We start from the raw sequence: 43,921 nt of genomic DNA, 5'->3' as shown, positions 1-43,921 counted from the left end.
GGGATGCTGATCCTGACCCGCTGGTGGCACTTCTGGACCGGCTGACCGGCTACCCCGGCCCCACCCGCCGACTGCTCCGCGCGGAGGCCCGGCTCCAAGCCCGTTGTGTGGTGTCCCAGGTCGTGGCCTTCGACCAGGGATCTCACGCCAACCTTCGCTACTCCTCAGCGACCACAACCACTACGCGCTCCTGTGGACGCATGAGTACCTGACGCGCGACGGCCGCGAACGTGGAGCGCTGCACGCGGACTGGGACCAGGGACAGCCAAGCGGCTCGCTCAGGGCTCCGACGTCGCATCCGCACATGAAAAAGCCCCAGGTCACGGCGAGTGAGTCCTGGGGCTGATCCGAGCCGCCTTCGGGATTCGAACCCGAGACCTACGCATTACGAGTGCGTTGCTCTGGCCAACTGAGCTAAGGCGGCACACCCTGCGATCCCCTGGGGGTGCAGCAGCGGGACAAGTCTACACAGGTCCAGGGGGTGCCTCGCACACGCGTCAGCGGCAGCGCTTCCCGGGCGGGGGGACCGTGCCGTCGAGGAGGTAGGTGTTGATGGCGGTGTCGACGCAGTCGCTGCCGCGGCCGTACGCGGTGTGGCCGTCGCCGTCGTAGGTGAGCAGGGTGCCGGAGGAGAGCTGGGCCGCGAGGGACTTCGCCCACTTGTAGGGGGTGGCCGGGTCGCGGGTGGTGCCGACGACGAGGATGGGCGGGGCGCCGTCCGCCTGGATGCGGTGGGCGGTGCCGGTGGCCTTGACCGGCCAGTACGCGCAGTTCAGCGATGCCCAGGCCAGGCCTTCACCGAAGACGGGGGACGCCTTCTCGAAGGACGGGACGGCGGCGGCGGCCTGGGCGGGGCGAGTGAAGGCGGGGGGCTGGTCCAGGCAGTTCACGGCGGCGTTGGCGTGCATCAGGTTCGAGTACGTGCCGTCGTCCTCGCGCTCGTAGTAGCTGTCGGCCAGCGCCAGCAGGGCGGAGCCCTCGCCGCCCATCGCCCGGGTCAGGGCCTCGCGCAGTTGCGGCCAGGCGGACTCGTCGTACATGGCGGCGATCACACCCGTGGTGGCCAGGGCCTCGCCGAGCCGACGGCCCTCACCGGTCGGGACGGGCCGGGCGTCGAGTTCGGCGAAGAAGGCCTTGAGGCGCTTGGCCGCGGCGGCGGGCGACTCGGTGCCCAGCGGGCAGTCCGCCTGCTTGACGCAGTCCTCGGCGAAGGACTGGAAGGCCGTCTCGAAGCCGGCCGTCTGGTCGCGGTTGAGCTCGGCGGTGGGCAGGGACGGGTCCATCGCCCCGTCCAGCACGAGCCTGCCGGTACGGGAGGGGAAGAGTTCGGCGTACGTGGCGCCGAGGAAGGTGCCGTACGAGGCGCCGACGAAGTTCAGCCGCTCGTCGCCGAGCACCGCGCGGAGGATGTCCATGTCGCGGGCGGTCTCGACCGTGGAGACGTGCGGCAGGACGCGGCCGGAGCGCTTCTGGCAGCCGGCGGCGAAGTCCTTGAAGGCGGTGGCGAGGCGGGCGATCTCACCGTCGTCGTCGGGGGTCTGGTCCACTTGCGTGTACGCGTCCATCTGCGGGCCGTCCAGGCACCGGACGGGCTCGCTGCGGGCGACGCCACGCGGGTCGACGGCGACCATGTCGTAGCGGGCGCGGACGGGGGCGGGGTAGCCGACACCCGCGTACGCCTGGAGGTAGCCCACGGCCGAGCCGCCCGGGCCTCCCGGGTTGACCAGCAGCGAGCCGAGGCGCTTGCCGGGCCCGGTGGCCTTGATCCGGGACACGGCCAGCTTGATCTGCTCGCCGTCGGGGTCGGCGTAGTCGAGCGGCGCCTTCATCGTGGCGCACTCGAAGCCGGGGACGCCGCACGCGCGCCAGGTCAGCCGCTGGCCGTAGTACGCCTTGAGCCGCTCGGCCGGGGCGGCCGAGGGCGGGGCCGGGGCGGAGGCGGCCGGTGTCGTACCCGCTTCCGTACAGCCCGCGAGGAGCAGGCCGAAGACGGAGAGGGAGACGGCGGACGTGCGGAGCAGACGGCGTGAGTCCATGACCGGAGCGTATCCGCACGCTCACTTCTTGTGTCCGTGACTACTCGTACGGGTTACCCCGCCCGCAGGGCCATGGTCATGGCCTCCACCGCGAGCAGCGGCGCGACATTGCGGTCCATGGCCTCGCGGCAGGCGAGCACCGCTTCGATCCGGCGCAGGGTCCGCTCGGGGGTCGACTCGCGGGCCATCCGGTCCAGCACGTCCCGCACGTCCTGGTTGGCGAGGGCGGCGCCCGAACCGAGCTGGAGCGCCAGGACGTCGCGGTAGAAGCTGGTCAGCTCGCCGAGGGCCAGGTCCAGGCTGTCGCGCTGCGTACGGGTCCGGCGGCGCTTCTGCTTGTCCTCCAGCTCCTTCATCACACCCGCCGTGCCGCGCGGCATCCTCCCGCCGGGGGCGCCGCCGAGGGCGGCCTTCATCTCCTCGGTCTCCTTGGCGTCGGTGCCCTCGGCGACCTCCTTGGCGTCCTCGGACGCCGCGTCGATCAGCTCCTGCGCGGCCTTGAGGCAGCCGCCGATGTCCGCCACCCGCAGGGGCAGCTTGAGGACCGTGGCCCGGCGGGCCCGGGCACGCTCGTCGGTGGCGAGACGGCGGGCGTGGTCGATGTGGCCCTGGGTGGCGCGGGCGGCGGCGTACGCGGCCTCCGGCTCGATGCCGTCCCGCCGGATCAGGGCGTCGGCGACGGCCTCGACCGGCGGTGTGCGCAGGGTGAGGTGGCGGCAGCGGGAGCGGATGGTGGGCAGGACGTCCTCGATGGACGGGGCGCACAGCATCCACACCGTGCGGGGGGCGGGCTCCTCCACCGCCTTCAGGACGGCGTTGGCCGATTTCTCGTTCAGCCGTTCGGCGTCCTCGACGAGGATGACCTGCCAGCGGCCGTTCGCGGGTGACGTGAACGACTTGCGGACGGTGTCGCGCATGTCGTCGACCAGGATCTGGGTGCCCACGGCGGCGACCGTCGAGACATCCGCGTGGGTGCCCACCAGGGCCGTGTGGCACCCGTCGCAGAACCCGCAGCCCGGCTCCCCGCCCAGCGCCCGGTCGGGGCTGACGCACTGGAGGGCGGCGGCGAACGCCCGGGCGGCGGTGGTCCGCCCGGAACCGGGCGGACCGGTGAACAGCCATGCGTGCGTCATCTGCGACGCCTCGGGCGCCGCGGTGCCGCCCGCGTCGGCGGTGACGAGCGCGTCGGCGTCACGGGCGGCGGCGCGCAACTGCTCCTGGACACGGTCCTGGCCGACCAGGTCGTCCCATACGGGCACGGGTCACCGCCTTCCTGCTTGCGTATCGGTCCGGCTGCTCGTTCCGGCTTCCCATTGTGAGGGAGGGGTCCGACAACGGACGCCCGCCCTCCGGGGCGTCAGCGCCGGGGGCGGCGGGGGCGGTCGCCGCCGCGCCCCCGGTCCTCGTCGTCGTGCGGGCCGAGCAGTTCGTCCGCGAGGGTCGGCAGGTCGTCCAGCGGGGTCTCCTCCGCCCAGTCCGAGCGGCGGCGGGGCCGGCCCTCCTCGTCGACCTGCGGCAGCTCCCGGGTCCGCTCGGCGCCCGCCCTGCCCGGCTCCTCGTCCCGGAAGAACCCCGGCGGCACGCGGTCGGCGGGCCGCCCGCCCCGTACGGGCGGGAGGACGGCGGTCTCCTCGGCGTCGGAGGGCGCGGTGTCGCGTACGGGCCGGAGGACGGCCGTCTCCTCGGCGTCGGAGGGCGCGGTGTCGCGTACGGGCCGGAGGACGGCCGTCTCCTCGGCGTCGGCCGGTCCGGCGGCAGGGGCCGGCCCGGTGTCGCGCACCGGCCGCAGGACGGTCGTCTCGTCGTCGGCCGGGGCCGCGCCCCGCACGGGCGGCAGGAGGGTGGTCTCGTCGTCGTCCTTGCGCATGTTGACGCGCTGCTCGTCGTCCTTGCGCATGTTGACGCGCGGCGCCGGGACCTCCTGCGTCTCCTGGTCCGGGTTGACCACCGGTGTCGGCACGGTCGTCTCCGTGGCGGACGCCGCCACCGACGCGGCTGCCGAAGCGGCGGCCGCCGCCTCCGCGAGCTTCCGCGCCTCCTCAGCGCGCAGCAGGGCCTCCTCCGCCTTGCGCTGCTTCTCCAGGCGCCGCGCCTCGGCCTCGGCCCGCAGCCGCTCCTGCTCCTCCTTGAGCAGGCGCAGCCGCTCCTGCTCCTCGCGGCGCGCCTTGTCCTCGGCCTCGCGGCGCCGCCGCTCCTCCTCGGCGAGCCGGCGTGCCTCCTCCGCGCGGCGCCGGGCCTCCTCGGCCTGCCGTTCCGCCTCGCGCTGCCGCGCCTCTTCCTCCTCGCGGCGCTTGCGCTCCTCCTCCTCGGCGCGCAGCTTGGCGAGCTGCTCCTGGCGCTCCCGCTCCAGGCGCTCCTCCTCGGCCTTGCGCGCCGCCTCTTCCTCGGCCTTGCGCCGGGCTTCCTCCTCGGCTGCCTTCCGTGCCGCCTCCATGGCCTTGACCTCGGCCTCGGAGAGCGGCAGCAACTGGTCGAGCCGGTGGCGTACGACGGTGGTGACCGTCTCCGGCGCCTGGCCCGCGTCCACCACCAGGTAGCGGCCGGGGTCGGCCGCCGCGAGGGCGAGGAAACCCGCCCGTACGCGCCGGTGGAACTCGGCGGGCTCCGACTCCAGCCGGTCCGGCGCCTCCGTGAACCGCTCCCGCGCGGTCTCCGGCGAGACGTCCAGCAGGACGGTGAGGTGCGGGACGAGACCGCTGGTCGCCCAGCGGGACATACGGGCGATCTCGGTCGGGGACAGGTCGCGGCCCGCGCCCTGGTAGGCCACGGACGAGTCGATGTACCGGTCGGAGATGACGACGGCGCCGCGCTCCAGGGCGGGGCGGACCAGCGAGTCGACGTGTTCGGCGCGGTCGGCGGCGTACAGCAGCGCCTCCGCGCGGTTGGACAGCCCGGCGCTGGAGACGTCGAGGAGGATCGAGCGCAGCCGCTTGCCGATCGGGGTGGCGCCCGGTTCGCGGGTGACGACCACCTCGTGGCCCTTGGCCCTGATCCACTCGGCCAGCGCTTCCACCTGCGTGGACTTGCCGGCCCCGTCGCCGCCTTCCAGGGCGATGAAGAAGCCGGTCCTCGACGGGGCCTGTGCCGGGTCCCCGCCGCGCAGCGCGTCCCGCAGGTCGCGGCGGAGCGGCACCCCGGAGCGGTCGTCGGTCCTGGCCAGTACCAGGGCCGCGACGGGCAGCAGCAGGGCGCCGGCCAGCATGAGTGTGAAGGCCGCGCCGCCGTGGGCGAAGACGAAGTCACCGCCGGCGAGCCGGTGCGGGCCGATCGCGGCCGCCAGCAGCGGGGCGGCGAGCGCGCCGAGCGCGATGGAGACCCGTACGACGGCGTGGAGGTGTTCGGTCAGCCGCGGCCGCCGGAACTCCTCCGTCTCCTGGTCCAGCAGGGTGTGCCCGGTGTTGGCCGCGACGCCGGCGGTGAAGCCCGCGCCGACCGCGATGAACAGCACGGTCGCCGTGTCGGGCACCAGCCCGAGCGCGAGGAGGGCGACACCCGTGGCGGCGAGGGCCAGCGCCAGCAGGCGGCGGCGGGAGAGGGCGGGCAGCACGGAGCGGGCCCGGCGGATACCGAGGCCCGTGCCGCCGATCAGCGCCAGTACGAGGAGCGCGAACGCGACCGGGCCGCCGCCGAGGTCCCTGGCGTGCAGGACCGCGACGGCGGTGGCGGACGCGACGGCGCCGGCCACGGCCGCGCAGGCGAGCACGAGCAGCGGTATCGCTCCCGTACGGCCCTTGTCGACGCCGGTTCCGGTCGAGGGGCGGCGCAGACCCTCCAGCGGGGAGCGGGGACGCGGGGTCTGGGTGTCGGGCAGTTCCAGGAAGTACAGGACGGAGACGGACGCGGCGAACAGCCCGGCCGCCACGTACGAGCCGAGGGCCGCCTGGTGGGTGGAGAACCAGGCGATGCCCGTACCGAGCAGGTTGCTGATGAGCGTGGCGACGAGGAGCACGGCCGCGGCGCCGGGGACGGCGGCGAAGCCCGTACGCAGGGACAGCCGCCGCAGCGCGTCCATGTGGTCGGGCAGGGGCCGCACGACGGCGCCCTCCGGGGGCGGGGCGGGCAGCAGCGCGGGGGCCGCGCCTTCCCTGGCGACGGTCCAGAAGCGCTCGGCGACCCCGGTCAGGAACACGGTGCCCAGCAGGAACGCGAGGGCCTTGCCGGGTGTCCAGTCGATCCACAGCGGCGCGACGACCAGCAGCGCGACCCGTGTGCCGTCGGCACCCACCATGGTCCAGCGGCGGTCCAGGGGGCCCTTGGGAGCGGTGAGCGTCGTCAGCGGGCCGAGCAGGACGGCGCCGAAGAGGAGCGTGGACAGGATCCGCGCCCCGAAGACCGCGGCGACCGCGAAGGCCGCACCCCGGTACCCGCCTCCGAAGGCTCCCTCGACGACTGCCGCCTGCAGCGCCAGGAGCACCAGGACGAACAGGGCGAGGGCGTCACCGACACCGCCGACGAGGTGCGCGCCCCACAACCGCTTCAGCGGCGGGTTGCGCAACAGGGCCCGTACGGCGCGCTCGCGGGAGTCCGCGGCAAGTGCGGCGTCGGAGTCTGAGGTGGGGCTCAAGACCGTTGGCTGCTCGGCTCGCGTCATCCCCTCAGCCTATCCGGACGGAGTGACACCCAGTCGTCCCCGCCCGAACAAATGACTGGCCACGGCCTCGGAACGTGCCTTCCCGCCCTGCGGGACGGCGCCGCCGCCGGGACGGGGCCTGCCCCCGGAACGGCGGGCCCGCCCGTACCGCCGGACTGCCGCCCGTACCGCCGGACTGCCGTCCCGCCACCCGCGGTGGTCGGCCGCCGTGCGGACGGGGCGCTGCGGACCGGCCGCTGTGCCGGAGGATCCGGCCGGATGGCGGGCGGCGGGGGCCGGGGAGGGACGTGGGTGACAGATGCCGCGAGGACGGGTGGCCGGTGAGGGGCGTCGGGAGGCGGGCGGGCGACGGGAAGGCCGCCCGGCCCCGCCCGATCAGTCGTCCGACGAGGCCTTCGCCACCGCGGTCGTCTTCGCCGTGGCCGTCTTCTTGGCAGTCGTCTTCTTGGCCGTGGTCGTCTTCTTCGCGGCCGTCTTCTTGGCCGTCGTCGTCTTCTTCGCGGCCGTCTTCTTCGCCGGCGCCTTCTTGGCCGCCGCCTTCTTGGCGGTCTTCTTCGCCGGGCTCTTCGCCCGCTTCTCCGCCAGCAGCTCGTACCCGCGCTCCGGCGTGATCGTCTCCACGCTGTCGCCGGTCCGCAGCGTCGCGTTCGTCTCGCCGTCCGTGACGTACGGCCCGAACCGGCCGTCCTTCACGACCACCGGGCGCTCGCTGACCGGGTCCGTACCCAGTTCCTTCAGCGGGGGCTTGGCGGCCGCGCGTCCACGCTGCTTCGGCTGGGCGTAGATCGCCAGGGCCTCGTCCAGCGTGATCGTGAAGAGCTGCTCCTCGTTCTCCAGCGAGCGCGAGTCCGTGCCCTTCTTCAGGTACGGGCCGTAGCGGCCGTTCTGCGCCGTGATCTCGACGCCCTCGGCGTCGGTGCCCACCACGCGCGGCAGCGACATCAGGCGCAGCGCGTCCTCCAGGGTCACCGTGTCCAGGGCCATCGACTTGAAGAGGGAGGCCGTACGCGGCTTCACCGCGTTCTTGCCGGTCTTCGGGGTGCCCTCGGGCAGGATCTCCGTGACGTACGGGCCGTAGCGCCCGTCCTTGGCGACGATCTGGTGGCCGGTCGCCGGGTCCGTACCCAGCTCGAAGTCGCCGCTCGGCTTGGCCAGCAGCTCTTCCGCGAGCTCGACCGTCAGCTCGTCGGGCGCCAGTTCCTCCGGGACGTCCGCCCGCTGGTGGCCCTCCGCGTCCTTCTCACCGCGCTCGATGTACGGGCCGTAACGGCCGACGCGCAGCACGATGCCGTTCCCGACGGGGAAGGAGGAGATCTCGCGGGCGTCGATCGCGCCGAGGTCGGTGACGAGTTCCTTGAGGCCCCCGAGGTGGTCGCCGTCGCCGTTGCCGGCGTCGGCGGCGCGCCCGGCGGCGGCGTCGCCCTCGCCGAAGTAGAAGCGCCTCAGCCACGGCACGGCCTGCGCCTCGCCGCGCGCGATGCGGTCGAGGTCGTCCTCCATCTTCGCCGTGAAGTCGTAGTCGACGAGCCGGCCGAAGTGCTTCTCCAGCAGGTTGACGACGGCGAAGGAGAGGAAGGACGGGACGAGGGCCGTGCCCTTCTTGAAGACGTAGCCGCGGTCGAGGATCGTGCCGATGATCGACGCGTATGTCGACGGGCGGCCGATCTCGCGCTCTTCCAGCTCCTTGACCAGTGAGGCCTCGGTGTAGCGGGCCGGCGGCTTGGTGGCGTGGCCGTCCGCCGTGATCTCCTCGGCGGTCAGCACGTCGCCCTCGGCGACCTGCGGAAGCCGGCGCTCGCGGTCGTCGAGCTCCGCGTTCGGGTCGTCGGCGCCTTCGACGTACGCCTTCATGAAGCCGTGGAAGGTGATCGTCTTGCCGGACGCGGAGAACTCGGCGTCCCGGCCGTCGGCCGCCCGGCCGCCGATCTTGACGGTGACGGAGTTTCCGACGGCGTCCTTCATCTGGGAGGCGACGGTCCGCTTCCAGATCAGCTCGTACAGCTTGAACTGGTCACCGGTCAGACCGGTCTCCGCCGGGGTGCGGAAACGATCACCCGAGGGGCGGATCGCCTCGTGCGCCTCCTGCGCGTTCTTGACCTTGCCGGCGTACACGCGCGGCGCGTCGGGCAGGTAGTCGGCGCCGTACAGCTGCGTGACCTGGGCCCGGGCCGCCGCGACGGCGGTGTCGGACAGGATGGTCGAGTCCGTACGCATGTAGGTGATGAAGCCGTTCTCGTACAGCTTCTGCGCGACCTGCATGGTCGCCTTGGCACCGAAGCCGAGCTTGCGGCTGGCCTCCTGCTGGAGGGTGGTGGTGCGGAAGGGCGCGTACGGGGAGCGGCGGTACGGCTTCGACTCGACGGAGCGGACGCTGAACGACGTGTCGGCGAGCGCGGCGGCCAGGGCGCGGGCGTTCGCCTCGTCGAGGTGCAGCACCTGGCCGGAGGCGGCCTTCAGCCGGCCGTCGGGGCCGAAGTCACGGCCCTGCGCGACACGGCGGCCGTCGACCGTGGCGAGGCGCGCGACGAGGTTCGACGGGTCGGACGCGTCACCGGTGCGGCCGGTGGCGAAGGTGCCGGTCAGGTCCCAGTACTCGGCCGAGCGGAAGGCGATGCGCTCGCGCTCCCGCTCGACGACGAGGCGGGTGGCGACGGACTGCACCCGGCCGGCGGACAGCCGGGGCATGACCTTCTTCCACAGGACCGGCGAGACCTCGTAGCCGTACAGGCGGTCGAGGATCCGGCGGGTCTCCTGGGCGTCGACCATGCGCTTGTTCAGCTCGCGCGGGTTGGCGACGGCGGCCCGGATGGCCTCCTTGGTGATCTCGTGGAAGACCATCCGGTGGACCGGGACCTTGGGCTTGAGGACTTCGAGCAGGTGCCAGGCGATGGCCTCGCCCTCGCGGTCCTCATCGGTGGCGAGGAAGAGTTCGTCGGACTCGGCCAGCTGCTCCTTGAGCTTCCTGACCTGGGCCTTCTTGTCGGCGTTGACGACATAGATGGGCTGGAAGTCGTGCTCGACGTCCACGCCCAGGCGGCGCACCTCACCGGTGTACTTCTCGGGCACCTCGGCGGCGCCGTTGGGGAGGTCGCGGATGTGCCCGACGCTCGCCTCGACGACGTAGCCGGGGCCGAGGTAGCCCTTGATCGTCTTCGCCTTGGCAGGCGACTCGACGATGACGAGTCGGCGGCCGCCCTGTGCGGTCTCGCTGGTCGGGGACAACTTCGCTCTTCTCTCCGGTCGACGCTCGGTGGCGCGTGCCGCGCGGTGTGGTCGCACCGCGTGCACTGCTGGCGCACTGCGCACTGCTGCTGACGTGACGCCGTGCTCTGACGCTGCTGTCGCTGCGGAGTGTGACGGTACAACCCGCCCCCGTGTCAAACGGCAAAAGACCGCAACGGCCACTCGAACGGTAACCCGAGTCCGGGCATTCCTGCGCCCGGACTCCCCTCAGGACCCGGAGCCCCTCATTCCGTGCGCCGTCAGACGCGGCCGAAACACCACACGCCGAGAATCACGAAAGCCGCTCCCATGGAGGCCGCGAACGTGATCGCCGCCGTCGGGTTCACTCCGTGCGCGACCGGCGCCCGGTGCAGCGCACGTGACCCGGTCCACAGCAGGAGCCCCGCTCCGAACAGCGTGAACGCCGCGCCGGCGAAGATGGCCGGTCCGCTCTCCATGCCCGTACCCCGTTTCTCGATGATCCGCATGGTTGCCCCTGGGGCGAGGCTGACACCTGAGGGCGTCGTGAGCGCGAATTGCGGGTGAACGGCACGGGCCGCGCGCCACGGGTTCACCCACGCGGCTCCCCCCCGCGCCGGCACCCCGCCGGGCGGGCCGCCCTGGCGGCCGGCGACGGGCGCGTCGATGACGGGGGGGCGGGGACGTTCGTCGACGGGGGTGGGGGCGGCGACGGAGGTGGGGGCGGCGACTGAGGTGGGCACGTCGACGACGGGGGCGGTGGGCTGGCGGGTCGGTGGCGGGGGCGCCGGGCGGGGCGGGGCGGGGCGGGGCGGTGAGTACGTCGACGACCGGGGGTGGGGGGCGGCGGGATGGGGGCGGCGGGCTGACGGGCCGGGCGAGGGACGCCGCGCCGGGCGGGGGCGGCGAGCCGATGGCGGGCGCTGGGCCGGACCGCGCCGACGAGGGCGGCGGGCCGATGACGGGCGCCGGGGCGGGGTGGCGCCCGCGGAGGAAGGGCCGAGCAGGTGGGAGGCGCCCTACCCGGAAAGGGCACCGAGCGGGCTGGGGCGTCGGGCTGACGCGCCCGGGCCGAGCAGGGCGCCGAGCGGGCGAGGGGGCGGTGGACCGATGGCGGGCCGGGCTGCGCCGACGCGGGGCTCTGCGGCCGGGTCGGGCGAGCGCGCGACGGGGCGCCGAGCCGATGGCGGGCGGGGCCGGACCGCGTCCGACGAGGGCGGCGCGCCGCACCGTGGCCGGGCGGGCCGCAGCGCGCCGGGCGCTGGGGGCGCAGCCGGGCGCGGGCGGGCCGCGCCGGGGTGGTGGCCCTCAGCCCGTCGTCGGCGCTTACCCATCGGGCGTCCCGGATATGTCGGGATCGAGGCCAATATTGGCCGGTTCACGCCCCCGCGTCCCCCCGCCGTGCCGGGCGCGCCCCACCGTCATGTCCCCGCCGGCTCCAGGAACCCTTCCTCCACCAGCAGCCGGATCGCCTGCGGCGTACGGTCCCGCAGCAGGACCGGGTCCTCGCCCATCAACTGGGCGATGGCGTCCAGGATCCGCCCCGCGTCGAGCGTCCCGTCACACACCCCCGCGAAGCCCGCGCCGACGGCGTCCACCTTGGTCGCGCGGCGCATACCGCGGTTCTGGCGGAGCACCACATGCTCCGGATCCTCCGCACCCGGCAGCCCGACCTGCTCCTGCGTCACCTCGGGCACCAGGACGAAGTGGTCGGCGAGCAGCCCGGCGTCGTCCCGCGTGCGCAGGTAGTCCTGGCGCGCGAAATGGGCCCGTACCGCCTCGCCGAGCGGCTGCTCCACCGGGTGCGGCCACTCCTCGACGACGATGGACGGCTCCTCCGCGCCGGACTTGCGGAGGGTGATCCAGCCGAAACCGACCGCCTTGGTCCCGCGCTCCTCGAACTCGTCCAGCCACGCCTCGTACCGCTCCGCGTACCGCTCCGGGTCGTCGCGGTGGTCGCCGGCGTCCCGCAGCCACAACTCGGCGTACAGCGTCACGTCCTGGACCTCGCGCTGCACGATCCAGGCGTCGCACCCGCGCGGCACCCAGGAGCGCACCCGCTCCTGCCAGTCCTCGCCCTCCACGTGCTGCCAGTTGGCGAGGAACTGCGCGAAGCCCCCGTCGTTCAGCCGCTCCCCCGCCTGCTGGACGAGCGACCGGCACAGATCGTCCCCGCCCATCCCACCGTCCCGGTAGGTCAGCCGGGCGCCGGGCGAGATCACGAACGGCGGGTTCGACACGATCAGGTCGTACGTCTCCGAGGCCACCGGCTCGAACAGCGAACCGGTGCGCAGGTCGGCCTCCGGCGCCCCGGACAGCGCCAGCGTGAGCCGGGCGAACTCCAGCGCCCGCGGGTTCAGGTCGGTCGCCGTCACCCGCGTGGCGTGCTGCGCGGCGTGCAGCGCCTGGATGCCGGACCCGGTGCCGAGGTCCAGGGCCGAGGCGACGGGCGTACGGACGGTGATCCCGGCGAGCGTCGTGGACGCGCCGCCCACCCCGAGGACCACACCCTCGCCGCGACCGCTCGCCCCGGCCGCGCCCCCCACGGCGCAGCCCAGGTCGGAGACGATGAACCAGTCCTGGCCCTCGGGACCGCCGTACGGCCGGACGTCCACGGTGGCGCGGATCCCATCGCCGTCCTCCACCACCCACCCGTCGGTGAGCGCCTCCTCCAGCGGCAGCACGGCGCGGGCCCCTGCGGGCGACACGGGACGCTGGAGGAGGAAGAGGCGGACGAGCGTGGCGAGCGGACCGTCCGCACGGGTGGCGCGCAGGGCGGGAACCGTCTCACTGCGTGCGAGCGCGGCGTAGGCGGGTGCGCCGAGCAGCTCGAGCAGGCCGTCGGCGGTGAAGTCGGCGGCGAGCAGGGCGTCGCGGAGGCGGTCGGCGCGGTCGGGCACCGGGAGGCTGGCGGTAAGGCTGGTCGTACTCACCTGCCCATTGTGACCGCCACCACTGACAATCGGCGCGCGGCCCGGCCCCCCGCACACGGGGAGCCGGGTCGGGGTCCGCTCTCGACGGTGCGGACGGAGGCGAACCGCAGGAGGCCCGAAGCGCCCAGGAGGTTCAGGAGGACGGGGAGACGGAGGCCGAGGAGGACGAGGCCGAGGAGGACGAGGAAGCCGGAGCGGCCTTGCTCGCCGAAGCGGACGCGCCCGGGCCCGGCTTGGCCGGCGGGACGGTCGGCGGCACCGACGCCTCTGCCTTGCGGCAACCCGGCTGCCTGGCCATCGCCTGGCCGAGCTGGCCGGACTGCAGCTTGGCCAGCGCGTCCTGGTCCATCTTCTCGATCTTCTTCAGACCCTCCGCGACGTCCTGCAGCCCGTCGGCGAACTTCTGCTGGTTCTTCGGGTCGAGCGCGTCGACCTGCTTCTTCAGGCCCTCGTACGCCACGGCCGTGGCGTTGAGCTCCTTGACCGCGTCCTGCTGGAGCTTCTCGCCGTTCTCGACGGGCGGTACGCCGGCGTCCCGCACCGCCTTGGCGAGCGCCTTGTCCGCGTCGGCGATGTCCTGGAAGGCCTTCGAGTCGGCGGCCTGGATGTCGGCGGGCTTTCCGTCGGCCGCCGTCGAGATGATGGTCTGCTGGGCGTTGGCCCTCTTCTGGATCTGCGGCTGCGCCTGGTCGCAGACCTTCTTGGCCCAGGCGTCCACTTTGTTCTCGCCGCCCTCGTCGTCGCTGCTGCAGCCCGACAGTGCGAGCACCAGTACCGCACCGCCGGACAGTGCGGCCGCAAGCTTCTTGTTCACCGGTTTGGTCCCTTCCAAGGCTCTCGGCCCCGGAACATACACGCCAAGTGGGCGACATTCGCTTGTCGGGCGACCGTTTCGTACGCTTTTGCAACCGTTTGCCTTAGAGAGAGAAGGCTCACCGCCGCGTGGGCCGTACGGGCGGACGGAACGTCAGGGCGTTCCGTCCGCCCGAGGCCTGACCGGGGGTTACGCGGTCGGCGTCCTGTTGGCGACCCGCTGGGTGTGGTTGTTGTCCTCGTCACCCATGGCGACCGTGCGCCGTTTGGACACGTACACGGCGCCGATGATGACGACGATGGCGAACGTCGCCACCACCGCCCGTACGCCCGCGCTGGCGTCGTCGCCGTAGCTGAACTGCACGACCGCGGGAGCGATCAGCAGTGCCACCAGGTTCATCACCTTCAGCAGGGGGTTGATGGCCGGCCCGGCGGTGTCCTTGAAGGGGTCGCCGACCGTGTCACCGATGACGGTGGCGGCATGCGCCTCGCTGCCCTTGCCGCCGTAATGGCCGTCCTCGACGAGCTTCTTCGCGTTGTCCCAGGCGCCTCCGGAGTTGGCGAGGAAGACGGCCATCAGGGTGCCGGCGCCGATGGCACCCGCGAGGAACGAGCCGAGAGCGCCCACCCCGAACGTGAACCCGACGGCGATGGGCGCCATGACGGCGAGCAGCCCGGGGGTGGCCAGCTCACGCAGGGCGTCCTTGGTGCAGATGTCGACGACCCGCCCGTACTCCGGCTGCTCGCTGTAGTCCATGATCCCGGGGTGCTCACGGAACTGCCGGCGCACCTCGTAGACCACCGCTCCCGCCGACCGCGACACCGCGCTGATCGCCAGCCCGGAGAAGAGGAAGACGACCGCCGCTCCGAAGATCAGCCCGACGAGGTTGTTGGGCTGGGAGATGTCCATGGTCAGGTTCATCTCCGTCGCCCTGGCTCCCACCTCCCGTACGGCGGTGGCGATGGCGTCCCGGTACGACCCGAAGAGCGCGGCCGCCGCCAGTACGGCCGTGGCGATGGCGATGCCCTTGGTGATGGCCTTGGTGGTGTTGCCGACGGCGTCGAGGTCGGTGAGGACCTGCGCGCCCGCGCCCTCGACGTCGCCGGACATCTCGGCGATGCCCTGGGCGTTGTCGGAGACCGGGCCGAAGGTGTCCATGGCGACGATGACGCCGACGGTGGTGAGCAGACCGGTGCCGGCCAGGGCGACGGCGAACAGCGCCAGGGTGATCGACGTGCCGCCGAGCAGGAACGCCCCGTACACCGAGAGGCCGATCAGCAGCGCGGTGTAGACGGCGGACTCCAGGCCGATGGAGATGCCGGCGAGGACGACGGTGGCGGGCCCGGTCAGGGAGGACTTCCCGATGTCCTTCACGGGACGGCGGGTCGTCTCGGTGAAGTAGCCGGTCAGCTGCTGGATCAGGGCGGCCAGCACGATGCCGATGGCGACCGCCACCAGAGCGAGGACGCGCGGGTCGCCGCCGTGCGTCCTGATGGCGGCCTCGGTGACGCCTTCGAGGGAGGCGTACGAGGAGGGGAGATAGATGAAGACCGCGACGGCCACCAGCGCCAGGGAGACCACGGCGGAGATGAAGAACCCGCGGTTGATGGCGGCCATCCCGCTGCGGTCGGCGCGCCGCGGGGCGACCGCGAAGATGCCGATCATCGCGGTGACCACGCCGATCGCCGGCACGATCAGGGGGAAGGCGAGGCCGAGGTCTCCGAACGCCGCCTTGCCGAGGATCAGCGCGGCGACCAGGGTGACGGCGTACGACTCGAACAGGTCGGCGGCCATGCCCGCGCAGTCGCCGACGTTGTCCCCGACGTTGTCGGCGATGGTGGCGGCGTTGCGCGGGTCGTCCTCGGGGATCCCCTGCTCCACCTTGCCGACGAGGTCGGCGCCGACGTCCGCGGCCTTGGTGAAGATGCCGCCGCCGACACGCATGAACATCGCGATGAGCGCGGCGCCGAGACCGAAGCCCTCGAGCACCTTGGGGGCGTCCGCCGCGTACACGAGGACCACGCAGGAGGCGCCGAGCAGGCCGAGGCCCACCGTGAACATGCCGACCACACCACCCGTACGAAAAGCGATCTTCATCGCTTTGTGCGAGACGGTCGTCAGGTCCTTTTCCGGCTCCCCGGGTGCCGGAGTCGCCTCGCGCGCGGCGGCCGCGACGCGCACATTGGCCCGTACGGCGAGACGCATGCCGACGTAACCGGTGACCGCCGAGAAAAGCGCACCCACCAGGAAGAACAATGATCGTCCGGCACGCTGTGACCAGTCGTCCGCGGGCAGCAGCATGAGCAGGAAGAACACGACGACCGCGAAGATTCCGAGGGTCCGCAGCTGACGGGCCAGATAGGCGTTCGCGCCTTCCTGGACGGCCGCCGCGATCTTTTTCATGGCGGCGGTGCCCTCACCGGCCGCCAGTACCTGCCGTACGAGCAGCTGGGCGACGATCAGGGCGGCCAGGGCCACGGCCGCGACGACGGCCACGATGATCCGGTTGTCATCGGTGAGGACCGCGGCCGCGAGAGAAGTCGGGTGGTCGGACACTTGTGTGGTGAAGAGCCCCGCCATTCGTCCTCCTTGACGTCAGAAGAGCTCAAGATGTGGACGGATTGTAGGGAGCAGAACCTGATCAAAACAGAGCGCCGTAGAACAGAATTGACCTCTGCTTGCCAGTCGGCAAATGCGCGATGCGCGAAATCCACTCGAAAGCAGTAATGATTTTGGACCGTTGGCACGCGGCGGACGATCTAGGAAATACAAAAAGGCCCTGCTCAGCAGGGCCTTTTTTCGCTGCGGGTCCGGTCAGGGCAGCACGGCTGCGGCATTCGTCGGCCAGGTCATACGGATGACGCCGCCCGTCTCGCCGGCCGACACCTCGACGTCGTCGACGAGCCCGGTGATCACCGCGAGGCCCATCTCGTCCTCGCCCTCCGCGTCGTCGAACTCCTCGACCGGCGCGGCGCTGCGGGAGCCCGGGACCCCGGCGGCGTCGGCCGCCGCGACACCGGCGCCCGGAACCTCGTCACCGACCTCGATGGAGAACGTCTTCTCCTCCTCGGTCAGCATGACCCGGATCGGGGAGGCCACGTGGTTGCTGCGGTGCAGCCCGACGGCTCGGGAGCACGCCTCACCGACGGCGAGCCGGACCTCGTCCAGCACGGCTTCGTCGACCCCGGCCCGGCGCGCCACGGCGGCCGCCACCAGACGGGCGGTCCTGACGTGCTCGGGCTGGGCGCTGAAGCGGAGTTCAACGGTGGCCATGCGGTCCCCCTCGGTCGTGCGGGCTAACCTCTCAGAGGACCGGGCTGGACGCCCGGCACCCTGCTCTTCCTCCCGAACCTGCTCCGGTCGGCCGGTTCACCGGCCGGACCCGCCGCCCGGTCGGTCACCGACCGCCGACGGGCTCGCCGGCCGACCGCGAAGGTCGCCGCCCGGATCCGGGCACATGCGTGACCGGCCCGGACCGGAGCCGGGGCGCGGGTCCCGACGGACCCGGCCGACCACGGACCGGCCCGACACGGGTCCGGCCGGACGAACGCCGGACCGGCACCGAACGGACGCCGGACGGCCGACTGGGCCGAACGGGTCCGACGCGGCCTTGACCGGGCCCGGCGCGGGCCGGCCGACCGGTACGGCGAGCCGACTCAGTCGGTGGCCGCGACGGCCTCGTCGACCGTGGTGTGGATCGGGAACACCTTGGTCAGACCAGTGATTCGGAAGATCTTGAGAATGCGCTCCTGGTTGCAGACCAGGCGCAGCGATCCCTCATGCGCGCGCACGCGCTTCAGGCCGCCCACCAGCACGCCGAGGCCGGTCGAGTCGAGGAAGTCCACACCCTCCATGTCGACGACCAGGTGATAGCTGCCGTCATTCACCAACTCGACCAACTGCTCGCGCAGCTTGGGCGCGGTATACACATCAATCTCGCCACCGACCTCGACGACCGTACGGTCGCCACCAGGGCCGGACACATTGCGAGTCGACAGGGACAGGTCCACGGATCCTCCAGCACCTTGCTATCGAGCGGTCGCCCCTCGGATTCTCCGGACGGAGCCAGGGGACGGATCGCCAGCCGCGATGGCATTCAATCACTTACCAGCAGCCATGCACGACGCCTTGGGAGCATTGTCCGTCACGCCGGTGACACACTCGGTGCCGATGGCCATGAATCACCGCCCCAGTCGACCCCCCGAGAGCGGGGACAACCGCCCCTCCCCCGGTACGGTCCTCGACCGGCTCGCCGCAGGGGCGAACCGGGCTGCGCGCATCACTCATACGGAGCACCTGCCCCCGAGAGCGGGTCGCCATGCAGTCTGGCCCGATCGCATCCGTCCAGAAGTGATCAACGCCATCCATACGGCGGGTATCGAGCACCCCTGGGCCCACCAGGCCGCCGCCGCCGAGCACGCGCTGGACGGCGAGTCCGTCGTCATCGCCACCGGTACCGCTTCCGGCAAGTCCCTCGCCTACCTGGCGCCGGTCCTGTCCACCCTGCTGGACGGATCCGAGGCACCCAACGGCCGGGGCGCGACCGCCCTGTACCTCTCGCCGACCAAGGCCCTCGCGGCCGACCAGCGACGTGCGGTCAAGGCCCTCGCCGCACCACTGGGGAACCGGATCCGGCCCGCCGTCTACGACGGCGACACACCCGTCGAGGAACGCGAGTGGGTCCGCCAGTACGCCAACTACGTCCTGACCAACCCCGACATGCTCCACCGGGGCATACTCCCCTCCCATCCGCGCTGGTCCTCCTTCCTGCGCGCCCTGCGCTACGTGGTCGTCGACGAGTGCCACACCTACCGGGGCGTCTTCGGATCCCACGTCGCCCAGGTACTGCGCCGTCTGCGCCGCGTCTGCGCCCGTTACGGCTCCTCACCCGTGTTCCTCCTCGCCTCCGCGACCGCCGCCCAGCCGGCCCTGGCGGCCGGACGGCTGACCGGCCTGCCCGTGCGGGAGGTGGCCGACGACGCCTCGCCGCGCGGAGAGCTGGTCTTCGCCCTCTGGGAGCCGCCGCTCACCGAGCTCCAGGGCGAGCAGGGCGCCCCGGTGCGCCGCACCGCCACGGCCGAGACCGCCGACCTCCTGACGGACCTGACCGTCCAGGGCGTCCGGTCGGTCGCCTTCGTGCGCTCCCGGCGCGGTGCCGAGTTGATCTCGGTCATCGCCAAGGAGAGGCTCGCGGAGATCGACCGCTCGCTGCCCGCGCGGGTCGCCGCCTACCGGGGCGGCTACCTGCCGGAGGAGCGCCGGGCCCTGGAGCGGGCCCTGCACTCCGGTGAGCTCCTCGGCCTGGCCGCGACGACCGCCCTGGAGCTGGGTATCGACGTGTCGGGCCTGGACGCCGTGGTGATCGCCGGCTACCCGGGGACCCGCGCCTCCCTGTGGCAGCAGGCGGGCCGCGCCGGACGCTCCGGGCAGGGAGCCCTCGCGGTGCTGGTGGCCCGCGACGACCCACTGGACACCTTCCTCGTCCATCACCCGGAGGCGCTGTTCCGCCAGCCGGTCGAGTCGACCGTCCTCGACCCGGACAACCCCTACGTCCTCGCCCCCCACCTGTGCGCGGCGGCGGCGGAACTACCGCTCACGGAACCCGATCTGGCCCTGTTCGGCCCGGCCGTCCCGGAGCTGCTGCCCCAGCTCGAATCGGCAGGCCTGCTGCGGCGCCGGGCGTCCGGGTGGTACTGGACCCGTCGCGAACGCGCCGCGGACCTCGCCGACATCCGGGGCGAGGGCGGCAGCCCTGTCCAGATCGTCGAGGCCGGCACGGGCCGGCTGCTCGGCACCGTCGACGAACCGGCCGCCCACGCCGCCGTCCACGAAGGCGCAGTCCACCTCCACATGGGCAGGACCTACCTGGTCAAGCAGCTGGACCTCAAGGAATCGGTCGCCCTGGTCGAGGAGGCCAACCCGCCGTACTCCACCACCGCCCGCGACACCACCGCCATCTCCGTGCTGGAGACCGACACCGAGATCGCCTGGGGGGACGGGCGTCTGTGCTACGGGTCCGTCGAGGTCACCAACCAGGTCGTCTCCTTCCTCCGCCGCCGTCTGATCACCGGCGAGGTCCTGGGCGAGACGAAGCTCGACCTGCCGCCGCGCACCCTGCGCACCCGCGCCGTGTGGTGGACCGTCACCGAGGACCAGCTGGACGCCGCCCGGGTGAACCCCGAGCAGCTGGGCGGCGCCCTGCACGCCGCCGAGCACGCCTCCATCGGCCTGCTGCCGCTCTTCGCCACGTGCGACCGCTGGGACATCGGCGGGGTGTCCGTCCCCCTCCACCCGGACACGCTGCTGCCGACGGTCTTCGTGTACGACGGCCACCCGGGCGGCGCCGGGTTCGCGGAGCGTGCCTTCCACACCGCGCGGGAGTGGCTGACCGCGACCCGTGACGCCATCGCGTCCTGCGAGTGCGAGGCGGGTTGCCCCTCGTGCGTCCAGTCCCCCAAATGCGGCAACGGCAACGATCCGCTGCACAAGCGGGGCGCTGTCCGACTCCTCACGGAGCTGCTGCGGGGAGCCCCGGAAGCGCCCCGGGAGGTCCCGCCCGCGGCCTGACCGCGCGCCCCGGAGCCACGAGCGCTCCGGTCAGGTACGGGCGGTGTGCCCTGGCCGGGCCAGCCGGTGCGGCCGGGTCGCCGCGCCACTGTGCCACTGCGGCGTCGGCCGGGGCGCCGGTCCGGGGCCCCGGCCGCCCCGTGGCCGGGGCCGCCCGTGGCGGGACAGCCGCGCCGATGACGAGGACACCCGATGGCGGGGCGCACCGGTGACCCCTGGCTGGTAGCACCCGCAGCTCCGAGTCCTCGCGGACCGTCCGCACCTCCCCGCGCGTGGCTGCCTGCCCCAAGCGGGCCGACCCCCACCCGGCCCCCGCCAACGCGGCAACGGCGACGACCCGCTGGGCGAGCACGGCACCGTGCCCTACGGCACTGCCGCGGGCTGCCACGAATGCTCCCGCGCAGGCCCCGCCCTCGCCCTCACCGTGGGCGCGTACGGCCCGAACCGGGACCGTGCCGTCACATCCGCGACCTCGCCGCGTACCGCGCACAGCACCACTTCCGCCCCCTGCGCCCGCGCCACCCGGGCCGCCGCCCCGCATGCGTCGGTCACGCCCCACAGCGCCCGGTCCGCCGCAGCCAGCGCCGCGAGGTCCGCGGCGCCCCCCGCTTGATGACGGGCGGCCACCGCCTGCCCCAGGGCGAGGATCGCCGCGAAGACAGCGCACATCACGGTGGCCGCCATCGCCGCCCACACCGTCGCCGATCCACGGTCGGAGCGCTCCCGCGCGCCCGGGAAGCGGTCCGTCCACGGGCCCGAGCCGGAGCCCCCGCCGGGGTCGGAGGCCGGATCCGGGTGACGGCGGCCCGCCTCCGGGCGGCTCATGGAGCCACCCCCACCGTGTCCGGAGCCGTCGCGGGCACCCCCACCGTGTCCTCGGCCAACGCCGCCGCCTCCGCTCGGAGGGTCAGCGCCAGAGTTCCGGGCCCGGGCGTGGGCGCCTCCACCCGGACGCGCCACAGGTCCCCGGTGCGCTCCACCGCCACGCGGGCGCCGCTCGGCGCGGCCGAACGGGCCGCCTCCACCGCCTTCGCACGCGGCTCGGAGCGTGCCACGGCCCGCGCCCCGGCCCGCGCCGCGTCCACGCACTGGATCTGCGCGGCCGCCGCCGTCAGCGCCCACACGAGCGCCATCGTGAAGAGCACCAGCGCCGGCAGGGCCGTGGCCGCTTCGGCGGTCACCGAACCGCGGTCGCCGCCGGCTTCAGAACGGGGCATTGAGCGCCCTCCCGATCAGCGACTCCAGCCCGCCCGACACGACGTCACTTGTGACGATCTTGTAGAGCACGGCCGCGAACGCACACGCGGCGAGTGTCCCCATCGCGTACTCGGCGGTGGACATCCCCTCGTCTCCACCCCCTCCGGCCCGACGCACCCGGGCCTTCACGGACTTCAGGCCCTTCAGGACCTTCAGCATCCGGTTTCCCATACCAACCCCCAAGAGATGTCGATCCGTCACAACAGTTCGCTCGCCAGTCCGATCACCACCGGGGCCACTCCGACCGCCAGGAACGCGGGCAGAAAGCACAGCCCCACCGGAGCGGTGATCAGCACCTGCGCCCGCTGCGCGCGGGCGGTGGCCCGCCGGGCCTGGTCCGCGCGGAGCCCGGCGGCCAGCCGGGAGACCGCCTCGGCGGCCGGAGCGCCCGAGGCGGCCGCCCGCTCCAGACAGCGCGCCAGAGGTCCGGCGCCCGGTATCCCACCGAACCGGCCCCACACCTCGCTCGGTTCGCCGCCCAGCCGCAGCTCGGCCGCTGCCTTCGCCAGCCGGTCACCGACCGGCCCGCCCAGTGAGTCCCCGACGGCCTCCGCCGCCTCGCGCGGCCCCGCCCCGGCCGACAGACACGCGGCCAGCAGGTCCGCCGCCATCGGGAGCCCCCGCGCCACCGCCTCCGCGTCCTCCTCCCCGGCAGGGCGCGGACGCCGCTGCCATCTCCGTACGCCATACGCGCCGACGGCACCCACCGCGCACCCGGCGACCCCGCCGAACAGGATCCAGCCGCTGACGGCCGCCCCGGCCGGTGCCACCCACCGCCGCGCCCACACCGCGCGCTCCCGCCACCGGGGCCGGCCGCGCCCCTGCCCGGTCCTCAGCAGTGCGGTGACCCGCCGGCGCGCGCGGCGCTCACGTCGCCGGGCGGCAAGCGCGCCGGTCAGCCACGCCGCACCGGCCGCCAGAGCCACCGCGGCCCCCACGCCCGGGAGCAGCTGCCCGCTCACGGCTCCTCCCCGGCCCGTACGACCCGCCCGGCCCACCACAGGCCCATGCCTTCCAGGAGGCCTCCCACGGCCAGGCAGCACAGGCCCGCCGGGGTGTGGAACAGCACCCGCAACGGATCGGCGCCGAGCGCCCAGCCCATCGCGAGCGCCACCACCGGGAGCAGCGCCAGCAACCCGACCGTGGCCCAGGCGCCCGCCAGCTGGGCTCTCAGCCGTTCCCGCTGGTCGCGCCGCTCGCGCAGCGCCGCCTCCAGCCGGTCCAAGCCCGCCGCCAGCCCGGCCCCGCCGTCCACGGCCACCCGCCAGCAGGCCGCCAGTCCCACCAGGCCGTCCGCGCCGTCCTCCCGCGCCGCACGCCGCAACGCCTCCGGTACGTCACCCCCGAACCTCGCCGCCGCCAGGACCGCCGCCTCCTCGCCGCCCAACGCCCCGGTGTCGCGCGCCGCCCAGAACAACGCCTGCCCGGGCTGCCACCCGGCGCGCAACTCACCGGCGACCGCACCGCACAGGGCGATCACCGCGTCCGCGCGCCGCTCCCGGGCGCGGGCCCGCTCCGCGGCCCTCAGCCACCGTCCCGCCAACGGCACGGCGCACGCCCCCGCGACCAGCGGCAGCACCGACGTCGCCAGCACCGCCAGAACCCCCGCCACCACCAGACAGAGCCACTCCCGCCGCACCCGCACCCGCACCCGCGCCACCGGCACCCAGCGCCGCCAGGACCACGCCCCCGCGGCCGGCACGTCACCACCGCCCGCGAACAGCAGCCGGGCCCGCCGCAGCCCCCGCTCCCGGTCCAGCACCAGCCAGGCCGCCGCACCCGCGCACACCGCCGCGTACATCGGCTGTCCCGTCACCACCGCTCACCCCCGATCAGCGACCGCAGCCGCTCCCAGCCCCGCTCGTACCGAAACCCCTCGGGCGCCCACCGCAGGGCGGGAACCGTGACGACCAGTCCCCGCGCGTCCCGGTCCAGCACATGCACCTCGGCGATCCGGCGTCGCCCGTCCCTGGCCCGCACGAGGTGGACGACCACCGACAGACCCGCCGACACCTGGCTGTGCAACGCGGCCCGGTCGAGCCCCGCGGCCGTCCCCAGCGCCTCCAGACGCGCCGGCACATCGGCGGCGGTGTTGGCGTGCACGGTCCCGCAGCCGCCCTCGTGCCCGGTGTTCAAGGCGGCCAGCAGATCCGTCACCTCGGCTCCGCGCACCTCGCCCACCACCAGCCGGTCGGGCCTCATCCGCAGCGCCTGACGCACCAGGTCCCGCAGCGTCACCCGGCCCGCGCCCTCCTGGTTCGGCGGCCGGGCCTCCAGCCGGACCACATGCGGGTGGTCCGGCCGCAACTCGGCCGAGTCCTCGGCCAGTACGATCCGCTCCCGCTCGCCCACCAGCCCCAGCAACGTCGACAGCAACGTCGTCTTCCCCGACCCCGTTCCGCCACTGACCAGGTACGACACCCGAGCGTCGACCAGGGCCCGGAGTACCTCGTCCCCACCCGGCGGCACCGTCCCGGCCGCCGTCAACTCCCGCAGGCAGAAGGCCCGTGGCCGTACCACTCGCAGCGACAGGCAGGCGGAACCGACCGCCACCGGCGGCAGCACCGCGTGCATCCGCGTGCCGTCCGGCAGCCGCGCGTCCACCCAGGGCCGGGCGTCGTCCAGCCGCCGTCCCGCGACCGCCGCCAGCCGCTGCGCCAGCCTGCGGACCGCCGCAGCGTCCGGGAACGCGACGCCCGACAGCTCCAGCCCCGCGCCCCGGTCCACCCACACCCGGTCCGGAGCCGACACCAGTACGTCCGTCACCGCCGGATCGGCGAGGAGCGGCTCCAGCGGTCCGGTGCCCACCAGTTCGCACCGCAGCTCCTCCGCCGCGCCGAGCACTTCCGTGTCTCCCAGCACCCGGCCCTGCGCCCGCAGCGCGGCCGCCACTCCGGCGGGCGTGGGCTCCGTGCCGCTCTCCACGAGCCGCTGCCGGACGGCCTCCAGCAGCCCCGCCGTCACGACGCGCCTTCCTCGGCCAGCGCCCGCTCCCAGAACGCCGCGCAGAAGCGGCCGAGCGGACTTCGCGCGCTCCCGCCCGGCGGGGCGCCCGCGTCCAGAGCCGCCTCCAGGCCCGGCTCCACGGGCAGTTCTCCCACGAGCGGCAGGCCCAGCACCTCCGCGACCCACTGGTCGTCGACCCCGGCGGCGTACGGCCCGCGGACCACCACGCGCAACTCGCGCAGCACCGTGCCCACCTCGGCCGCCACCCGCTTGGCGCCGGCGACGGCCCGCAGTTCGGCGGGCACCACGAGCAGCCCGAGGTCCAACTGGGCCAGCGCCTCCACGGTCGCGTCATCGACCCGGCGCGGCAGGTCCACGATCACCACACCGCCACGTCTGCGTGCCGCCGCCAGCACCGAACGCATCGCCTCCGGGCTGATCGCCGCCGACTCGCCACGGTCCCAGCTGAGAACCCGAAGGCCACGCAGTGAAGGCAGCGACTCCTCCAACGCCCCGCCCGCGACCCGGCCCCTGGCAGCCGCGAGATCCGGCCATCGCAGTCCTTCCGCCTGCTCACCGCCCAGCAGAACGTCGATTCCCCCGCCCAGCGGGTCACCGTCCACGAGCATCGTCCGCCGCCCCTCACGCGCCGCCGTGACAGCCAGCGCACAGGCCAGCGTCGACGCCCCGGCACCACCGCGTCCGCCGATCACCCCGACGGTCAGCGCCTGCCGCCCAGCGCCCTCGGCCACGTCGGCGATCCGGTCGACGAGCCAGCTCTCGGCTTCGGGCAGCCGCAACACGCAGTCCGCGCCGATCTCCACCGCACGCCGCCACACCCCCGGATCGTCCTGGCCACGTCCGACGAGCAGCACGTCCCGCCTGCGTGTCGCGCCCCGGCAGCGGGCGGCCGCGTCGTCCCCGACCAGGACCAGCGGCGCGGCGTCCCAGCTCGCTCTGTGCTCGGGCACCGCGTGGTACACCTGCGGTTGCGCGCCGGCGGCGGCGCACAACCGCAGCAGGTCGTCGAGGAGTTCCGCGTCCTCGGTCACGATCAGCGGTCCGTCCCGCCGCCCCTCGACGGTCGGCGCCCGGTCCGATGTGATGGAACCAGCCATGATCTCCGCCCCTCTCCCCTGTCTCATCGCGCTCGTGTGTGACCGTTCGGCCCCTCGCGGCACACGGGTGTTCCCGCGTGTCCGACGTGTCGGTGCGGATCGGCTTCCGCAGCGGGTCTCCTCCCGCCGTCGCGCGACGGGAGATCTGCGATTCCGCCTCTGCGGACTTCGCGGCCGGAATCACGATGAACGACTTCTGGAAAAGAAGTGGATCTTCCCTTAAAACTGTGGACAACTTGCCCGTTGTGAATATCCACGTAGCTCATACCAGCGACTTCCGCAGCGCAGCACTTCCGCTACTCTGAGTGACGTACAGGGGATGGCGACGATCCCCGACCGGAGCGCGGGAGGAGGACGGAATGTTCGATCAGAGCCGTCGAAAACGGACGAAAACGCGTCCGGACATGCGACGACCCCCGCCGGGGGGGAGAGCGGGGGTCGTCTTTCCGGCCGACTCGGGGGGGGGAGGAGCCGGGCCGGGTTAGCACGGTCGCGAACGATCCGTGACTTCCATGGTGTACCCGAGAGCCTTCTCAGGCAAACCCACACGCCCCAGCGTACGCCGAATGGCGGGCACCTATGCTCAGGCTCGTGGAAAACCACTCCTTGCCGCGCACAGCAGCCTTCTTTGACCTGGACAAGACGGTCATTGCGAAGTCATCGACGTTGACCTTCAGCAAGTCCTTCTACCAAGGCGGCCTGATCAACCGCCGCGCCGTACTGCGGACTGCCTACATCCAGTTCGTCTTCCTGGCCGGCGGTGCCGACCACGAGCAGATGGAACGGATGCGGGAGTACCTCTCCGCGCTCTGCAAGGGCTGGAACGTCCAGCAGGTCAAGGAGCTGGTCGCCGAGACCCTGCACGACCTGATCGACCCGATCATCTACGACGAGGCGGCGTCCCTCATCGAGGAACACCACGCCGCCGGCCGGGACGTCGTGATCGTCTCCACCTCCGGCGCCGAGGTGGTCGAACCTGTCGGCGAGCTGCTCGGGGCCGACCGGGTCGTGGCGACGCGGATGGTCGTCGGTGACGACGGCTGCTTCACCGGAGAGGTCGAGTACTACGCCTACGGCCCCACCAAGGCGGAGGCCATCCGGGAGCTGGCGGAAGCGGAAGGGTACGACCTGTCCCGCTGCTACGCGTACAGCGACTCGGCCACCGACCTGCCCATGCTGGAGGCCGTCGGACACCCGTACGCGGTGAACCCGGACCGCGCGCTCCGCCGCGAGGCGGCCGGGCGCGATTGGCCGGTTCTCGTCTTCAACCGCCCGGTCCGTTTGAAGCAGCGCCTGCCCGCTTTCCGGATGCCGCCGCGCCCCGCGCTCGTGGCAGCCGCGGCCGTGGGTGCGGCGGCGGCCACCGCCGGCCTGGTCTGGTACACCAGCCGACGGCGGCAGTCGGCGTGAGTACCTGGCGCACCGCACGTGCTCGCACCAACGCACCAACGCACCACACCGCGCGAGCCAGGCGTCGATGGTGCGCAGGAAACGGATGACGGTGGACATCCAGCGCCCAAGGTAAAAAGTGGAGGCAGGACTTTCGTATCGCCCCGGACGGGAGTACAAAGGACTTAACGGCCCGCGAGACCAAGGACATCCGAAAGGATCCCCTGTTGAGCAAGAAGGCCCCACGGACCGAACAGCACGGAAGCTGAGTACCCACGCGACGTCGACCCGTCGATTACGGGCCAGCCGCACCAGGCGTCGGGCAAAGTCCCCGCCTGATGGGCACATATCGAGGACGCATGGTAACCCGGCGGACGTGCCAGCGGCGGTACCGCTCAGGTGGTACCGCCGCAACCCTGTCCCGCCCACACCGCACCGCGCCGGACCCACCGCGCCCGGACCGCACCGCACCACGCCGGACCCACCGCGCCCAGACCGCACCGCGACCCGCACCGCGCCCACGCCGGACGCATCGCACCGCGACCCGCACCGCGCGCCGGACCACCGCGCCCGGACCGCACCGCGCCCACCCCGGACGCACCCGCCCACGCGACGGTCTCCGACGGTGTCGCAGCCCGGGCCACGGCCACGGGTCGCGCCACCGGCCCCAGGTGCGGCCGGCTCCCCCTCGGCGCCGCGCGTAAGGCGGCCGGGTTCCGCTACGCCGCTCCGCGCTGGAGCGCCTCGCAGACCGCGGTCGACTCCCGGACGCCCAGCTCCACCGCCCGTCCACAGTGGGAGATCCACGCCGCCATACCCTCCGGGGTACCGGACAGATAGCCCTCGAACGCCGCGACGTAAGCCGCGCGCCCCTGCTCCGCGTGACCGACCTCGGCCGGGCAGATCGCCTTGGGGTCCAGCCCGCTGCCGATCAGCACGATGCGCTCGGCCGCCCGCGCCACCAGCCCGCTGTACGAGGTGAACGGCCGGAGCGCCAGTAGCTCACCGTGCACCACGGCGGCCGTCACCAGCGCCGGGGCCGAGCTGCCCGCGACGATCAGATCAGCCAGCCCGTCAAGACGGCCCGCGACCTCGGCGGCGCCGGGGAGCGGCGCCTCGATGCCGGGCTCGTCGACGGGCTCACCGTCCCGCCGCGGCCGCCCCACCGAGTCGGCCGGCACTCCGGCCGTCCCACCTGCCGCGGCGCTCGCCGGGCTGCCGGGGTCGCCCGTCGCGACCAGGTGGAGCCTGGCCAGCACCCGCATCGGCGACTGCCGCCAGATCGACAGCAGCTGGCCCGTCTCGGCGCCCAGACGCAGGGCGGCGCCGACCGTCCGCGCCTCCGCGTCCCCGCTGAAGTCGGTACGCCGGCGCACCTCCTCCAGGGCCCAGTCGGCACCCGACAGGGCCGCGGACGCGCGCGCGCCGCGCAGCGCCGCCTCGGAGGTCACCTCGTTGCTGCGGCGCCGCATCACGCGGTGCCCGTAGACCCGGTCGACGGCCTTGCGAACGGAGTCCACGGCATCGGGCACACCGGGCAGCGCCCCCAGCGCGACCAGGGGGTCAGCGGGATTCGTACTCATAGGTAGCGAGGCTACGCGCCCGGCACCGGCGACCCACCTTGGAGTGGCCTTCGTCATACACGACGGCAACGCGGGGCAATCGCGCCACTACGCCCCGCTACGCTATCTGAACATGAAGATCGCTTTCGTAGGTAAGGGCGGCAGCGGCAAGACCACGCTGTCCTCCCTCTTCATCCGCCATCTCGTCGCCAACGAGGTTCCCGTCCTCGCGGTGGACGCCGACATCAACCAGCACCTCGGGGCCGCGCTGGGCCTCGACGAGGCGGGAGCGGCCGCGCTGCCGGCGATGGGCGCGCACCTGCCGCTGATCAAGGAGTACCTGCGCGGCACCAACCCCCGGATCCCGTCCGCCGAGACGATGATCAAGACGACGCCCCCGGGCGAGGGGTCCCGGCTCCTGCGCGTCGGCGAGGACAACCCGATCTACGAGGCGTGCGCCCGGCCGGTGCGCCTGGACGACGGCGACATCAGGCTGATGGCGACGGGGCCGTTCACCGAGGCCGACCTCGGAGTGGCCTGCTACCACTCGAAGGTCGGGGCGGTGGAGCTGTGCCTGAACCACCTGGTCGACGGGCCGGAGGAGTACGTCGTCGTCGACATGACGGCCGGCTCGGACTCGTTCGCGTCGGGGATGTTCACGCGGTTCGACATGACCTTCCTGATCGCCGAGCCGACCCGCAAGGGCGTCTCCGTCTACCGCCAGTACAAGGAGTACGCGCGTGACTTCGGCGTCGAGCTGCGCGTCGTCGGCAACAAGGTGCAGGGCATGGAGGACGTCGACTTCCTGCGCGAGGAGATCGGGGACGACCTGCTCGTCACGGTCGGCCACTCGAACTGGGTCCGCTCGATGGAGAAGGGCCGTCCGGCGCGCTTCGAACTGCTGGAGGCCGAGAACCGGATGGCGCTGCAGTCCCTGCAGAACGCCGCGGACGACTCGTACCGGCACCGCGACTGGGAGCGGTATACGCGCCAGATGGTGCACTTCCACCTGAAGAACGCGGAGAGCTGGGGCAACGCGAAGACGGGGGCCGACCTGGCTGCGCAGGTCGACCCCGGCTTCGTACTCGGTGAAGGGCTCGGTGCCGTTCAGCCCGCCTGACGCCGGGCGGGGGCGCCGGCCGGGACGGCCGGTGAGGCGGCGGTCGCCGGCCGGGCCGCGAGGAAGGCCGGCCAGTCGTTCTTCGGCGCCTCGCCGACCTTCAGCGTGCGCAGTTTGGCCAGGACCGCGGGGTCCTGCGCGTCCAGCCAGTCGGCGAGCTGACGGAACGACACGCACCGCACGTCGCTGCGGACGCAGACGTCGGCGATCGTCTCCTCGATGGCGCGCATGTAGGTGCCGCCGTTCCAGGACTCGAAATGGTTGCCGATGATCAGGGGGGCGCGGTTGCCGTTGTACGCGCGCTCGAAGGCCTGGAGCATCCCGTCACGGAACTGGTTGCCCCAGAACTGGTGCATGGACGGCGCGCCCTTGGCCGTTCCGGACTGGTTGACCATGAAGTTGTAGTCCATGGACAGCGTCTCGAACGACCGCCCGGGGATGGGGATCATCTGGAGCGAGAGGTCCCACAGGCCCTCCCTCTTCCCGGGCCAGACCTGGTTGTTGACGCCGCTGGTGTCGTAGCGCCAGCCGAGCTGGCTCGCGGCGCGCACGAAGTTGTCCCGGCCTTCCAGGCAGGGGGTGCGGGCGCCGATCAGCTCCGTGTCGTAGTCGAACGGCAGCGGCTTCTCGGCGGTCAGGCCGGAGTTGGTCTTCCAGTTCTTGACGAAGGACTTGGCCTGGGAGATCTCACTCTTCCAGTCCTCGACGGACCAGGTCCCGACACCGCTCTCCGGGCCGCAGAAGTGGCCGTTGAAGTGGGTGCCGATCTCATTGCCCTCCTGCCAGGCGCCCCGCAGTTCGCGCACGGTGTCGCGGATGCCCTCGGTGTCGTTGAAGCCGATGTCGGAACGGCCGGGGGCGTGGCCGGGCGGGACGTACAGCTTCGACTTCTCCTCCGGCAGCAGGTAGACGCCACTGAGGAAGTACGTCATCGTCGCGCCGTACCGCTTGCCCACCTTGCGGAAGTGGGAGAAGAGCTTCTGGCTGTCCTCGCCGGCGCCGTCCCATGAGAAGACCACGAACTGGGGCGGCTTCTCGCCGGGCTTGAGGCGCTGTGGCTTCTTCAGTCCCGGCTGGGCGCCGGTGTAGGCGGTCGAGCCGTCGCCGATGAGACGGACGGCGCTCTTGGGCGCTGTGACCTGCTTCGGGCCGGCCGCGCCCGCGGCGTCCTCGTCCGAGCCGGTGCACCCGGCCAGCCCCGCCGCCAGGGCGACCGCCACACCGGCCGCGACCGTGACCACGCCGAGGGGGCGCCCCCGCAGGCCGGCCGCGGCCGGGGCGGCCTGCCCCGAATCCGGCGTGCCGCCGGAGGTCCGGCGCGCGAGGGTCCGCCGGGCGGAGGCCCACCGGGCGGCGCCGGCGCGGGCGGCGTCGAGTGCGTAGCGGCGGACGGCGTTCCCGCGGGTGGCGGGCCCGCTCGTGGGGGTCTGTTTCGTGGCGGCCATCTTCCGCCCACCCTTCTCGTGGTCCACGGAGGTCTCTGCTGCGAGCCCCGTCAACGTCGCACCACGGAAGTGGGTGTGAACATACGACAAGCCGTACTAGAAGGACTAATCACTGAATTAGGTGAAATATTGCCCCTTATGCATCGAAAATAATGCCGGACTCTTTACTCTCCATTACGATCTGTTTACAGAGAGTTGGCACACTCCCGCCACTGCACGCCGTGACCCACGGCCGCGACCCCACGTTCGTTCGACCCGCACGTACCGCGACCGCGCCGCCCCGGAGGAGACGGGAACCCATGACTGCCTGCACCCCTGCCCGCACCGGTCCGTCCGGCGGCCACTCCGGCCGTACGTTCCGTACTGCCGGGAGGCCACGCCTCCTGAAGCCGCACAGCCCCCCGCCACCCGAGGGCGGCCGCCGGTTCCGTGTCGCGGGCGCCGACGTCTCGGCCTCCATCGCCGTCTTCCTCATCGCGCTCCCGCTCTCCCTGGGCATCGCACTCGCGACCGGTGCCCCGCTCCAGGCCGGCCTGGTGGCCGCCGCGGTCGGCGGCATCGTCGCCGGCCGGCTCGGCGGCGCGCCGCTCCAGGTCAGCGGGCCCGCCGCGGGACTGACCCTCGTCACCGCCGAGCTCATCCAGAGGTACGGCTGGCGCACCACCTGCGCCATCACCGTCCTGGCGGGGCTCGCCCAACTGGGGCTTTCCGCGCTGCGGGTGGCGCGCACCGCGCTGGCCGTGTCCCCGGCGATCGTGCACGGCATGGTGGCCGGCATCGGCGTCACCATCGCCCTCGCCCAGCTCCACGTCGTCCTGGGCGGTACGCCGCAGAGCTCGGCCGTGCACAACTTCCTGGGCCTGCCCGCCCAGTTGGCCGATCTGCACACGGCGGCGGTGTCGGTGAGCGTGGTGACCGTCGTCGTCCTGCTGGTGTGGCCACGGCTCCCCGGACGGGCCGGCCGTGTGCTGCGGAAGGTGCCGGCGGCGCTCACCGCCGTGGCCGCCGCGTCGGTACTGGCCATCGCCGCCGGGATCGGCGTACCGCGTGTCGACCTGCCGTCGTGGAGCAGTCACGCGCTTCCCGGGCTTCCGGAAGGGCCCGTCCTCGGTATCGCCGTGGGAGTGCTGACCATCACGCTCGTCACCAGCGTCCAGTCGCTGCTGTCGGCCGTCGCCGTCGACAAGCTGGTGGCCGCCCGCAAGGACACCACGGTCCATGTGCCGCGCTCCAACCTCGACCGGGAGCTGGCGGGCCAGGGAGCCGCGAACATCGTCTCCGGCGCGCTCGGCGGCCTGCCGGTCGCGGGCGTCGCCGTGCGCAGCGTGGCCAACGTGTCGGCCGGGGCCGTGAGCCGGCACTCCACGATGCTGCACGGGCTGTGGGTGGTGCTGGCCGCCCTCGTACTCGTGCCCGTCCTGGACCTGATCCCGCTGCCGGCGCTCGCCGCGCTCGTCATGGTGATCGGCATCCAGATGGTCAGCATCACCCACATCCGCAGCGTCACCCGTCACCGCGAGGTGATGGTCTACGCCGTGACGGTGTCCGGAGTCGTCCTGATCGGGATCCTCCAGGGGGTGGCGCTGGGCATCGTCGTGGCCAGTGCCGTCGCCATGCACCGGCTCACCCGGACGCGGATCACCAAGGAGACCAAGGGGGACGTCGAACACATCAGGGTCCGCGGGCAGTTGACGTTCCTGGCCGTGCCGCGCCTGAGCCGGGCCCTGCACCAGGTGCCCCAGGGGGCGACCGCCGTCGTGGAGCTGGACGGGTCGTTCATGGACCACGCGGCCTACGAGACGCTGCAGGACTGGCAGATGTCCCACATGGCGCGGGGCGGACAGGTCGAGATGACCGGCCGCACCGGCGTGCGGATCGCCGAGCCCGGAGCGGGTGCGCACGCCTGTTGCCGACCCTGGACGCCCTGGCGCAACCACCACTGCGGCGAGCACCCGGTGGCCGAGCCCAGGCGTCGGACGAAGGGCCACCAGCTGGCCAGCGGACTCAGTTCCTTCCAGCGCAACACGGCGCCGCTGGTGCGCGAGGAGCTGGCCAGGCTCTCGCGGGAGGGGCAGCGGCCGTCGCAGCTCTTCCTGGCGTGTGCCGACTCCCGGCTCGTCACCAGCATGATCACGGCCAGTGGTCCGGGGGACCTGTTCACGGTACGGAACGTCGGCAACCTGGTGCCGGCGCCGGGTGCGGAGAGCGGGGACGACTCCGTGGCGGCGGCGATCGAGTACGCCGTCGACGTGCTGCGCGTACAGTCCATCACCGTGTGCGGGCACTCGGACTGCGGTGCGATGCAGGCCCTGCTGAGCAGCAAGCCGGACGCGCCCGAGACCCCGCTGCGGCGCTGGTTGCGGCACGGGATGCCGAGTCTGGAGCGGATGCGGAGCACGCGCCGCACCTGGGCCCGGCTCTCCGGGGGGCCGGCCGGTGACGGTGCGGGCAGGTTGCCCGCCGACGCCGCCGAGCAGCTCTGCCTCACCAATGTGGTGCAGCAGCTGGAGCACCTGAAGGCCCATGAGGCGGTGGCACGACGGCTCGCCGAGGGCACGCTGGAGCTGCACGGCATGTACTTCCACGTGGGTGAGGCTCAGGCGTATCTGCTGGCGGACACCGACAGCCGCGTGCGTGACGGGCGTGACGGGCGTACGGACGGGGAGAGCGCCGTCTTCGACTGGGTGGCCCCGTCCGCCCAGCCGTTGCCGAGCCGTTCCCGCTACCCCTCGTCCCCCGCGCCCTCCACATCGCCGACGTCGCCCGCACCACCCGCCTCCCCCTCCTCGCAGGCGGCATCTCCTTCCTCGGATTCCCCCTCCTCTCCCCCCTCTCCTCCGTCTCCCTCCTCCCCCCATTCGCCAGCGGCCCTGCCGTCGTCCAAGGAGGGAGCGTCCGCCTGACGACTTCCGGCCCCTCCTCGCACGCCTGAACCTTCGGCGGGTGGCATCCGTGGGAGTGGGCGTGGCCCCTTCTCCCCGCCGCCCGGGGAGGAGGGGTCACGTGACCACCCGGTCCCGTTCACACCGTCAGCCGATCACCCGGAACCTGTCGGCCAAGAGGTCTAAACCAATGGCCTGGAAGCTCTTGTCACCCGGGCATCTGGCTGATGAGCTATGGGCTGGGACACATCGGACGCCCCGGGAATGGGAGATGTCGTGAGCAACGAGAGCCTGGCCAACCTTCTGAAGGAGGAGCGGCGGTTCGCACCGCCCGCCGAGCTGGCTGCGAACGCCAATGTGACGGCGGCCGCGTACGAGCGGGCCGAGGCGGACAGGCTTGGCTTCTGGGCCGAGCAGGCACGTCGGCTCAGCTGGGCCACCGAGCCGACCGAGACCCTCGACTGGTCGAACCCGCCCTTCGCGAAATGGTTCGCCGACGGCAAGCTCAGCGTGGCGTACAACTGCGTGGACCGGCACGTCGAGGCGGGGCACGGCGACCGGGTCGCCATCCACTTCGAGGGCGAGCCGGGCGACGGCCGGGCCATCACGTACGCCGAGCTCAAGGACGAGGTCTCCAGGGCGGCGAACGCGCTGACCGAACTGGGCGTCAGCAAGGGCGACCGGGTCGCGGTGTACATGCCGATGATCCCCGAGGCCGCCGTGGCGATGCTGGCCTGCGCCCGTATCGGCGCCGCGCACTCCGTCGTCTTCGGCGGCTTCTCGGCCGACGCCGTCGCCTCCCGCATCCAGGACGCCGACGCCAAGCTGGTCATCACGGCCGACGGCGGCTACCGGCGCGGCAAGCCGTCCGCGCTCAAGCCGGCCATCGACGAGGCCGTCGCCAAGTGCCCGCAGGTCGAGCACGTCCTGGTGGTGCGCCGCACCGGCCAGGACACCGCCTTCACCGAGGGCCGGGACGTGTGGTGGGACGACATCGTCGCCCGCCAGTCGACCGAGCACGCCCCCGAGGCGTTCGACGCGGAGCACCCGCTCTTCATCCTCTACACGTCCGGTACGACGGGTAAGCCCAAGGGGATCCTGCACACCTCCGGCGGCTACCTCACCCAGGCGGCCTACACCCACCACGCGGTCTTCGACCTCAAGCCGGAGACGGACGTCTACTGGTGCACCGCCGACATCGGCTGGGTGACGGGCCACTCGTACATCGTCTACGGGCCGCTGGCCAACGGCGCCACGCAGGTGATGTACGAGGGCACGCCGGACACCCCGCACCAGGGGCGGTTCTGGGAGATCGTGCAGAAGTACGGCGTCACGATCCTCTACACCGCGCCCACCGCCATCCGTACGTTCATGAAGTGGGGGGACGACATCCCCGCCAAGTTCGACCTGAGCAGCCTCCGGGTCCTCGGGTCGGTCGGTGAGCCGATCAACCCCGAGGCGTGGATGTGGTACCGGGAGAACATCGGCGCCGGGAAGACCCCGATCGTCGACACCTGGTGGCAGACCGAGACCGGCGCGATGATGATCTCGCCGCTGCCGGGCGTCACCGAGACGAAGCCGGGTTCGGCGCAGCGGGCCCTGCCGGGCATCTGCGCCACCGTCGTCGACGACGAGGCGAACGAGGTCCCCGACGGCGGAGGCGGTTACCTGGTCCTCACCGAGCCCTGGCCCTCGATGCTGCGTACCATCTGGGGCGACGACCAGCGGTTCATCGACACCTACTGGTCACGTTTCCAGGGCAAGTACTTCGCGGGCGACGGCGCCAAGAAGGACGACGACGGCGACATCTGGCTGCTCGGGCGCGTGGACGACGTCATGCTGGTCTCCGGTCACAACATCTCCACGACGGAGGTGGAGTCGGCGCTCGTCTCGCACCCGAAGGTCGCCGAGGCGGCGGTCGTGGGTGCCGCCGACGAGACGACGGGCCAGGCCATCGTGGCGTTCGTGATCCTTCGCGGTACGGCGAGCGAGGACGACGCGCTCGTCAACGACCTGCGCGACCATGTGGGCGCGACGCTCGGCCCGATCGCCAAGCCCAAGCGCATCCTCCCGGTGGCCGAGCTCCCCAAGACGCGCTCCGGCAAGATCATGCGCCGTCTGCTGCGGGACGTCGCGGAGAACCGGCAGCTGGGTGACGTCACCACGCTCACGGACTCGTCCGTCATGGACCTGATCCAGTCCAAGCTGCCCACGGCCTCCAGCGAGGACTGACCGGCCACGGCTTCCGGGGAGAACTGACCGGCCACGGCCCCGGCGAGGAGAGGGCCACGAGCGAGGAGAGGGCACCCGGCGAGGAGAGGGCACCCGGCGACGACGCGCCGGATGCCCTCTTCACGCATAAAGTGGCATTCGCCGGATATGACCTTGCGCACGCCGGGTAGGGTTGAGCAGCACGTCAACAACACGACAATAAGATCCACGACAACGAGTCTCAGGGTGCGCCGGGAAGTCTGGTCGGCATGTGCTTCGTCATGCCCGCCCTACCGACCGACCGACCGGAGGTCCGCCACCGTGGCCGCGCCCACCCCCAGCAACCCCCGTAAGTTCCTCGCGCGTCTCTCCCTCCCCGAGCGGACGTACATCGCGGACGCGCTGCGTGCGGAGACCGTCGGTGGCGTCCTGCTCCTGCTGGCCGCCGTCGCCGCCCTCGTCTGGGCGAACACCCCGATCAGCGGCAGCTACGAGTCGGTGCGCGACTTCCACATAGGCCCGGCCGCCCTCGGCTTGGACCTGTCCCTCCAGCACTGGGCGGCCGACGGACTGCTCGCCGTCTTCTTCTTCGTCGCCGGCATCGAGCTCAAGCGCGAGCTGGTCGCGGGCGAGCTGCGCGACCCGAAGGCCGCCGCACTCCCCGTGGTCGCCGCGCTCTGCGGCATGATCGCCCCCGCCCTCGTATACGTACTGGTCAACGTCACCGGGGGCGGCTCCCTGGACGGCTGGGCGGTCCCGACCGCCACCGACATCGCCTTCGCGCTCGCCGTCCTCGCCGTCATCGGCACCTCCCTGCCGTCCGCGCTCCGCGCCTTCCTCCTCACCCTGGCCGTCGTCGACGACCTGTTCGCGATCCTGATCATCGCGGTCTTCTTCACCAGCGACCTGAACTTCGCGGCGCTCGGCGGCGCCGTCGTCGGCCTCGCCCTCTTCTGGTTCCTGCTGCGCACGGGCGTGCGCGGCTGGTACGTGTACGTGCCGCTGGCCCTGGTCATCTGGGGCCTGATGTACAACAGCGGCGTCCACGCCACGATCGCCGGCGTAGCCATGGGCCTGATGCTGCGCTGCACCCGGCGCGACGGCGAGGACCACTCGCCGGGCGAGCACATCGAGCACCTGGTCCGGCCCCTGTCAGCCGGTTTCGCCGTGCCGATGTTCGCGCTGTTCTCGGCGGGCGTGGCCGTCTCCGGCGGTGCGCTGGCCGACGTCTTCACCAAGCCCGAGACCCTCGGCGTGGTGCTGGGCCTGGTGCTCGGCAAGGCGTTCGGCATCTTCGGCGGTACGTGGCTGGCGGCCCGCTTCACCAAGGCGGAGCTCAACGAGGACCTGACCTGGGCCGACCTCTTCGCCGTCGCCACCCTCGCAGGCATCGGCTTCACCGTCTCGCTGCTCATCGGCGAGCTGGCCTTCGCCGGGGACGAGGCACTGACCGACGAGGTCAAGGCGGCGGTCCTGATGGGCTCGCTCATCGCCGCCGTACTCGCCGCGATCCTGCTGAAGCTGCGGGTGCGCAAGTACCAGCTGCTGTGCGCGGAGGAGGACCGCGACGACGACATGGACGGCATCCCGGACGTGTACGAGCAGCACGACCCGGCCTACCACATGCGGATGGCGGAGATCCACGAGAGGAAGGCCACCGAGCACCGGCGGCTCGCCGAGGCGGTCGCGGCCCACGGGTCTCAGCAGGCCGGAGCGACGCAGTTTACTCACGGTGCTCCGGGAACCCAGGCAGCTCAGGAGGCTCAGGCGGTTCGGGAGGCGGAAGTGGCGGGGGGATCGCGCACAGACGGCGATGGTCCGGCATGATCTGAGGTCGGACCACAGGAGAGAAGAGGGAGCGAGACAATGAGCTACCCCGCCGACAATGGTGGACCTGGTGCGGAGCGCAGTCTCGGCCAGCTGGTCGCCACGGCGACCACCGAGATGTCCGCGCTGGTGCACGACGAGATCGCGCTGGCCAAGGCCGAACTGCGACAGGACGTCAAGCGCGGCGCGATGGGCGGGGCGGCCATCAGCGTCGCGGGCGTCTTCGCGATCTTCTCGCTCCCCGTGCTGAGCTTCGCCGCGGCGTACGGAATCCACAACCTGGGGCTCGGGCTCGCGTGGTCCTTCCTGATCGTCGGCAGCGCGTACCTGGTGCTGGCCGGGCTGGCGGCACTGCTCGCCGTGACCAAGTTCAAGAAGGTCAAGCCGCCGGAGCGGTCCATCGCCTCGGCCAAGCGGACGGCCGCCGTGCTCGGCAACGCCAAGCCCCACCCGCGGGACACCACCGGTCGTCCGATTCGTCCCGCCCTTGCGGTCAAGGACGAGGCCGAGGTTGTGGCACGCTCGTCCGCATGACCGTCCCTGAGAGCAACACCGGCAGTCCCGTACGGATCGATGGTCCCTGGACACATCGTGACGTGGCGGCCAATGGGGCGCGCTTCCACATCGCCGAGATGGGCGACGGGCCGCTGGTGTTGCTGCTGCACGGTTTCCCGCAGTTCTGGTGGACGTGGCGGCACCAGTTGCCCGCGCTCGCCGACGCCGGGTTCCGGGCGGTCGCGATGGACCTGCGCGGCGTGGGCGGCAGTGACCGTACGCCCAGGGGCTACGACGCGGCGAACCTGGCGCTCGACATCACGGGTGTGGTGCGCTCGCTCGGCGAGCCGGACGCCGCGCTGGTCGGGCACGACCTGGGCGGGTATCTGGCGTGGACGGCGGCGGTGATGCGGCCGAAGCTGGTGCGCCGGCTGGCGGTCTCCTCGATGCCCCACCCTCGGCGGTGGCGCTCGGCGATGCTCTCCGACTTCTCCCAGTCGCGTGCCGGGTCGTACGTGTGGGGCTTCCAGCGACCCTGGCTGCCGGAGCGTCAGCTGGTCGCGGACGACGCGGCGTTGGTGGGGCGGCTGGTCCGCGAGTGGTCCGGCCCCGGCCAGGAACCGAGCGAGGAGGCGGTCGGCGTGTACCGGCGGGCGATGACGATCCCGTCGACGGCGCACTGCTCGATCGAGCCGTACCGGTGGATGGTGCGGTCACTGGCGCGCCCGGACGGCATCCAGTTCAACCGGCGCATGAAGCGCCCGGTGCGGGTTCCGACGCTGCACCTGCACGGCTCGTTGGACCCGGCGATGCGGACGCGCAGCGCGGCCGGGTCGGGCGAGTACGTAGAAGCTCCGTACCGGTGGCGGCTCTTCGACGGCCTGGGCCACTTCCCCCATGAGGAGGACCCGGTGGCGTTCTCCACCGAGCTCATCAACTGGCTCAAGGACCCCGAGCCCGACCGCTAGGCGCCGTACCGGCGGGCGGCGGTGCCTCGCGGTGGTCGCGACGGCGGTGGTCTCGGTTGCGACGGCGGTCGCGGTGGTGGCGGCGGTCGCGGTGGCGACGACGGTGGTGGTCGCGGTGGCGACGACGGTGGTCGCGGCGGCGGCCGGAGGGATGTTGGACGGTCGCCCGATGAAGCGGCTGGAAGGTTGTATGACGAACAGCCAATTGCCTGCCGCATACGCCAATTGGCGGCCCCCGGGGCGGTTACCGACCATGGGGTCCGGGCAGACGTCGAGGTATGGGCTGGACGCACGACTACGCTGACTCAGCACGGAACCGCCGCTCGGCCTCTGCGCCGATCCCCCCAAGGAGCGGCCCACCGGTCGCCCAGGGGCCGGACCCCCGACTCGGGATCTCCCGCATCCTCCGCCGCCGGGCCCGCTGGGTCTCGGCGCGCCTCCGGCACACGCGCCACTAGGCACGGATCCGCCGGTCAGAGAGCGCAGCCCTGGCTGTCGACCTGCTGGTTGGCGGTCCGGCCGAGCTCGATGTCCTGGCGGATCTCGTCGGCCGTCAGGGCGTAACCGGTGTCCGGGTCGTCCAGCGACCTGGCGAAGATCACCCCGTACACCTCGCCGTCCGGGGTGAGCAGCGGTCCACCGGAGTTGCCCTGGCGGACCGTCGCGTACAGCGAGTACACATCGCGGCGCACCTGGCCACGGTGGTAGATGTCCGGGCCGTCGGCGTCGATCCGGCCGCGCACCCGCGCGGAGCGGACGTCGTACGCGCCGTTCTCCGGGAAGCCCGCGACGATGGCGCTGTCACCGCTGCGCGCGTCCGCGTCCGCGAACCGGAGCGGTTCTGCCTTCAGGTCCGGTACGTCCAGTACGGCGATGTCGCGCTGCCAGTCGTAGAGCACGACCTTCGCGTCGTACCGCCTGCCCTCACCGCCTATCTGGACGGTCGGCTCGTCGACGCCGCCGACGACATGGGCGTTGGTCATCACACGGCGCTCGGCGAAGACGAACCCGGTGCCCTCGAGGGACTTGCCGCAGCTCGGCGCCGTACCGACGACCTTGACGATGGACTTCTTGGCGCGCGCGGCCACCGGGCTCCCCGCGAGCGCCGGATCGGGGGCGCGGACCTCGGTGATCGGCTCGTTGGCGAACGGGCTGAAGACCTGCGGGAAGCCGTTCTGCTTGAGGACCGAGGAGAAGTCGGAGAACCAGATGTCGGCCTGTCCGGGCAGTGCCCGGTCCACGCCGAGCAGCACCTTGGAGTTACGGACCTCCTTGCCGATGGTCGGCAAGGTGGTCTGGGCCAGGAACGAGCCGAGCAGCCAGGCCACGAGGAGCATGGCCACCACGTTGACCAGGGCGCCGCCGGTGGCGTCCAGCGCGCGGGCGGGTGACCAGGTGATGTGGCGGCGCAGCTTGTTGCCGAGGTGGGTGGTGAAGGCCTGGCCCACCGAGGCGCACACGATCACGATGACGACGGCGACGATCGCGGCGGTCGTCGACACCTTGGCGTCGTTCGTCAGCGGCCTCCAGACGAGCGGGAGGAGGTAGACCGCGACGAGCCCGCCGCCGAGGAAGCCGATCACCGACAGGATGCCGACGACGAAGCCTTGTCGGTATCCGATGATCGCGAACCACACGGCGGCGACCAGCAGCAGAATGTCCAGCACGTTCACCGTCATCAGCCTCGCAGATTCGTCTCCGGTCGCACCAGCCGCCCCGTTCGGCCGCGGAGCACGGCGTCAGCCTGTCATGATCGCCAGTCGAGCGGGACCTGCTTGCCGTGGTCCCAGGGCTGCTCCCAGCCGGCGAAGTGGATGATCCGGTCGATCACTCCGGCGGTGAAACCCCAGACCAGGGCCGATTCGACCATGAACGCCGGACCTCGGTGGCCACTGGGGTGGACGCTGGTGGCGCGGTTGGCGGGGTTCGTGAGATGGGCCACGGGGACGGTGAAGACGCGGGCGGTCTCGGCCGGATCGACGGCGCGGAAGGGACTCGGCGAGCGCCACCAGGCGAGGACGGGCGCCACGACGAAGCCGCTGACGGGGATGTAGAGCCGTGGCAGTACGCCGAAGATCTGTACGCCGGCGGGGTCGAGCCCCGTCTCCTCCTCCGCCTCGCGCAGCGCGGCGCGCAGCAGGCCGTCGGCCTCCGGGTCGCCGTCCTCGGGGTCGAGGGCGCCGCCCGGGAAGGACAGCTGCCCGGGGTGGGAGCGGAGGCTCCCGGCACGCTCCATGAGCAGCAGCTCGGGGCCGTGGTCGCCCTCCCCGAAGAGGATGAGCACGGCGGACTGGCGGCCCCCGCGCTCGGGCGGCAGGAACCGGCTGAGCTGCTCGGGCGCGACGGTCCTCGCCGCCCGCGCCACCGGCTCCAGCCACTCGGGCAGCCCCTCCTCGCTCACGGCGACCGATCCCGCCCGGTCCCACCCGGTCGCCCCCGTCCCCGGCCGCACCTCGGTACCCGCACGGGCATGGGCCCCCGGGCAGTCGGTTCCGGAGGTGCCCGGGCGGTCGGGGGCATCCGGGTGGGCGGTTCCGGAGGTGCCCGGGCGGTCGGGGGCGTCGGGGAGGGCCGCCTGCGGGGCGGGGGCGGACTGCTGGACGGGAGCCGCCTGCGGGGCGGGGCGCTCCGGGCGGGACGGGGCGCCCGGGTGGGCCGCCTGCTGGGCGGGAGCCGCCTGCGGGGCGGGGCGCTCCGGGCGGGACGGGGCGCCCGGGTGGGCCGCCTGCTGGGCGGGGGTGGCTCGAGGGATGGCGGCCTGTGCCAGGGGAGCCCCGGGAGGGGCGGGCGCGGCTGCGGGTGCGGCCCCGGGGGCGACAGCGGTGGCCGTGACGGTCTCCCGGCCGCCGGCGGTGGGCGCCGGGCGGCGGTGGGGCGTGCGGGGGGCGGTGGGCTCGATGCCGGGCGGCGTCGTCGTCGGCCGTGGGTCGGCCGGCCGCGCCGGGCGGTCGCGGTCACGGTCGCGGTTGCGGTCGCGGTCGTACGGGTGTTCTTCAGCGCGCGTCATAGGCACCCCCGGCTTCACAACGCGTTCCAGCCACTGGTTCGTTCCGTCACTCGTCACCGGTACCCAGGGGCGCCGCCGGGCGGCCCGGGTAGTCCGGCGGCGGAGCCAGACGCTGACCCGGGTAGCCGCCCATCTCGTACTTGAGGAGCTTCCGCGCCTTCTCCGGGTCCGTCTCCCCCTCCCCGTACGCCGGACACAGCGGCGCGATCGGACAGGCGCCGCAGGCCGGCTTGCGGGAGTGGCAGATACGCCGGCCATGGAAGACCACCCGGTGCGAGAGCATCGTCCACTCCGACTTGGGGAAGATCGCGCAGATCTCCGCCTCGACCTTCTCCGGGTCCTCCTGCTCGGTCCACTTCCACCGCCGGACCAGCCGGCCGAAGTGGGTGTCCACGGTGATGCCCGGCACTCCGAAGGCATTGCCCAGGACCACGTTCGCCGTCTTGCGCCCCACGCCCGGCAGGCGCACCAGGTCCTCCAGGCGGCCGGGGACCCGGCCACCGAAGTCGTCCCGCAGCGCCGCGGACAGGCCCAGCAGCGACTTGGCCTTGGCGCGGAAGAACCCGGTCGGCCGGATGATCTGCTCCAGCTCCTCCGGAACCGCCGCCGCCATGTCCTCCGGCGTGGGGTACTTCGCGAAGAGGGCGGGGGTGGTCTGGTTGACGCGCAGGTCGGTCGTCTGGGCCGACAACACGGTCGCGACGAGCAGTTCGAAGGGGTTGCGGAAGTCGAGCTCCGGATGGGCGTACGGATAGACCTCGGCCAGCTCACGGTTGATCTTCCGGGCGCGGCGCACCATCGCCAGGCGCGATTCCGGCTTCCCCGCCCTCTGCGCCTGCTTCGCCGCCTCGCCGCCCTCGCCGGTCCTGGCGGTTTTGACCGCCTTGCCCGCCTCGACCGCTTCGGCCGCCCCGGCCGCCTTGACCGCTTTGGCCGCCTTGCCAGCCTTGCTCGCCTTCATCGACTTGTCCGTTTTCGCACCTTTTATCGACTTGGGCGACACCTGTTCGCCTACAGCGGAATTCTCTTCCCCGGACACTCTCCCGGCCCCCTCGGCCTGCGCTCTCACCGGCGACTTGGACACCCGGCCAGCCTAAGCGCCACCGCCGTCATCCGCCCCGGCCACGGTCGATCAGGACCCAATCGGGGCCCTGCCGTACGGACACGCGTACCAGTGCGTCAAACTTGTTGTGATTGATCGCACTGTTTTACCGTCCGGCATCATGGGACCCAACGTCTCTGAGCAGGTCGACATAGGAGAGAACTCGTGGACGACGTTCTGCGGCGCGCCCCGCTCTTCGCGGCGCTCGATGACGAGCAGGCCGCGGAGCTCCGCGCCTCGATGAGTGAGGTGACGCTCGCCCGTGGCGACGCGCTCTTCCACGAAGGCGACCCGGGCGACCGGCTCTACGTGGTCACCGAAGGAAAGGTGAAGCTCCACCGCACGTCCCCCGACGGGCGCGAGAACATGCTCGCGGTCCTCGGCCCCGGCGAGCTGATCGGTGAGCTGTCCCTGTTCGACCCGGGTCCCCGTACGGCCACCGCGACCGCC

General features: G+C 72.6%; 33 protein-coding genes and 1 tRNA gene (1 of these 34 running past the window's edge). 11 read left to right on the top strand and 23 right to left on the bottom strand.

Annotated elements, in window-relative coordinates; translation table 11 throughout:
* The coding region (locus tag ABD347_RS22625; protein ID WP_344364259.1) for a hypothetical protein at positions 1-212 on the top strand (212 nt) is incomplete at its 5' end.
* 138 nt (positions 213-350) lie between these two features.
* Here ABD347_RS22625 and ABD347_RS22620 read toward each other — a convergent pair.
* The 11 genes from ABD347_RS22620 to ABD347_RS22570 all read right to left on the bottom strand — a co-directional run bounded on the left by ABD347_RS22620 (position 351) and on the right by ABD347_RS22570 (position 17,585).
* Positions 351-424 (bottom strand) — tRNA-Thr (locus ABD347_RS22620).
* 73 nt (positions 425-497) lie between these two features.
* Positions 498-2,036 (bottom strand): alpha/beta hydrolase, encoded by a 1,539-nt coding sequence (locus ABD347_RS22615; protein WP_344364256.1) that lies wholly within the window; start codon positions 2,034-2,036, stop codon positions 498-500.
* A gap of 53 nt (positions 2,037-2,089) precedes the next feature.
* Positions 2,090-3,295, bottom strand: coding sequence for a DNA polymerase III subunit delta' (locus ABD347_RS22610; RefSeq protein ID WP_344364255.1), 1,206 nt, complete (start codon positions 3,293-3,295; stop codon positions 2,090-2,092).
* 98 nt (positions 3,296-3,393) lie between these two features.
* On the bottom strand, positions 3,394-6,627 hold the full coding sequence (gene tmk, locus ABD347_RS22605; RefSeq protein ID WP_344364252.1) for a dTMP kinase: 3,234 nt from the start codon (positions 6,625-6,627) through the stop codon (positions 3,394-3,396).
* Positions 6,628-7,002: 375 nt separating this feature from the next.
* Positions 7,003-9,849, bottom strand: coding sequence for a type I DNA topoisomerase (topA, locus tag ABD347_RS22600; protein WP_344364250.1), 2,847 nt, complete (start codon positions 9,847-9,849; stop codon positions 7,003-7,005).
* A gap of 260 nt (positions 9,850-10,109) precedes the next feature.
* Positions 10,110-10,307: a hypothetical protein gene (locus ABD347_RS22595; RefSeq protein ID WP_344364273.1), complete on the bottom strand. Its 198-nt coding sequence runs from the start codon at positions 10,305-10,307 to the stop codon at positions 10,110-10,112.
* Positions 10,308-11,249: 942 nt separating this feature from the next.
* A complete protein-coding gene (locus tag ABD347_RS22590) occupies positions 11,250-12,761 on the bottom strand; it encodes a DUF7059 domain-containing protein (protein ID WP_344364247.1) in 1,512 nt (503 codons plus the stop codon).
* Positions 12,762-12,894: 133 nt separating this feature from the next.
* On the bottom strand, positions 12,895-13,575 hold the full coding sequence (locus ABD347_RS22585) for a small secreted protein (RefSeq protein ID WP_344364245.1): 681 nt from the start codon (positions 13,573-13,575) through the stop codon (positions 12,895-12,897).
* Between the two features lie 189 nt (positions 13,576-13,764).
* Entirely contained in the window at positions 13,765-16,155 is a 2,391-nt protein-coding gene (locus tag ABD347_RS22580) for a sodium-translocating pyrophosphatase (protein WP_344364242.1), read from the bottom strand.
* 234 nt (positions 16,156-16,389) lie between these two features.
* Entirely contained in the window at positions 16,390-16,848 is a 459-nt protein-coding gene (locus ABD347_RS22575) for an ATP-binding protein (protein WP_344364240.1), read from the bottom strand.
* Positions 16,849-17,231: 383 nt separating this feature from the next.
* Positions 17,232-17,585 carry an STAS domain-containing protein gene (locus ABD347_RS22570; RefSeq protein WP_003967428.1) on the bottom strand — a complete coding sequence of 118 codons (354 nt, stop codon included), beginning with the start codon at positions 17,583-17,585 and terminating at the stop codon, positions 17,232-17,234.
* Positions 17,586-17,664: 79 nt separating this feature from the next.
* On the opposite strand from ABD347_RS22570, the gene ABD347_RS22565 reads away from it, so the two are divergent.
* Positions 17,665-20,142 carry a DEAD/DEAH box helicase gene (locus ABD347_RS22565; RefSeq protein ID WP_344364238.1) on the top strand — a complete coding sequence of 826 codons (2,478 nt, stop codon included), beginning with the start codon at positions 17,665-17,667 and terminating at the stop codon, positions 20,140-20,142.
* A 363-nt stretch (positions 20,143-20,505) separates the two neighbouring features.
* Here the strand turns inward: ABD347_RS22565 and ABD347_RS22560 are convergent, their stop codons facing one another.
* From ABD347_RS22560 to ssd, 7 genes are read right to left on the bottom strand one after another with little or no spacing between them, the layout of a single operon-like run.
* A complete protein-coding gene (locus tag ABD347_RS22560; RefSeq protein WP_344364235.1) occupies positions 20,506-20,967 on the bottom strand; it encodes an Rv3654c family TadE-like protein in 462 nt (153 codons plus the stop codon).
* Positions 20,964-21,359: a TadE family type IV pilus minor pilin gene (locus ABD347_RS22555; protein ID WP_344364233.1), complete on the bottom strand. Its 396-nt coding sequence runs from the start codon at positions 21,357-21,359 to the stop codon at positions 20,964-20,966. Before ABD347_RS22555 ends, ABD347_RS22560 begins: the two co-directional genes overlap by 4 nt.
* Positions 21,346-21,558, bottom strand: a complete 213-nt coding sequence (locus ABD347_RS22550; RefSeq protein WP_344364230.1) for a DUF4244 domain-containing protein — start codon at positions 21,556-21,558, stop codon at positions 21,346-21,348. Before ABD347_RS22550 ends, ABD347_RS22555 begins: the two co-directional genes overlap by 14 nt.
* Before the next feature lie 38 nt (positions 21,559-21,596).
* Entirely contained in the window at positions 21,597-22,361 is a 765-nt protein-coding gene (locus ABD347_RS22545) for a type II secretion system F family protein (RefSeq protein ID WP_344364227.1), read from the bottom strand.
* The gene (locus tag ABD347_RS22540; protein ID WP_344364271.1) at positions 22,358-23,200 is read right to left on the bottom strand and encodes a type II secretion system F family protein; all 843 of its coding nucleotides are present in this window, start codon (positions 23,198-23,200) and stop codon (positions 22,358-22,360) included. Before ABD347_RS22540 ends, ABD347_RS22545 begins: the two co-directional genes overlap by 4 nt.
* Before the next feature lie 11 nt (positions 23,201-23,211).
* On the bottom strand, positions 23,212-24,363 hold the full coding sequence (locus ABD347_RS22535) for a TadA family conjugal transfer-associated ATPase (RefSeq protein ID WP_344364224.1): 1,152 nt from the start codon (positions 24,361-24,363) through the stop codon (positions 23,212-23,214).
* Positions 24,360-25,463: a septum site-determining protein Ssd gene (gene ssd / locus ABD347_RS22530; RefSeq protein WP_344364223.1), complete on the bottom strand. Its 1,104-nt coding sequence runs from the start codon at positions 25,461-25,463 to the stop codon at positions 24,360-24,362. The genes ABD347_RS22535 and ssd overlap by 4 nt, the downstream gene beginning before the upstream one ends.
* Positions 25,464-26,042: 579 nt before the next feature.
* Here ssd and ABD347_RS22525 point away from each other — a divergent pair.
* On the top strand, positions 26,043-26,873 hold the full coding sequence (locus ABD347_RS22525; protein ID WP_344364220.1) for an HAD family hydrolase: 831 nt from the start codon (positions 26,043-26,045) through the stop codon (positions 26,871-26,873).
* Positions 26,874-27,571: 698 nt separating this feature from the next.
* Here ABD347_RS22525 and ABD347_RS22520 read toward each other — a convergent pair.
* Positions 27,572-28,435 (bottom strand): Fic family protein, encoded by an 864-nt coding sequence (locus ABD347_RS22520; protein ID WP_344364219.1) that lies wholly within the window; start codon positions 28,433-28,435, stop codon positions 27,572-27,574.
* A 112-nt stretch (positions 28,436-28,547) separates the two neighbouring features.
* On the opposite strand from ABD347_RS22520, the gene ABD347_RS22515 reads away from it, so the two are divergent.
* A complete protein-coding gene (locus ABD347_RS22515; protein WP_344364218.1) occupies positions 28,548-29,534 on the top strand; it encodes an ATP-binding protein in 987 nt (328 codons plus the stop codon).
* Here ABD347_RS22515 and ABD347_RS22510 read toward each other — a convergent pair.
* The gene (locus tag ABD347_RS22510; RefSeq protein ID WP_344364215.1) at positions 29,522-30,979 is read right to left on the bottom strand and encodes a polysaccharide deacetylase family protein; all 1,458 of its coding nucleotides are present in this window, start codon (positions 30,977-30,979) and stop codon (positions 29,522-29,524) included. The two genes, ABD347_RS22515 and ABD347_RS22510, sit on opposite strands and share 13 nt — an antisense overlap.
* Positions 30,980-31,278: 299 nt before the next feature.
* On the opposite strand from ABD347_RS22510, the gene ABD347_RS22505 reads away from it, so the two are divergent.
* The 6 genes from ABD347_RS22505 (at position 31,279) to ABD347_RS22480 (ending at position 39,820) form a co-directional block, all read left to right on the top strand.
* Entirely contained in the window at positions 31,279-33,882 is a 2,604-nt protein-coding gene (locus ABD347_RS22505; protein WP_344364212.1) for a bifunctional SulP family inorganic anion transporter/carbonic anhydrase, read from the top strand.
* Positions 33,883-34,137: 255 nt separating this feature from the next.
* Positions 34,138-36,093, top strand: coding sequence for an acetate--CoA ligase (gene acs / locus ABD347_RS22500; RefSeq protein ID WP_344364210.1), 1,956 nt, complete (start codon positions 34,138-34,140; stop codon positions 36,091-36,093).
* A 300-nt stretch (positions 36,094-36,393) separates the two neighbouring features.
* Positions 36,394-37,899 carry a Na+/H+ antiporter NhaA gene (gene nhaA, locus ABD347_RS22495; protein ID WP_344364208.1) on the top strand — a complete coding sequence of 502 codons (1,506 nt, stop codon included), beginning with the start codon at positions 36,394-36,396 and terminating at the stop codon, positions 37,897-37,899.
* Between the two features lie 39 nt (positions 37,900-37,938).
* Positions 37,939-38,433: a phage holin family protein gene (locus ABD347_RS22490; RefSeq protein ID WP_344364205.1), complete on the top strand. Its 495-nt coding sequence runs from the start codon at positions 37,939-37,941 to the stop codon at positions 38,431-38,433.
* Positions 38,430-39,362 (top strand): alpha/beta fold hydrolase, encoded by a 933-nt coding sequence (locus tag ABD347_RS22485; RefSeq protein ID WP_344364203.1) that lies wholly within the window; start codon positions 38,430-38,432, stop codon positions 39,360-39,362. The genes ABD347_RS22490 and ABD347_RS22485 overlap by 4 nt, the downstream gene beginning before the upstream one ends.
* A 278-nt stretch (positions 39,363-39,640) precedes the next feature.
* Positions 39,641-39,820 (top strand): hypothetical protein, encoded by a 180-nt coding sequence (locus tag ABD347_RS22480; RefSeq protein WP_344364201.1) that lies wholly within the window; start codon positions 39,641-39,643, stop codon positions 39,818-39,820.
* Positions 39,821-39,835: 15 nt separating this feature from the next.
* Here the strand turns inward: ABD347_RS22480 and ABD347_RS22475 are convergent, their stop codons facing one another.
* The 3 genes from ABD347_RS22475 to nth form a co-directional block, all read right to left on the bottom strand.
* Complete coding sequence (locus ABD347_RS22475) at positions 39,836-41,035, bottom strand: MarP family serine protease (RefSeq protein WP_344364270.1); 1,200 nt, start codon at positions 41,033-41,035, stop codon at positions 39,836-39,838.
* A 74-nt stretch (positions 41,036-41,109) separates the two neighbouring features.
* A complete protein-coding gene (locus ABD347_RS22470; RefSeq protein ID WP_425575739.1) occupies positions 41,110-41,763 on the bottom strand; it encodes an NUDIX hydrolase in 654 nt (217 codons plus the stop codon).
* 652 nt (positions 41,764-42,415) lie between these two features.
* Entirely contained in the window at positions 42,416-43,330 is a 915-nt protein-coding gene (gene nth / locus ABD347_RS22465; RefSeq protein WP_344364200.1) for an endonuclease III, read from the bottom strand.
* A gap of 306 nt (positions 43,331-43,636) precedes the next feature.
* On the opposite strand from nth, the gene ABD347_RS22460 reads away from it, so the two are divergent.
* On the top strand, positions 43,637-43,921 hold the start of the coding sequence (locus ABD347_RS22460) for a Crp/Fnr family transcriptional regulator (protein ID WP_014046869.1). It continues 390 nt past the right edge of the window; the window shows 285 of its 675 coding nt (coding positions 1-285); it begins with the start codon at positions 43,637-43,639; its stop codon lies beyond the right edge, outside the window.

This window comes from Streptomyces gobitricini, from assembly GCF_039532985.1.
GTDB lineage: Bacteria > Actinomycetota > Actinomycetes > Streptomycetales > Streptomycetaceae > Streptomyces > Streptomyces gobitricini.
Note: the sequence above shows the minus strand (reverse complement) of the source record. Positions and strands in the feature narration are given on the sequence as shown.

Coding starts and splice junctions, on each gene's coding strand:
- ABD347_RS22615 (WP_344364256.1), bottom strand. CDS start 2,036: ATGGACTCACGCCGTCTGCTCCGCACGTCCGCCGTCTCCCTCTCCGTC.
- ABD347_RS22565 (WP_344364238.1), top strand. CDS start 17,665: ATGGCATTCAATCACTTACCAGCAGCCATGCACGACGCCTTGGGAGCA.
- ABD347_RS22555 (WP_344364233.1), bottom strand. CDS start 21,359: ATGCCCCGTTCTGAAGCCGGCGGCGACCGCGGTTCGGTGACCGCCGAA.
- ABD347_RS22510 (WP_344364215.1), bottom strand. CDS start 30,979: ATGGCCGCCACGAAACAGACCCCCACGAGCGGGCCCGCCACCCGCGGG.
- ABD347_RS22490 (WP_344364205.1), top strand. CDS start 37,939: ATGAGCTACCCCGCCGACAATGGTGGACCTGGTGCGGAGCGCAGTCTC.
- ABD347_RS22505 (WP_344364212.1), top strand. CDS start 31,279: ATGACTGCCTGCACCCCTGCCCGCACCGGTCCGTCCGGCGGCCACTCC.
- ABD347_RS22595 (WP_344364273.1), bottom strand. CDS start 10,307: ATGGAGAGCGGACCGGCCATCTTCGCCGGCGCGGCGTTCACGCTGTTC.
- ABD347_RS22480 (WP_344364201.1), top strand. CDS start 39,641: ATGGGCTGGACGCACGACTACGCTGACTCAGCACGGAACCGCCGCTCG.
- ABD347_RS22575 (WP_344364240.1), bottom strand. CDS start 16,848: ATGGCCACCGTTGAACTCCGCTTCAGCGCCCAGCCCGAGCACGTCAGG.
- nth (WP_344364200.1), bottom strand. CDS start 43,330: ATGAAGGCGAGCAAGGCTGGCAAGGCGGCCAAAGCGGTCAAGGCGGCC.
- ABD347_RS22485 (WP_344364203.1), top strand. CDS start 38,430: ATGACCGTCCCTGAGAGCAACACCGGCAGTCCCGTACGGATCGATGGT.
- ABD347_RS22560 (WP_344364235.1), bottom strand. CDS start 20,967: ATGAGCCGCCCGGAGGCGGGCCGCCGTCACCCGGATCCGGCCTCCGAC.
- tmk (WP_344364252.1), bottom strand. CDS start 6,627: ATGACGCGAGCCGAGCAGCCAACGGTCTTGAGCCCCACCTCAGACTCC.
- ABD347_RS22580 (WP_344364242.1), bottom strand. CDS start 16,155: ATGGCGGGGCTCTTCACCACACAAGTGTCCGACCACCCGACTTCTCTC.
- ABD347_RS22540 (WP_344364271.1), bottom strand. CDS start 23,200: ATGTACGCGGCGGTGTGCGCGGGTGCGGCGGCCTGGCTGGTGCTGGAC.
- ABD347_RS22515 (WP_344364218.1), top strand. CDS start 28,548: ATGAAGATCGCTTTCGTAGGTAAGGGCGGCAGCGGCAAGACCACGCTG.
- ssd (WP_344364223.1), bottom strand. CDS start 25,463: ATGGCTGGTTCCATCACATCGGACCGGGCGCCGACCGTCGAGGGGCGG.
- ABD347_RS22550 (WP_344364230.1), bottom strand. CDS start 21,558: ATGCTGAAGGTCCTGAAGGGCCTGAAGTCCGTGAAGGCCCGGGTGCGT.
- ABD347_RS22525 (WP_344364220.1), top strand. CDS start 26,043: ATGCTCAGGCTCGTGGAAAACCACTCCTTGCCGCGCACAGCAGCCTTC.
- ABD347_RS22520 (WP_344364219.1), bottom strand. CDS start 28,435: ATGAGTACGAATCCCGCTGACCCCCTGGTCGCGCTGGGGGCGCTGCCC.